Origin of the sequence: Marinobacter sp. DY40_1A1 (genome assembly GCF_016597815.1) — a bacterium.
Taxonomy (GTDB): domain Bacteria; phylum Pseudomonadota; class Gammaproteobacteria; order Pseudomonadales; family Oleiphilaceae; genus Marinobacter; species Marinobacter xiaoshiensis.
In genome coordinates, this window is sequence record NZ_VCHA01000003.1 from 286,553 (window position 1) to 344,223 (window position 57,671).

Sequence of the window (57,671 nt, forward strand, 5' to 3'; positions counted from 1 at the left end):
GTATGCAAAACACCTTTGGGGGCGCCAGTAGACCCTGAGGTGTAGAGCATGAACAAAGGATCTTCCGCATTCATTGGCTCTGGCGGGCAGTCAGCGGATGCGGTTGCCATCAAATCTTCATAGCGCACATCCCGGCCATCACTCCAGGGCAGATCTTTGTTTCCTGTGCGGCTGACAACCACAACCTTCTCAACGGCCGCGCCTTCCCTGTCTTTCAGGGCAGCATCCACGTTCTTTTTCAGTGGCACCTTGCGACCACCGCGGAGCCCTTCATCGGCAGTAACAACAAAGCGCGACTTGCCGTTCACAATTCGGGCACCCAATGCTTCGGGCGAGAAGCCCCCAAAAACAACTGAATGGATAGCACCAATACGGGTACAGGCCAGCATGGCCACGGCGGTTTCAACAATCATTGGCATATAAATCGTGACAACATCACCTTTTTTTACGCCAAGGCTTTTAAGTACGTTAGCAAACTTGCTGGTTTCTTCGTGCAACTCGCGATAACTGACATGACGGGATTCGGCTGGGTCGTCGCCTTCAAAAATAATGGCCGTCTGATCGCCGCGGGTTTCAAGATGTCGATCCAGGCAGTTTGCAGAAGCATTCAACTCACCATCTTCAAACCACTTGATGGAAACGTTTTCAGGGTCGAATGTGGTGTTCTTGACTTTGGTGTAGGGCTTGATCCAGTCAATTCGCTTTCCATGCTCTCCCCAGAACGCATCCGGATCTGCGATGGACTGACGATACATTTCGTCATACTGCTCCCGGTTTACCAAGGCCCGTTTGGCCACTTCCGGGCTTACCGGATAAAGGTTTTTATCAGTCATAGTGCTCCCCTTTGATCAGAGTTTGTTGTCATTGTCGATTTTGTCAATCCAGAGCGGTAGGGCGTGCAGGCCCTGCGGACACATAGCCGTAGTTCAACATGTGAGCTACCACACAATGAATTAGACTAACGTCCTAACGTACTTGAACTTTTAGCTTAAAAAGTTCAGTAACCTGCAAGAATTCAAGGGTAATTTCCAAACAGTATGGGCTTCAAATTAAAGGCGGCCCTACTTCCCGGGGAGGTAAACCAGCCCCCGTTTAATAGGGCCAGATAAAATCACGCAGCTTTCTTTCGTCCCCGGGAACTCCGTGGACCACGGGCTTTTTTCGCACTAAGTGCGTACCGGTTCAGGCCAGCCAGGTGAATCTTGCGTAAATATACTGCCCAATCAATCTGGCGGGCATCCACAGGAAACAATGCCTTATCTACCTCCCCCATGCGCGTGGCCAAAGCCAGAAGCTCGTCATTGCGGAAGATATAATCCGGGGCAGTGTAAAAGCCGAAAATGGTTGCCAGTGAACGAGTGGTGTCAAGGTTTTGCAAGACCTTAAGCTCGCGCCCCTGCCCCAACAGCCCCTTCATGCGGCTTGCCATACTCAATGGAATACGGGCACCGCCCACCAAGGCATCGAACAAAGCGCGATTTACTGCAATGAAGGGTTTGACGGGCCGACGGTAAAACAGGTTTGGGTAGGCAGCGTAGTTGGTCTTGGCTTCCGCCAGCAGATGATCAATGAACGCACCCACAGACACCGGGTTGGAACTGCCACTGCAACACTGGTAGATCCTCGACTCCGGCGGCTCGCTCAGTGCTTCAGCCACCGCAAGAATGATGGAGTTTGCAACCAGATCAACGGGAATAACATCAACAATGCCAGAGCGCTTGCCGGGGAAGAGGGTTACTTTTTCCCGAGCGTAAGCAAGAATGATGGCATCCGCCACTTTTACACCTTCAATCCAGCCAGGCGCTGGCTCTTCCAGAGCGCTTTCAATTATGGACGGGCGTACAATGGTAAGGGAGCGACCCTTCAGTGCTTTCATTAGCAGCTGCTCGCCCAGCCATTTAGTAAAGGTATAGGTGTCACTCCAGCCGTATCGGTTTGCCTCACGGATCCCCAGGTCTACAAGCTTGCGCTCCAGCATTTTGCCGGTATAGCGCGAACGCACATCTACGATGCTGTCGTTAAGCACCCGGATCAGCTCTTCTATTTCATAGTAGCCTGAGGCGCTGCGGGGAATATCCTCACCCGCAGGCTTAATTACCGATTCGGTAACCTGGCCGGAGTTCATTCCGTTTACATAGCAGGTTGAAACCTGAACAACCGCAAGGTTGGGGTTCAGTTGCGCCAGCTCCGCAATGTTTTCCAGACACAAGGTATTGATCGTTAGTGCCTTGTCGAGCTCTTCGCGAAAGTTGACACTGGCAGCGGAATTAACGACCGCATCGATGCTGTCAGCCAGCTTTTGAAGGGCCTCGGGCTGCAGACCAAAACCGGGTTCAGTTACCTCTCCTGTGACACAGTGCAGGCGCTCTTCCAGAAACGACTCGAACGCTTCGTTGTCCTCCTGACGCAAACGATCAAACACAGACGAGGTGGCAATTTCCTGGAGGAATCGACTACGGGCATCAGGGTTCTGCTTATTGCCCCGTATCAGAAGATGTATACCACCAATATCAGGCACCGCCCGAATCAGTTTTTCCAGAACAACCTTGCCCAGGAACCCCGTGGTGCCGGTAATCAGAACATGCTTGCCTCGCAGTTGCTCAAGTACCTTGGACGAAGACATTCCAGCTTCCTTTGTTTGGTTTACGATAACGAAAATTCCTTTTTCATGATTTCCTGCAGCTCCCAATACTTGCACAAGAATCATGGCAGTGTGGTGACAAACCGCAAGGTTATCACCAAAACTCACGCAACAGCGCCAGCACAAAATGCTGCTCTACAAACGCCCCGGAAGAAATAGCGAATTAGCCGACATGTTCCCGTACTCGCACCCAAGCAACCTTGCTCAGGCGCCACTGCCTTCTTCATCAACCAAAGACCGTAGCAATTGGCTCAGTGAAATACCGGAAGGCTGTTCTTTCAAAACTCTAACCAGGTTTTCCTGATCACCAAAACTGATGCGATCATAAAATGGCTCGGGGAGTACCGGCTGAGGGAGACTCTGCGCAAGAGCACTGCTATCACCAGGGGTCATATCTGTGTCGGGTGGCGAAATTTCTTCCGCCAAATGCCTGAGGTGCGCTGCGAGATGTTCACGTTGCTCCCGATTCAGGCCTTCCCAGGCAATAGCACTCAGCCCGGTCTGGATAATCTCAATAGTGTCGTTGTCGGGCGTGCGCCCCAGCAAGGCAAACAGGCGCATAAAAACGTCATAGCGCAGCATGGCGTTATCACTTACCGGCCCAAGCACTGCTTCCAGCTCAGCAACAGCCTTCAGGCAGCGATCCCGGGGGCTGACCGATGGCTTTGTTACTTCCGGCTTCTGCTCACGGGTCTGCTGACGCTTCGAAACGGAATGCCAATAGGCAGCTATACCCGCTTTGCGCACAGGGAGTTGCGTGAGTCGCACCTCAAGCATGTCCGCCAATGTACCGAACTGTCGGCACGACGGGTCAGACTGTGGCAAGAGTGCAACCGGCTTCTGATTCAATACTGATTGGCGCAGTGTCTCATCGCGCCATATTCCGCCCATGTAATGCAGGGAGCACTCAAGGTGACGACGCGCGGCGGCATCGAGGCGTTGAAACACCGAGCGCGCCTGACTGGCACCCTGCGCCATATTGATCAACACACTGGGCGTTCGTTTATAGCCACGGCGCCTCAATACCTTGATCAGGGAAAAGGCGTCTGTCAGAGAGGCTGGGTCTGGCGTTACCACCACACAGGCCAGTTCCGCAGCTGCAATCATGTGCAAACCAGTCGGCTGAAGACCAGCTGCGGTATCCGTTATCACGTAGTCATAGCGTCGTTCCAGCATTGAAAGCGCACGCAGAATGCGGAAGCTGTCCTCGGGTGCCATATCCATGCATTCCTGGACACCGGACGCCCCGGGCAGGATATGCAAGCCGTAACTCACCTCCAGAAGTGTGTCTTCCAGACGGCATTCACCGGCAACCACATGCGCCAGTGTGCGCTCGGGGTACAGCCCCAGCATAATGCTTACATTGGCAAGATCTGTATCACCGTCCAAAAGCAGTACACGTTTATCTTGGCGCGCCAACGTGAGCGCCAAATTCAGCGCAACAGATGTCTTCCCCACTCCACCCTTGCCGCCAGTTATGGCGATGGTTCTGGGCGGGTTAGCTTTGCGTATTGGTGATTGCTGAGCACTCATGGCGGACGACCTTACATCCTTGCAGGAACAACAAACGGCACATTAACCTGTAAAAATTGTACACACATCACGTTCCAATGAATATGCCGATCAAAAAAAGTACAGTTGATGTTTAAACTTCCCGACTTTTTGACTAAGCTCGACTACTAATAAAAATGAACACAGTTTCATAATGTGATTTCAGCGCGCTCTACAGGCAAGCCTATGAATACAGTTCCCGACCTCCAGCTCCCGAGCCTTCCGGAAGTCACCCTGCGCGCGCTTGAAGCCTGCCACCGGGATGACAACTATCGTGCTATCAGCGAAATCGTCGCATCGGATACCGCCCTGGTGGTTCGAATTCTTGCCTTGGCCAATTCCGCTCTCTATGGCCCCACCCCCGGAATACGATCCATTGATCAGGCATTAATGCGCCTTGGAACACGACGTTTCAAAACACTGATACTGACCGTCGCCCTCCGCCAGGTACTTTTTGACTTGGGCGGTGGCGCCTGGCAACAGTTGCGGGATTTCTGGCGACATGCGCTGACTACAGCACTTACGGCTCGTGCTCTGGCAACCCTGACCCGCTATCCGGAAGCCGATGAAGCCTTCATGCTCGGTATGCTTCACAACATCGGCGAACTTATCGCAATAAAGACGCCTGATATGGAGGCGCGGCAAGAATTCATGAATCGTCAGTCCGAGATCGCAGCAGAGCTGGTTACCTCCTGGGGCTTGGGGTCAATGGCAGCAGATGCCATGCGCTATCAACAGGCGTTACCCTCAGAGTTACGGGACGCAGGGCATCTGGTAAAAGTTATCAGTCTCTCCACCCGCCTCGCCTTGTCCGATTCTGCCGGCATTGCAGCCGCGGGCACCATGTTCGGACTCAGCGAAGACTTGGTCCGTGAAGTCAACCGGCGCATCAACCTGGACGTTTCCCAAATGGCAGAGTCTATGGGAATTCCGCTAATCAACAGCTACAGCGCCGAGCCCGCATCAAAAAAACTCCGTCAGACCGTATTGCGACAGGCCATTGCGCAGCAAGCTCTTGGCTTTGCAGATTTGGCCGGCACCAGTGGCGCTATTCTTGCGGAAACTGTCAGTAGCCTTACGCTGATTACCGGGCTGCCTGCACTGTGCTTTGGGCTCGACGATGACAGCCTTGTACTTCTGTCAGGCACCGCAGGGGACAACCCGCGCCTGGTTATAAACGCACAAGCCGGTGGCAGTGCCTTGAGTGAGGCTTTTGCATCGAGAACGCAGGTCAGCCTGAGTGGGCGCACGCCAAACGTGCTCGACAACCAGCTTTTATCTCTGCTCAGAACCCCATCACTAACCGCTGTTCCCGTGATTACAGGTAATCGTTGCCCCGGCGTATTTGTGCTGGGCACCGATGGCAAGACACCCGATACATCTGCAGAGCTGGTAAATCTTTTTGTCCAAAAACTTTCCGCGACACTTCAGGACAAAAGCGCTTCCCTGGAGATCAGCACAGAGGAAGCAGACCTGAATCGCCAGATCGCGCTGGAAAAACTGCACAGGCAAGTGCATGAAATCAGCAATCCTCTGACCATCATTCGCCAGTACATCCACCAACTCAAAAGCCGGCTTAGCGATCAGGAAATGCAGGGAGAACTGGATGTCGTGCGGGATGAAATAGATCGGGCAGGCAATTTGCTGCTGCAACTCACCCACACCACAACCCGTGATATTGGCGACGGAACAGCCGATCTGAACGCAGAGATATCAAGCCTCGCCCGCGTACTGGAAGACAGCCTTTTCAGCGACGGCAACCTGCATTTGAACGTGCTACTGTGTAACACTCAAACGTTAGTTAACGCTGGCCCGCCTGCCATCCGCCAGATCCTTATCAATCTGGTCAGGAATGCTGCTGAAAGCATGTGTGAGACCGGCGGAACCGTTACAATCAAGACTTCGGCCCCGGTTTGGCAAGGGCATAGCAACTGGGTTGAGATGGTAGTGACCGACACGGGTGCCGGCATTCCCGAGAGTTTACGAAAAGCCCTGTTTACACCGGGAAAGACCACAAAAGGAGAAGGCCACAGCGGTTTGGGCCTTAGCATTGTGAAACAACTTGTTGATGACATGGAGGGCATCATTGCTTGTCATACGGGGCAGGAAGGAACCACCTTCCGACTGCTGCTGCCTGCGACTAGCCACGAAGACACCAAGACCGACTGACGAACGATAGCGGATCCAGAGCAATGGCACCTGATCAGCCCAACAAGCATACCTTGCATGGCGCAGCGCGCATTCTGGTGGTTGATGACGAGCCACGCCTGGCAAGCGCTTTGTCTACCCTGCTGCGCAGCTGCGGCTACGATGTAACCGAGGCCCATGGCGGAAAACAGGCCTGCGAACTGGCAGACACCCTTCGCTTTGACCTGGCCCTGCTCGATTTGCGCATGCCAGAAGTAGATGGTTTTGCAGTCATGAGCCACCTGAACAGCCGGCAGCCAGAATGCGCGATTATCGTTATCAGCGGAGAAAGCTCATTCACAGCCGTCAGCCGCGCACTCAGGCGCGGTGCTCTGGACTACGTTCGTAAGCCATTTGATCCTGAAGAACTCATCGCCACAGTAAAAGGCGTTGTTGGCAAGCAGTCGCTTCTTAAAGCCCATGAAGACATACAGGTGCGCCTTGAGAAATCTGAAGCACTGCACCGTTACATCGTAAACAGTTCGCCCGATATCGTATTCATGCTGGATGCAAAGGGGCACTTCTGTTTTATTAACAGCAAGGTCGAAAGCCTGCTGGGCTATAAGCCGGCTGAGCTCTGTGGCAAGCACTTCCGGAACATTCTTGATGAGCGCGATCTCGCCAGAGGTGTTTACGCACTCAACGCGCCGGACATCAGCGCAGACAACCCCCGTACTCTTGAGATACGTCTCAAAACACGAGGTAGCCGCCGAGCTACCCGGCATTTCGAGATAACAGCCTTTCCCATTTCACCCCAGGCTTGGACACACAACGGCAGTACCAACGGCGGCGGTAATGGCCAAAACGCCAGTTACTACGGCACTGCACGCGATGTCACTGAACGCAAAGAAGCTGAAGCCTTTATAAATTTCCAGGCCTATCACGACCTGCTCACGCGCTTGCCTAACCGCGCGTTGTTTAAAGATCGTCTGGAGTTAGCCATCACCCATGCACGTCGCGGCCACCAAAAGCTCGCAGTGATGTTTCTTGACCTGGACCGCTTCAAAATCATTAATGATACCCTTGGCCACGCTATGGGGGACCGGCTGCTACAAGCTGTCACCCAACGCCTGGAAGGCTGCCTGCGCAAGGGCGACACCTTGTCTCGCTTTGGCGGCGACGAATTCACCCTGCTTCTTCCATCGGTTCACGGTCACGAAGATGCAAGCCAGATCGCCAGAAAACTCATCAAGACACTCAAAGCGCCTTTCCTGCTGGGTGAGCATGAAGTGTATGTGGGGGTCAGCATTGGCATCGCTATCTATCCGGAAGCAGGCTGCAGCATGGATCAGCTGATCCAGAATGCTGATATCGCCATGTATCACGTCAAGGCCCGGGGCAAAGACAGCTATCGCTTTTACTCCGAGAGCATGAGCATCGACAGTACCCACCGCTTGCTGCTGGAACGGGATCTGCGCATGGCTCTTGAGAAAAAAGAGCTGCGGGTGTTTTACCAGCCCCAGGTTTGTGCCCGCACTGATCAGATCGTTGGGCTCGAGGCTTTGGTACGTTGGCAGCACCCTGAACGTGGCCTGCTCTACCCCCGGGATTTTCTCAGTCTGGCCGAGGAAACCAAGCTCATTGGCCTGCTCAGCGAGCAGGTTCTGGATCAGGCATGCCGGGATGTTGGCCAATGGATCCGCGCCGGGCATAAAGACTTGCGACTGGCCGTAAACCTTTCCCCTATTGAGGTGGAGCATCCCCGGTTTGTTGAAACCTTGATAGAGCGAGTAAACGCTAACCGGTTCCCTCCCGCAAATCTGGAAATCGAAATTACCGAAAACGTGATCATGAACGACCTGGAGCAGATCAGCCAGAAGCTCCGGGAGCTGGCAAATATCGGCGTACGTATCGCAATCGATGATTTTGGCACCGGGTATTCATCACTGAACTACCTGCACAGACTGCCTATCCACACCCTGAAAGTTGATCAATCCTTCGTTAAAGCCATCCGAAGTGGCGTGGACGATGCCTGTATTGTTAACGCTATTGTAGCTATGGCTCACGGGCTCAAGCTGGAAATTGTTGCCGAGGGCGTAGAGACTGAAAAGCAGCTCGATTACCTGCGCGCACTCGGCTGCCATCAGGTACAGGGATTTTTCTACGGCCCCGCACAACCCGCTGCAGAAATCAGCAAGTTGCTGACACACCCAAAAACCGAAATGGCTGCAACCGCCTCAAGCTGATCTGCCCCGAGAACACTGTCTTACAATCCTATACCGAACCTTGAATCTGTTATCAAAGTAGTGCCTCAGGTTAATTTTTGTATCTCGAAATGGGGATTACGGCACATATTTTTTCTACCCTGCTCAATAGACTTGAATCACAAAGACATTGGCTATCGAAACATTCTGACTAGTCAGAATGGCAAAAATTACAATAACGATGGCGGCATTCAAGCTAACAAGAACAGGCAGCAGTTATCATGCGTGACAAGTACCGCTACATAGGCCCCGTGTACGATTTCCTCAGCAATCTTTACAGCGGAAAAAACATTCACCGATGTAAAACCGCGATGCTGGATGTGGAAACAGTGAAGCAAGGCGACCGCATTCTGTTTGCCGGTGTTGGCCATGGCCGGGACGCCATACGTGCAGCAGAACTGGGTGCCGACGTTACGGTTGTTGACTTGTCAGAAACCATGCTGCGCAAGTTCGGAGAAGCACAGGAAAGCGAAGCACCCCACCTCAGCATTCGCCGCATTCACAGCGACATCATGAAAGTGGATGAAGTAGGTCAATACGACATGGTTGTCGCCAACTTTTTCCTCAACGTATTTGACGAAACCATGATGGTGAAGGTTCTGGAACACCTGATTCAACTGGGCAAGGAAGACGCTCACATTGTTGTAGGCGATTTCTGTTACCCAACCGGCAATGTGTTCTCGCGCACCTTCAAAAAGCTGTACTGGTACATGGCCGTGTTTACCTTCTGGCTGTTCGCCAACAATGCCTTCCACAAGATATACAACTACCCGGAGCACATGCGCAGCCTGGGCCTTGAGGTAACGGAGAAAAAGCACTTCAAACTGCTGAACATGGATTGTTACTGGTCAATTCTCGGCCGCAAGCAGGCATAACCGATCATCTGCCAAATAATAAAAACCGGGGAGATTCACATGTCAGATCAAATCCTTGCTCTCGACCAGGCCTCCGAGCTTGAAAGCACCGCTTTTACCTTCAGTGAGCGAGTAGGTTACCTGAAGAGGTTTGGCGGCCATTCCCAATCCTTCTCTACCCTGCAGCCAGGTATGCAATATTTTGATGTACCAGGGATGGGGTATGTGGCCTACATGCGGCAGTGGGGCACCACCATTGTTCTCTCAGACCCAGTCTGCGCCCCGGAAAACTTCGGTGCGGTTCTGGAGCTGTTTCAAAAGCGCTTCCCTAACGCCTCCTATGTACAGGTTTCCAAACCGGTTGTGGACTTCTTGCACCAGCGCTTTGGTCTGTACGGCACACAGTTTGGCAGCGAATCCCGAATCGACCTGGCAAAGTGGTCTCTTAGCGGCAAGAAAAAACAGATTCTGCGCACCGCATTGAACCAGGCTGAAAAAAGCGCCATCACGGTGCAGGAACGGTTCAGCGACGACCACACCCGGGAAATCTCGGAAGCCTGGATTCGTACCCGCAAATGTAAAAGTAACGAAATCCGCTTTCTGATTCGCCCCATGGACATGGAATACCGGGAAAACGAGCGTCGCTTCTATGCGTACCAGGATGGCAAAGCGGTTGGATTTATCTACTTTGATCCGATTTACCGCGACAACGAAATCATCAGTTACGTCCCTAATATTTCCCGCGCAAACGCAGATTTCAAACAGGGCATTTTCTATACTCTGATGGCACACGCCATGGAAGCATTCAAGGCCGAAGGCGTTCCCTATCTGGATTTGGGGCTTATCCCGCTGTCGCTTGACTCAACCACGGAACATCAGGAAGGACGGCTTCTAAAACGCATTTTGCACGGCATCTACAACCGGGGTAATTTCATCTATAACTTCAAGGGACTGGAGTTCACTAAATCACGGTTCCGCGGCGACAACTTCAAGACATACTGCTGCCACAAGCGGAGCATACCAGCACTTGAGTTTCTTGCCATGTTCAAGCTGACCCAAGTGCTATGACTCTGAAGGCCAATTCCCGACAACCCTGGCAGGCTGCAGGCCCATGATTGCCATATAATTGGCAACACCTTCCGGAGCCCTAGCGGTGAACAGGGCTGCAGCCACAGGTTCGCCTTTAACGTCACTGGGCGCCGTCGCGGTTAAAGGCTTTTCGGCTTGCGCCAGAAGCCAGGCAACACGGCGCGCAATAGCCTCCCCGGAATCCACCCAGAACTTCACCTCCGGCAGACTTAACCGAAGATTATCCAGCAACAGTGGATAGTGAGTACACCCGAGGACAACGGTATCCACTCCAGCATTTCGCAGGCTCGCAACTGCGCTATCGAGTTCAGCCTGAGGCACAGCTACACCTCTGGCCAAATCCTCCGCCCACTGAACCAACGCCGGGTGCCCAACACGCTCAACCACGCAGTGAGAGGCAAATTCCCGCACCAACTCGTCGAGGTAAGGCCGGCGTACCGTTGCAGGGGTGGCCAGAAGCCCAATCCGGTGATTGAGGGTTTGCGCCGCAGCAGGTTTCACCGCTGGCACAACACCCACCACCGGCACAGCTGTTATAGCACGCAGGTGCGGCAGGGCAACCGTGCTGGCCGTGTTGCAAGCCACCACAATTGCATCACATGGGTATTGTTCCAGTGCTTTTGCAATAAGCGAGCAACAACGCTCAATAACGACAGATTCTGGCTGACCACCGTAGGGAAAGGCGGCGTTATCTGCCAAATATACAATAGATGTCTGCGGCAGCTTTTCATGGACACAGGCTGCAACGCTTAACCCGCCAACGCCTGAATCAAAAACCAGAACCCGCGGTAAGCCACGCTCACTCAAGGCCGGACACTCCACCAGTAATCATTCTTTCCATATCCCGTATCAGTCGCCCGGAAATTGTCGTTTCTGGTGGCACTGGCGGCCTGCTACCAGGTAAAAACCAACCTGCATCAGCAAGCTCATCCTCCTGGAGAACCAGCTCGCCACCAGCATAGTCAGCAAAAAAACCGGCCATCAACTGGTGTGGAAAGGGCCAGGGCTCAGACGCCCGATATTGAATATTAGTCACATCCAACCCGGTTTCTTCTTTTACCTCACGCACAACGGCAGCTTCCAGGCTTTCTCCTGGCTCCACAAAACCTGCTATCAGGCTATAGAAATGGCGCTTCACACGAGAGGACTTGGCCAAAAGGTAGTGGTCCTCTTTGCGAATCACCACAATCACACAGGGCGCAAGCCGCGGATACCAAGGAATGCTGCAGCTATCGCACCACTTTGCCCGTTCCCGGCGATGAAACCCCATGCAGCCACCACAGCGCCCACAATACTGGTGATCCTGAAACCACTGCCAAACCTGAAAGCCGGTGCTGAGCATGGCCGCGGGCACATCGCTGATCATCATCAAGGCATCACGCAACGAAACAATATCACCGTCAGCACTAACGGATTCCGGCACTTCGGTCACGAAAACTGCACGGCCATCTGCGCTTCCCAAAGATACAAAGCCCGCATTTCCTGCCTGCACAGGCATACTTTCCAACGGCTGCAACCATCCATCGCCCGGCTTGAACACACCGGATCCAGACAGTACCAGTACAAGGTCTCCCCGCTCGGGCTGCCTGGTAGTCCATCCGGGGTTCCACTGAATAGTTGATGTCGCCATCTGCCATCGCACCTTATAGTGTTAAACGGGCCAAACAGGAATGTATCACACGTAAGAGAGCTTCAAGAATGAAGCATTGGCTTTCCGGCTCTCACTCAACCAAGTAAACTTGGCGGCTGTTTTTCATCGGAGCGACATTTTATGCGTCTTTACCAGGGTATTCGAAGCCTGATCCTGACACTTTTCCGGAAAATCCTGTTTTTATGGGTTCGGACAGACGTCAGCGGGAACAGCATTGAAGCACTGGGGCTGTCGCCTGAAAAGCCCGTCTGTTATGTACTGCAATACAGCTCGCTATCGAGTCGACTGGTTCTTGAGCAGGAGGTGATACGGGCAAATCTGCCCGGTGCCACTACTTCACTTCCGGTAAAAAATGGCCCTTCGCACTCCTTCTTTTTTCTGTACCGTCGAGTTGGCAGATCCTTCCGCAAACGCCAGGCGCCTGTTCCAACCCCTGAATTCCAGGCGCTGGTGCGCTACGGTCTGGAAAACCCGGAGAAGGATGTACAGATTGTTCCTGTATCCCTGTTCTGGGGACGTTCTCCGGACAAAGAAAAGTCCCTGGTGAAACTGCTTTTATCAGACACCTGGTCTGTTGCTGGCCGACTGCAAAAATTCCTGATTATTCTGGTGCATGGTCGTAACACCTATGTTCAGTTCAATAAGCCCTTCCCGCTGAAGCAGATTATTGAAGAGTATCGCCACAGCGAAGAGCGCGCCAACCGCAAGCTTGCCCGTATTTTGCGAACCCACTTCCGCAAGGTTCGACAAGCGGTGTTAGGCCCGGATTTGTCGCACCGGAGAACGCTCGTAGAGGGCTTGGTAAGAACCCAGGCCGTTAAAGAGGCTATCCGGGAGACCGCAGTCAAAGAAGACATAGCGCCAGAAAAAGTACGTGCCCGGGCCTACAAATACGCTGATGAAATTGCCGCCAGCATGTCCATCGTCACCATCCGTATTTTTGAGGTACTACTTGCCTGGCTCTGGAACCGTATTTACAAAGGCATTGCCGTTAACAACATTCGCGTGGCCAAGGAAACTGCTCAGAACAACACGGTCATATACGTGCCCTGCCACCGCTCCCATATCGACTACCTGTTGCTGTCTTACGTGCTCTACAAAAACGGCCTGATGCCCCCGCACATCGCAGCAGGCATCAACCTGAACATGCCGATATTGGGGCCAATCCTGCGCCGGGGCGGGGCCTTCTTCATGCGCAGAAGCTTCCGGGACAACCCGCTTTACAGCACCGTTTTCAACGAATACATGCACGTAATGTTTACCCGTGGCTACTCGGTTGAATATTTTGTAGAAGGCGGCCGCAGCCGCACCGGCCGTATGCTGCAACCCCGCCCAGGCATGCTCGCCATGACAGTGCGCAGCTTCCTGCGCGACCACCGCAAGCCGATTGTTTTCGTTCCTGTGTACATCGGGTATGAAAAGGTCATGGAAGGGCGATCTTACCTGGGCGAACTCCGGGGTAAGAAAAAGCAGAAAGAAAGCGTGTTCGGGCTGGCCAAATCCGCCCGCAACCTTGGTAGCTCCTTCGGCAAAGTTGCACTCAACTTTGGCGAGGCCATACATCTGTCTGAGGTATTGGACGATGTCCGCGACAGCTGGCGCGATGAGGCTTACAGCTCAGAGTATCGTCCTGCCTGGCTCAATGAAGCGGTTGGCGAACTATCACAGCGCGTTGCCTCAAACATCAACGCATCGGTAGCAGTAAACCCCATTGGCATGATAGCAACCGTATTGCTTGGCGCTGAAAGGCTGGCCATGGATGAAGGCCAGCTTGTTCGCCTGGCGGATCAGTACGGAGACCTTCTCAAGGCTTTCCCCTACGCAGACACTGTAACCTTGCCTGAAGGCTCAGGAAAAGACTGGGTTACCTACTGCGAATCCATGGGGCTGGTCTCACGCCAACCCCAGAAGCTGGGTGACATCATTGGGCTGGAAGGCAGCAATGCCATCCTGATGACCTACTATCGCAACAACATCCAGCACCTTTTTGCCTTGCCTGCACTGGTGGCTAGCCTGTTCGAGAACAAAAGCTCACTTGCACGTGAACGAATCGTCCATCTTGCTGGCGTCGCCTACCCTTATATCCAGTCTGAACTGTTCCTGAAGTACCAACCTGAAGAAGCGGAAGCGGTTATTAACCAGTGGATTGACGTTCTGGTAGAACAGGGCCTGCTGGTTGCCCAGGAGAACGACAGAATCGCGCGCCCCGAAGAAGGCACTGAAGCCATGCTGCGCCTCAGAATACTGTCCAGATTCATCATTCAGACGGTAGAGCGGTACCACATCGCGCTGGGTATATTGCGCAAAAATGGTTCAGGGACGATTACCGCAGCAGAACTGGAAGAGCAGTGCACCTTGCTGGCAGAACGTATGTCTATCTTGTTCGGGCTGAATGCGCCTGAATTTTTTGACAAGAGCCTGTTCCGGAACTTTATTGCCAACATGCAAAAAAACGGTGTTATCACCACCGATGACAACGAATTGCTATGCTATGGCGAAGGCCTGGATGAAGTGGCGGATGATGCCCGACTGGTACTGAGCGTGGAGAAACGACAGGCCATTCAGCAAGTCACTATGCTAGGCGTGTAACGCCGCCCGGCAACGGCCTCTGGTTAACGGCACTTGCATGCGCACAACCCATTACTAAGCATGTTGCTGCAACTGGAGGCTACAACGGCCGATCTATGCAACATTGCCGCTCCCAAAAAGGCCGCTAATTTGTCGGTTAACAGCGACTTGCTGAATAAAGCTCGTGCTCTGAACATTAACCTACCAGCGCCCCTTCCTGAAGGCGCCATTCAAGCCTCTCATACAGTGCGATATCGTAGCCTTTGGGAAAGAGGAAAAGGACTTCCGCATCTTTTGTCTCGCCTGGATTAATCCATTCCACCGCTTTGACTTTCAACTCGACGCTATAGCGTTGGGTCTTCTTCCCCGTGATCATTTTCGGCATCGTACTTCTCCTGTGGCGGAGTTATCGATGCGTGTCCACTGAAGTGGGGGAAGTCCACGTCGGCCTGCCTTGCCTTGTTATGGGTGTCTTGGCACAATGTACCAATATTTGGTACAGGAGGCTTCTCATGGCTAGAAATACCAGCATTACACTTGGCCCTCACTTTGATGAGTTTATTGCGGCCCAAGTGGAGAATGGCCGTTATGGCTCGGCGAGCGAAGTGGTCCGCGCCGGACTGCGCCTGCTTGAAGAAACAGAGAGCAAGCTTGATCGCCTCCGACGCCTCTTGGATGAAGGTGAGCAAAGCGGGATAGCGGATTATTCCCTTGAAAGCATTATTGCAGAACTGGATAACGAAGCTCACTAATGCGTCCTTACCTACTTACCGCTTCTGCCCGTAAAGATCTTATTAATATTGGCCGCTTTACCACCGAAAAATGGGGAAAGCGGCAACGCGATAAATACCTCAAGCAGTTTGATGATGCATTCAAACTGCTTTCTCGCCAGCCTGAAATAGGCCGCGATGCGGACGATATCAAGCCAGGGTACAAAAAATTCAGCCAGGGTAGCCATGTCATCTTTTACCGGGCTGGCACGGAATCCCATATCGTTGTAATACGGATTCTTCACAACAGCATGGATGTGGAACAGCACCTGTAACCCCATAACGCTGAAGCACAGCGGCGCCACGTCAGCGGCGTCCGGCGGCCATCGGCCGCAAACTGCTGCGACTTGTTAATTTGTGGGTGTAGCACTGCGCCCGATCCAGTATTCAAACGGCCGAACCAGGCCTGGAATTTTTAAATTTCTCCCACGAAACCCTGCAACTGAAAGGAACACGGTTGCAACGATGCTCAAGCCCATACCAACCAGCATGAGTATATTTTTGAGACCATCGCCTGAAAGGTAAGGGATGCTCGTGCCTGCGTCACGAACCGCAATACGAACCCCAACAGCTAGTGCCGCCAGAAGCATGAGGTAAATAAATGTTGATAGCCAAAGATCCATGAACTTCAGCAGAGTCATCTTGCTATGCGTAAATTCGAAACGACGAGCCAATAGCAGGAAAAGAATAACCAATGGTACATACAGCCAGGAATAGGTATAGAAAATGATCAAGCTGACCAATGGCACCGTGCCAGCGATGATACGTTCTTGAGTGCTTACTTCCATATACCGACAATCTCCTTGAAATTAACGAGGCTGTAGAAAAACCCAAAAATGAGCGAGTATTCCACCGCCTGCGATCTCGTTTTTTTTAGCCGGTCAGTTCGCCCAGCAACTTCCTGTTTTCGGATTGATTGCCCTTTATAGCCCTCAATCCCGGTATTTCAGTGTTCAGGCGCCCGTAACCTTGTGCCTAAGGGGTATTTCGGGAGGGCTTGCTCCCCCGGTCATGCCGCCATCCGCCCATAATTAGCCAGCTTCTCAATATTGTGTACCAAGCAGTACAACTGCCACTGGCCCTGCACCTTCTTCTTTCCCCTGAGACTGAACCGGTTCAGCCGTTTGTTGGTGCCAATGTTGCCGAACACGGGTTCCACCACCGACATGCGATGACTGTAAATCTCTTTACCTTTAGAGCTATCCACCCGATGCTTCATCCAGTCGGTATAGCTCGGCGTACGATTGCGTTCTAATGCAAACGTCACTTGCCTGCCACTGCCTTTGCGGTGGTCAGCCGACGCCGGGTTTTGCATGCACTGGTGCTTTTTGGGGCAATGACGACACTGCAGCAGGCGGCCTTTGAAGTGGGCACGGGAGACACCATTCCCATCCGTGCGAGTCGCCTCATAATGAAGCTCTTGCCCTGCCGGGCAGATACAGGTGAGCGTGACCGGATCGAACTGGAATTCACGGGCCGGGATGATCTCTTTCCAGCCTGTGTCTGGCTGGTTCTGGTGACGCCTGCCGTATTTGTCTTTCTGATGCGCGAACTTGGGATCCCGGCTGCGGAACCGGTTGTCCGGAATGTAGCCATTGATATTCCGTTCATGCAGGTACTTCATATTGGCTTCGTTGGCGAAGCCGGTGTCGGCGGTTACCACAGTGCCTTGCTGGTAGATGTTGTCCGCGATGCCCAGTTTCCTGAATCGGGCTTCGACACTTTCCAGAACCGGTTGCAGAGTGTGGTGTTCCTGGCCTTCGCCGAAGGCTTGAGCATCGATGATGATCTGGTGTTTCTTGTCCACCGTGGCCACGCCGTTATAGCCCTGGATCGTGCCCTTGCTGGTGGTCATCTTGCCGCTTTCGTTATCGGTGATGTTGCTCTTCACTTCCTTGCGTCGTTTCCCCTGGCCCATCCTTGGGCTGTTGGTCTTTAGGAAGCGATCCACTTTCTGCAAGGACTCGTCCAGAGAGAGAACCGTCTTCGCCCGGCGGATATCCCGGTCCAGCTCGGCCTCGGTTTCCGCCTCGTCCCGTTCGTGGTGTTCTTTCAGATGGTGGCGGATGAGTCGTTTGAGTTTCTGGCGTTTCTCCTCCAGCTCTTTAAAGGTGCCAGACCATTCCTTGGCGGCATTGGAGGACATCTTGCAACCGTCGATGGCAAATAGTTCGTGGCCCAGCAAGCCCTGTTCGTCACAGACCAGCAGCACCTGCTCGAACAACTCCTCAATCTCATCAGCATGGCTGCTGACGAACTTGGCTAAGGTCGTGAAATGGGGCACCGTGTCGCAGGACAGGGCTTTGAAAATAACGTTGGTCTCGCAGCACCACTGGATCTCCCGGCTAGAGGTGATACCGCGGGAATAGGCAAACAGAATAACGGGCAACAGGATAGCCGGATCGTAGGCCCGACGGCCTGTGTCCTTATTGCGGTACCTCGGATAAAAAACCGACAGATCGAGCTTGTGTTGAATCAGGTAGTGCACGGCATGTTCGAAGGTGCCGGGCTGAAGCTGCTCTTTATAATTCACCACGAGAATAGTGTCCTGATCGTGGTTATAGGGCCTGAAGCGGGGCTTGGCTTTGGGCATCTGACGGCTCCTTGTCTGTTTGCTTGATCCTATCAAACCGAGGCGCGATTTCGGGGTTTTTCTACAGCCTCAACGCCTGCATAAACGGCGGCTTTTACGCAGCGAAGCGGAGAAAAAGCCGTCCGGTGGAGGCCCCTCGGGCCGGAACGAATTTAATGCACTGGTTATGACTGAAGCCCGAACACCAGTAAAAATTTGATACCGACGCTCGCAGCTATGCCCAAAATGATGATTGTATAAAATGCGAGCGGGTTGCCATAGTAGCGATCGATAAGCCAGAAAAAGACAAAACCCGTCACGAGGTCATACACAAATGTTAGTGCCAAGATTATCCCAACAAAGGGGGTGAACTGCTGGAAAAAAGCCAGTAGCAGACCGATCACTAGGAACGTGCCAGCATAAATTGCAGTTGTCTGCCCCGGCCGTCCATTGTTCATGACATGCCGAATGCAGAAAATCAGTATTGCTAACTTTAAGACTACTCCCATCTTTCCCTTCCTTGGTCATAACGATGGATGTTAAGCGGCACTGGCGCCAGCCAGGGTCCGACTTAACGTGTGGTTATACGGACCGTCCTGAAAGACTCTCATATTCCACCTCACTCACAGGCCACTCCAAACCCGGCAGACATCCCTGGGAAGTTATCAGGCCAGTGGTCAGCGGGGGCACCGAAGATGCGAAGGCACGGAACAAAGGCGACCACGATTGCCGATTGATCCACCTTCCCTCAAGAGCCAAGCCAGACGGATCAAGCCGCGACTTATCCGTCTGGCTTGGCTCTTGAGGGTAGCAGGGAGAGCGTTCAACGGCGATCCGCTCTATTTGTTTTCTTGCACCGGTTTTCAAAACCAGAAAAATACTGTTTATACATACAGTAAATTCAGGTAACCTTCCGAGATAAGGCAAGAAAACCTATGCAATCAACCCACCGCTATAACAGCTAATTATACGAACGAGTTCGTATATCACTTATTCGTAAAACTCCATTCAAGCACACTCAAGAAAACACGATTTTCCAAATAAAAACAAAATCTTGAGCACCAATTACCACGGCCACCGCCGGAGTTATACGCCCTCTTCAGAACCACTCCCGCTCCCACCATGGGCGTATAACTCCACCCTTCATACTCCAACTTTCGAACCCTATCAGATAGTTATCCTCTTTTCTCGGAAGAGTTCTGGAGTTTTGCGAACGCGTTCGTATAACTCCTGCAGCATGCGCGCCCGTGCTGGTTGGATTCGGATCTTCGAATATCACAGGAACTACAACACCAGCTTCAAACCTGGAGGCCAGGTTAGGCCAAAATGTATCTGAGGAGGTCAGTCACGGCTTGTAGTGGCATCGTAACGCGGAGCGTCGGTGGGCAAAGGATCGGCTAGAGGGCTAGCGCGAGGGTAATGCGCGGACAGGGTAGATATCGTAACGGCTACTCTTGCCCTCTACCCGGGTGCTCGGCTCAGGCCCGGGGATCGCCGGTGCCTTCCGTGGGCGTTTAACCACCACGCGATAGGTTGCGGTGGCCAGTGCAGCGTTCAACAAAGCTTCTGAGTCGTCGTCATCCCCTACTACCGTTCGGAACACCTGCATTTCTTTCTTCACCAGCGCAGATTTGTCCCTGTGGGGAAACATGGGGTCGAGATAGATAACATCGGCCACTTCTGAGGCCTCTTCAACGCTAGTCAACCAGTCAATGCTACTCCCGGCCCTCAGTGTCATTCGGGCGATGATGGGTGCGCAATCCATATTCAGGGCTGCCCGGGCCAAACCATCCGCCAGCAACGCATGAATCACGGGGTTACGTTCAAACAGGCTGACATGACAACCAAGGCTAGCGAGCACGAACGCGTCCTGACCCAAGCCAGCAGTGGCATCCAGAACATGCAAGCCTGCTTTGGCTTTCTGTAAGCCAACAGCGCGCGCAACAAGCTGGCCGGAGCCTCCACCATGCTCACGACGGTATCCCATCTTGCCGGTCACAAACTCTGCTCTCACAGGGCCTGGTGCGCCTTTTCCGGCTACTTGCAGACACAATCCGTTCTCGTCCAGAAACAGTAAGGCATCAGCCTGCTGCACATCTTTCGGGCGGACAACACCAAGGTACGGCAAGGATAAATCAGAGCCAAGCAGTTTGGCCTTGTGATCATCGCCAAGCGGACTTCGGGCGACAGCCAACGGAATACGTGTGTGGTCAAAGGGGACTTTCGAAGCGTTAGGGCGTGACATCAGATAAAAACCTTATTCACGGCCCGGCAATTTCTTCCAGGTAACTTCATCGCGGATGTAAACCGGTTGCGCCTGCTCTGCCGGCACAGCCAATCCCTGACTGAACTTCAACGCGGCCAGACGTGCAACCCAGGCAGCCCGGGGAATGAGAGATTCATCCACCGCAGTGATCAGGCTTGAAGCCTCCGGGGGCATCTTTTCACGAAATGCCCAACCCTGGCCCGCACCAGCCCACTCTTCAATTCCGGGCTCCAGAACAACGCTGGACGGTGAACAGACGCGCTCCGCGCCAATCAGCTCTGGCAAGCCCGAGCGATTCAAAAAGCAGCCCCAGTAGACTTCGCTCATGCGGGCATCAAAGGCGACAGCTACGCCTTGGCCTTCACTTACCTGCAAGGCCTCAATAGCGCCAAGCGCAACCGTTTCAAGCGAAGAGACCGGAACAACCGGAAGGTTGAGCCCCCATGCCAGGCCCTGAACCACACCCGTGGCGATACGGACACCAGTAAAGGATCCCGGGCCACGGGCAAATGCCAGGGCATCGAGATCGGCTGGTTTAAGCCCTTGCTCCGCCAATAACTCTCGCAGCATGGGCATCAGAAGGCGTGTATGGCCTCTGGGCGCAATCTCAAACTTCTCGATAACCTCACCGTCAACAAAAAGGGCTGCAGAGCAGCCCTCTGAGGAGGTGTCCAGTGCCAAAAGTTTCACAGGCGTGAATGGCCTCGATAGAACATCAATGGATTACTTGAGGCGAGCACTAATCTGTTCGCGAATACTGTCCAGACTGCCTACACCGTCTACGCTCACATATTCTGGTGCCACTTCTGGCTGGGTCTTGGCCAGATCCTGATAGTAGCCGATCAACGGCGCGGTCTGATCGTGGTAGATCTTCAGGCGCTTGCGAACGGTTTCTTCCTTGTCGTCTGCACGCTGCATCAGCGGCTCACCCGTTTCATCGTCTTTACCTTCCACCTTGGGTGGATCGTATTTGACGTGATAAATCCGGCCACTACCCTCATGCACACGGCGACCAGACAAACGGCTAACAATCTCTTCGTCGTCCACAGCGATCTCGACAACATAGTCGATAACAATGCCCTGATCTTTCAAAGCTTCAGCCTGGGGAATTGTGCGCGGGAAGCCGTCCAGCAAATATCCATTTTTGCAGTCAGGGCTCTTAACCCGCTCTTCAATCAGCGCAATAATGATGTCATCAGAGACCAGGCCGCCGGTCGCCATCACTTCTTTAACCTGCAGTCCAAGCTCAGTTTCAGCTTTAACAGCGGCCCGCAGCATATCGCCAGTGGAAATCTGGGGAATACCAAAACGCTCAGTTATAAATTGGGCCTGAGTCCCCTTTCCCGCGCCTGGTGCGCCTAACATGATGATTCGCATACAGCTGTGCTCCCGTTTTCGTTATTAAAGTTTGAAAAACTGTGGCAAAAACCCGTGCCTTTGCGACAACCTCTCCCGTTGAAACAGATGTCGGTCGAATTCGACGATGGCGCATTATACGAAGTCAGGCACTTCAGAGAAAGTCGACCTCCGTATCATCTACATAAAACTGACGTATAACGGAGGCTAGCAAGACCAGCATCAGGTGTTCAGTGACGATGCCAGGGCATCCAGTTCCGGGGCCACCTGATCAATTTCGACATTCAACTCATCCACGAATCCTGGCTCCAACCCCAGGCCATCCAGCAAGGCAGGAATATCATCTGAATTGAACTCGTCGCCAATGCCTCGCTCCTTCAGCAATGCGTTAGCCAGCTGAACCATCATCACATAGTTTTGATGCTCACCTTGGTAGCCTGGCTGCTGGTGCACGCCTGCAGCTTTGACAACCGGGTCAGGCAACTCCCAGAGACGATGCAGAATTCCGCCAATGGCACCGTGACCTACAGAAATAATTTCCTGCTCACCGCCCTGCCCGAACACCTGCTGCTCCAGAGACTGCATGCTGGCTTCCGGGTTGGCTTCTCGCAGCTTATTGAGCTCTTTGAATTCTGCCGGAAACAAGTGCCCAACCAGCAACAAACCAAAGTTGTGCAACAAGCCGCACAAATACGCCAAGCCTTTGTCTGCACCGCAGCGAGGCGCCATGCGTTGACTCACAAAAGCACAGTAAAGTGAGTGACGCCAAAAACTATCCATACCCAGGATGCCCGCCTTGGGCACATCGAACGCACGAACTGAAGCAATGCCCAATGCTATGTGGGCAACCCGGTCGAAGCCCAGCACGCGGGTTACAGCATCCTGAACAGAGTTAATCTGGCCCGGGTAATTGAACAGCGCCGACCGGGCATAGCGCATTACCTGCGCCGTCAGGCTAGGGTCAAACTCAATAAGCTCCGCCAGCTCCCGGGCCGTGGCCTCGGTGTTGGACGTCAAGCGCAAAATACGCAATGCCAGTGCCGGCATAGGCGGCAATCGATACAGTTTTTTCAATTTGCTGGCGACTTCTGCCAGCGTCAGCGCATCCCGGCCACCGTTATTACCCGGCCCGCGAATAGCCAGATTCCCTTCCCGGCTACCGGCCATCGCCAGCCGCAACGAGCGCCCATCCAGCTCTACCATGGAGTGATCTGTGCCACTGGAAAACAACACCTGCTCAGCCTGTGAGATACCTTCATCCAGCAATACTGGCAACTCGTAAGCATTGCCAATTGGTGGCGTAAACCCGGGGTCACAATCACCGAACAACCGCATGGTCTGCTGCGCCGTCAGGGGTTGCAAATGGCGCCCTGTCAACTGGTGTAGAGCTTCTGTATCAAGCGCACTGTCGAATTTGTGCACAGCCATAACAATGCCACTGATATCAATCAGCAGTGTTGCTTTAATGACGTTTTTCCGGGATTCGCCCAAGGCCGATACGGCCTCATCCAGGCTGCTAGCCCGACCGATGGGCCGCTCCTGATAAGCAATGCCTTGCTGATTAAAAAATCGCTCCAGTCGCGCTGCGAGAGCCAAAAGAATACTCCTGTTATCCATGGCAGGGGCGCCTCTGCCCCTCTATCCATTCCCGGCCGATTTAGCCGGTGTTGCGCATTCCGGCGGAAATTCCCGCCATTGTAACCTTAAGTGCTCGTTCTACCAGCTCAGGAACCTCTCCTTTGCCTTCACTCTCCCGGTCACGCCTCAACAATTCTGCCTGAAGATAGTGCAAGGGATCTGTGTAGGGGTTGCGAACGCGCATGGAGTGAGCAAAAACCGGCTCGTCTTCCAGCAACTTGTCCTGTTCCTTGAGTTCCAGCAAGCGCTGAACGCAGCCCTCAAGACGAGCACCCAGGCTTACCCCGAGCGCTCTGAGCTTATCGTCGTCCAGCAGAGTTTTCTCATAGTAACTGGCAATGCGCAGATCCGCCTTGGCCAACACCATTTCAAGCATGTCTACATAGGTGCGGAAGAACGGCCAGCCATGCATCATCTCACGCAAGACAGGCAAGCGTCCCTCTTTAGCTGCATCTTCCAACGCCACGTCGCTGCCAAGCCAGCTGGGTAGCATTAGCCGCATTTGAGTCCAGGCAAAAATCCAGGGAATAGCCCGCAAGCTTTCCACTCCACCGCTGGCTTTACGCCTGGCTGGCCGGCTGCCCAACGCCAGCTTTCCCAAAGCCTGCTCGGGGGTTACCTGGCGGAAATAGGGTACAAAATCCGGGTTCTCCCGAACCACATCCCGATAAGCTTTGAGCGATCGCTCCGTCAACCAGTCCATGGTGTCTCGCCATGCATCTTCTGGCTCAGGTGGTGGTGCCAGAGTCGCCTCGATAACAGCTGTGGTGTATAGCGTCAGGCTTTGCACCGCAAGCTGGGGAAGGCCGAACTTGAACCGGATCATTTCGCCCTGTTCTGTAATGCGGAAACTGCCATTTACCGAACCGGGAGGCTGGGAAAGAATCGCACGATTGGCTGGTCCACCACCTCGGCCGACAGTTCCCCCCCGACCATGGAACAGAGTCAGGTGCACGCCGTAACGACCTGCCACCTGAGTAAGCTTTTCCTGGGCCTGGTATTGCGCCCAGGCAGCCATTAGCTGGCCGGCATCCTTGGACGAATCCGAGTAACCAATCATGACCTCCTGACGTCCCTGGCAGTAGTCCCGGTACCAGTCCACCTCGTACAAGGCGGCCATGCTTTCAGGCGCACCTTGCAGGTCGTCCAGGGTTTCAAACAAGGGCACAACACGCATGGGGAATTTCATGCCGGATTCACGAAGCAGCAAGATGACACTCAGAACATCAGACGGCTTGCTGGCCATCGAAATAACGTAGGAGCCCAGCGCTTCCGGCGTTTGCTGTGCAACCACCTCGCAGGTATCCAAAACCTCACGCACCAGCTCGGAAGGTTCCCAGTTCCGGGGGACCAGCGGGCGACGCCCCTGCAGCTCACGAACCAGAAAGGCCTGTCGGTCTTTTTCAGGCCATGAAAGGTAATCACCCAAGCCAAGATACTCCACCATTTCCGCAACCGCTTCCGCGTGTCGGGTGGCTTCCTGACGGATATCGAGACGAATCAATGGCAAGCCGAACGTATGGGCGCGGCGGATAGTGTCCAGCAAAGCACCTTTGGCTATGTGCTCAAGCCCGCACTCCACCATTGAGCGATAACAAAGTTCAAGCGGCGCAGTGAGATCTTCATTTTCGAACAATATGCCATTGCTATCGGCAGGCTCTCCGTTGATAGAGGCTTCTGCCCAATCGCGGGTTTTAATCAGCCGGTCACGAAGCTCCGCCAACACATGACGGTAAGGTTCGCGGGAATCGCCGGCAAGGCCACGCAGCTCATCGTTTGCTTGCCACATGGAAAGCTCAGCCCGCAGCGATTTGATGTCGCGGAGAAACAGATCGGCAGCCATCCAGCGCCCAAGCAGGAATACCTTTCGGGTTACCTCATGGGTGACGTTCGGATTGCCATCGCGGTCGCCACCCATCCAGGATGCAATGCGCACAGGCGTTGCCTGCAATGGCAGCCCTTGGCCCGTTGCGTCCTGAAGCGACGTATCAAGATCGGCAAGAAACCGGGGCAGAGCTTGCCAAAGGCTGTTTTCGATAACTGCAAACCCCCACTTGGCTTCATCAACTGCCGTAGGGCGCTCATGTCGAATTTCATCTGTGTGCCAGGCTTCTGCCACAAGCCGGGACAATCGCTCGGTGATGGCATCCTGTTCTGCCGGCAACAGGTCATCGTGATCCAGACGGGCCAAGCATTCCGACATCTCATCGTATTTCATGATCAGTGTGCGGCGTGCGACTTCTGTGGGATGCGCCGTTAGCACAAACTCCACACGCATATCGGCTACACATTTATGCAATGCTTCGGCCGTCACTCCGCTGGTTTTCAAGCGTTCGAACACGCCTGCCAAAGGCTCAACCATAAGGTCCGACTGGTGCCCGCGCTTGCGACGAATACCATGATACTGCTCAGCCAGGTTCGCAAGGTTAAGAAACTGGTTGAAGGCTCTGGTGACCGGTAACAGCTCATCATCGCTTAATTTGCCCAGAAGGCTGACCAGTCGCTGACCAGAGCCGCTTTCCTGCCGGCGGTCCGATTTGGCAGCAGCCCGGATTTCCTCAATAAGGTCATAACATTCACGGCCGGGGTGTCGCTGTATGCTCTGCCCCAGCAACTCGCCCAGCATACGGACATTTTCTCGGAGATCAGGGTGTAGCTCGGTCACATTGGCGTCCTTATGGATTGACGGAGACAAAGTAAACTAACGATACTAAGGAACGACTGGAAAAGTCTATTGGCGTTTAGATGCCTGAGGAGCGACCATGAAAGTCACAGATCTGCCCAAGCAATGGGAGCAAAAGAAAGAGCCTGCAGAGCGCACTCATGAATACAGCCTGAGGCTTCCCCTTGGAGACGCTGCAAGAGTTGCAGCTCTGGCCGAGCTTTACCCCGATCGCAACGAAAGCGACATTCTCAATGACATGGTGGCTGCCGCCTTGGACGAACTGACCAGCCGAAATCCGCTAAAAGAAAAGTTGGGCAAGCATAAGCTGTAGGTGTTTAACTCCAGTTTACCGATGGCGAGCGAGTAATCAGGCTACAGATTCGATCTGGCGAGCCTTCAGGCGCTTGATATGCTTTTGGCTAAGACGCACAAATTCCGGTGTAAGCCCTTTGTCTTCATACAGTTCAAAGCCATCCTCGTCAAAGGCAACTACCTGATCCCCCTGCACATAGGGGAACTCAGCTTCAATCTCATCAAGCGCCACCGTTATCAAGTCGCGCAACAAATCCTCAGGCGATTTCAGTGGGTAGAGGGTCGATAAGGCCTCAAGTTGCTGGTGATGATGATCAGACAAAGCCATAAGGTGGGTATCACGAGTAAGCTTTCGGCTTGCGTGCTTGTCCCAGTATCTGACCAGATCTTTTATTTTCATCAAACCTGACTCCTGCATCCTGTTGGTGACACTCAGAGCCCAAACAGCGCTCCTGCTTCAACCAGTGTAGACGAAGCCAAGGATCAGCTCTTCTTTTCCACACCTTTGACTGACTGCCAGATATCATCGAGTGCTTCGAGCGTTTCCCCATCAAAGTCGCGGCCTTCTTGAACCAGCGCCTGTTCAATGGCCCTGAACCGTGCCTCAAATTTGTGATTGGTGCGCCCAATTGCCTGTTCCGGGTTAACCTTCATAAAGCGGGCGAGGTTCACACACACAAACAGCACATCGCCCAGTTCGTCCTCAACGGCGTCGCGCTCACCCTTCCCGGATTCGGCGGCCTGCCAGGCCTCTTTCAGCTCATCAATCTCTTCATGGAGCTTGTCAAAAACAGGCTCGATATTTGGCCAGTCAAACCCGTGTCTTGCCGCCCGCTTCTGCAATTTCTCCGCACGCACCATCGCAGGCAGCGCCCGTGCAATGCCATCAAGCCGGCTTGGAGATGGCGCATCCGCTGCGTCTGCTTTTTGCGCCTGTGCCCGTTCTTCCGCCTTGATACGCTCCCAACTCTCTTTGATCCAGGCTTCGTCCGGCCGGTTATCCGGATCAATACGGCTTTCCAGCGTACCCTCGGGAAAAACATGAGGGTGTCGCCGAACAAGTTTGCGCACCAGGTTATCGACCACAGAATCAAAATTGAAGCGGCCTTCTTCATCCCCTATCTGCGAGTAGAAGATCACCTGAAACAGCAGATCACCCAGCTCATCCTTGAGGTTTCCGTAATCCTCCCGCTCAATGGCATCCGCCACTTCGTAGGCCTCTTCCAGCGTATGGGGCACGATGCTTTTGAACGTTTGTTTTGTATCCCAGGGGCAACCGGTTTCAGGGTCACGCAGCCGGGCCATCAATACTTTCAAATCGTCAATGGAGTAAGTCATGAGCGCTTACGCCTGACGTCAATAATATTGGGCAGGTTACGAATCTGGGCCAGCAACCGCGCCAACTGTTCCAGGCTGGAGATTTCTACTGTCACAATCATGGTTGCGGTGTTGTCATCCCGGTTCGTCATGGTATGAAGCGCCAGAACATCACTCTTTGACAAGGACAATACCTGGGTAATATCACGCAGCAGACCCGACCTGTCGTAGGCTTCGATTTCGATATCCACCGGGTAAACAGAGGCTTGCTGGCCACCCCAACTCACTTCAATAATCCGGTTCGGCTCGAATTCCTGCAAGTTCAGGAAGGTAAGGCAATCCTGCCGGTGAACCGTTACTCCCCGCCCGACGGTAATGTAGCCACCTATAGCGTCCCCCGGCAGAGGCTTGCAGCACTTCGCCACCTGGGTTTTCAGCTTGCCTACACCCAGTATGTGAATATCCGATTCGGTATCGTATGGCTTACGGCGCTGGGCAGTCAGCTTCAGATCAAGCTGTTCCGATTTCGGTTCCAGCATTTGCTGGGCAACATTGGCCACATGCGCCGGCCGCAGGTCGCCTGCACCCACTGCGGCAAACATATCTTCGGCGTTGTGATAGTTTACTTTTACCGCCACCTGGCCGAAATCCACGTCGTGCAACGACAAGCGCCTGAGCTCGTCTTCAATGATGGCGCGCCCATCGGTCACGTTACGTTCGCGATTCTGCTGCTTGAACCAGTGAGTAACCTTGGCTCTTGCACGGGACGTTTGGAGATACCCAAGGCTTGGGTTCAGCCAGTCCCGGCTTGGAGCGGGATTATTCTTGGAGGTGAGCACGAATACCTGCTCCCCGGTTTTCAGCGGGTAGGTCAGCGGCACTATCCGGCTATCTACCCGTGCACCGCGACAGGCATGGCCTATCTCGGTGTGCACCCGGTAGGCGAAATCCACAGGAGTAGCACCCTGAGGCAAATCAACCACATGCCCATCGGGCGTGAACACGTATATCCGGTCTGATACAACGTCCGTTTTAAGATGATCAGCCAGCCCGGAGAGATCGCCCAATTCCTCCTGCCACTCCAGCACCTGGCGAAGCCAGTTGATCTTGGCTTCATAGCCGGATGCTTTCTGATTTTTATCCGTACCCTTGTAAAGCCAGTGAGCACACACTCCCAACTCAGCATCTTCATGCATGCTGTGGGTGCGAATCTGAACCTCCATTACCTTGCCATCAGGCCCGATAACCGCCGTGTGCAGAGACTGGTAACCATTTTCCTTGGGGTTGGCCACGTAGTCATCAAATTCATTGGGTATGTGGCGCCAGAGTGCATGCACAATCCCAAGTGCCGCATAGCAGTCTTTGACTTCCGGCACCAGTATGCGCACAGCTCTGATGTCGTACACCTGAGAAAAGTCGATGCCCTTTATGCGCATTTTCCGCCAGATGCTGTAGATATGCTTGGCGCGACCGGAAAGTTCAGCGTTGATACCAGAAGCTTTCAGCTCAGCCTGAAGCGTGCTGATAACACGGCGAATATACTCCTCGCGATCAAGGCGTTTTTCATCCAGAAGCTTTGCGATTTTCTTGTACGCAGTCTCATGGAGATAGCGAAAGGACAGATCTTCCAGCTCCCACTTGATGTGCCCGATACCCAGGCGATGGGCCAGGGGCGCGTAGATATCAAATACTTCCCGAGCCACCCGCATGCGCTTTTCTTCCGGCGCATTCTTGACCCCGCGGATAGCACAGGTGCGTTCCGCAAGTTTGATTAACGCCACCCGGACATCATCAATCATGGTGACCAGCATTTTGCGGACATTGTCCAGCTGGCCCTCACTTTGCCCAAGCACATTGCCTTTAAGCGGATGATGAATCGAGGAGATGGCTGCCATTTGCTGAACACCGTTGATCAGCATGGCCACTTCGTCACCAAACTCCTTGCGGATAACCTCAAGAGCAACTCGCTCTTCCCGTACTGCCCGGTAGAGAATGGCGGCAACCAGGCTGGTTTGATCCAAGCGCAGCTCTGCAAGCACCTGAGCCATTTCTATGCCAATGCGAAAGCTGCTGGAACCAGCTGCCCACAGTCGGTCTTCACGGTAGGCCTGCAGATCTATTTCAGCAGCTTTTTCGCAAGCCCTGCGGAATTGCGCCACATCATCCAGGTGGGTCTGCGATGAAATCTGCTGAACCCAACCATCGATATCAATCTGGCCATCGCCATCCACTGCGTAGTCTTCGCGAACTTTTACCATATCTGTTTTGTTATTCCTGGTGGTTCACGCAGCAGTCCTTTGCTGCGCACAACAACATTCATTGTCAGTCGCGCTCAAACAGCGCAATCGACTCCACATGCGTGGTGTGAGGAAACATATCCATCACTCCAGCACGTACCAACCGGTACCCATTTCGGGCCATTACACCCGCATCCCTGGCCAGGGTGGCAGGGTTACAGGACACATACACAATGGTCTTGGCGCCGAATGCGGTCAGGTACTTGCAGATTTCTTCTGCCCCCGACCGGGGCGGATCGATCAGGATTTTATCAAACCCCTCCTGCGCCCAGCTCTGGCCGGTAAAATCTCCGTGCAGATCCGCGCCGTGGAACGCTACGTTCGTAAGCCCGTTCAGTTCCGCATTCTCCCGGCCCCGCACAACCATCGCATCGTCGCCTTCAACGCCAATCACCTGCCCGCCCTTGCGCGCAAGTGGCAGTGTAAAGTTGCCTAACCCGCAGAACAGATCCAGAACCCGCTCACCTGGCTGCACATCCAGCCACTCCACAGCCCTGTGTACCATGGCCTTGTTAATATCTGCATTGACTTGGGTAAAGTCCATGGGATGGAACTTCATGGTCAGGTCGAAGGCGTCAAGCCGGTAGCTGAGCCGCTCATCCTGCCGGCCGGCCGATTCCGGCCAGATGCGATGAACAGTATCCGGCCCTTTCGGCTGCAGATAAATATGCAGTTCGTGCGCCTGACCAAAGGCAATCAGTTTTTCCTGGTCGCCACTGCTCAGTTCATCCATATTGCGGAAAACCATAGCCGCTGTATCGTCGCCACAGGCAATCTCCACTTGGGGAATGCGGGCATAGGCATCCATGCTGTGCAGTAACTCGCGCAGCGGAACAATACGCTCCCCAATGCGCGGGTCCAAAACCACACACCGGTCAATATCCGTAAGGAAGCTGTTGCGCTTCTCCCGGAAACCAACCAATACCGACTCGCGAGCCTTCACATAACGCACACCCATACGCGCCTTGCGCCGATAAGCCAAAGTGCTGTCAGGGCGTAGCGGCTCAATCCACTCCTCAGGCTCTATACCGCCAAAGTGCGCGAACTGTTCACGCAGTGTGTCTTCCTTGAAGCGGATCTGAGCATCGCTACTCATGTGCTGCAGACTACAACCACCGCACAGATCTGCGAACTCGCATGGAGGTGTTTGGCGGTCCGGTGCAGACTCCAGCACCTCAAGGGTACGCAGCTCATCAAATTTGCTGCGGCTGGACACCACTTTGGCCATCACCGTTTCACCGGGCAAGGCACCATCGACAAACAGGATTTTTCCGTCCTGACGAGCTATGCCGCGGCCATCATGGCTTAGCTTGTCCACTTCACAGCGTACGGGTTCCGTAGGAAGTGCCTTCCTGCGTCGTCTGCTCATAATCTGTTCTCTTGGTGTCGTCAGTCAGGTTCAGGTGTTTGGAAACACACCCGTGGATAAATAGCGGTCGCCGCGGTCACAGATAATGGCTACGATAATGGCGTTTTCAACCTGGGCAGACAGTCGAAGTGCAGCGGCAACTGAGCCGCCGGATGATACGCCACAGAAAATCCCTTCTCGCTCAGCAAGCGCACGCATGGTGTCCTCGGCTTCTTGCTGGCCAATATCGAGTACCTGATCCACCCGGGCAGCATCGTATATGCTGGGCAGGTAAGCTTCAGGCCAGCGGCGGATTCCCGGTATGGAAGCACCCTCTTTTGGCTGCAGGCCAATGATGCTGATATCCGGGTTGCGCTCTTTCAGGTAACGGGACACGCCCATAATAGTACCGGTGGTACCCATGGAACTGACAAAGTGCGTTACCCGCCCCGCCGTCTGCTCCCAGATTTCAGGGCCTGTGGTGCGGTAATGCGACAGTGGGTTGTCCTGGTTACTGAACTGATCCAGCACCTTGCCTTTGCCTTCCGCCTGCATTTTCAAAGCCATGTCTCTGGCCACTTCCATACCTTCTTTCTGGCTCACGGTAATGATCCGGGCGCCGTAGGCTCTCATGGATGCACGGCGCTCTTCGCTCATGTTGGCCGGCATAATAAGTATCAGCCGGTAACCTTTGATGGCGGCTGCCATTGCCAGAGCAATACCGGTATTACCGCTGGTCGCCTCAATCAGCGTATCCCCGGGCTGAATCTCACCGCGACGCTCCGCTTCCTGAATCATTCCCAGAGCAGGTCGGTCTTTTACAGAGCCCGCCGGGTTATTGCCTTCCAGCTTTGCCAGAATTACATTGCTGGTCTCGCCAGGAAGACGCTGCAATCGAACCAGAGGCGTATGCCCGACATAATCTTCAACTGTTGGAAAATGCATATGAGAACCCTGTGGTACACTTTTGCGTGGCATGATACGCCTTATGGCCCCGGTCGCCCAATACAGCTTCTCGCTAAAACCATGACTGGAGGCTATATGAGCAACGTATTTTTCGGCTCCGCCGGCTTGGATACTCAGAACATCCGCGCCCGGATGACCTACTATTACAAGGACGTAACCCGCCCATAAAGGTGGCGTTAAGTTATTTTTCAGGAATTTCGTATGCGACGTTGGGGCATTCGCAAAAAGGTGCTGGTGGTTACTCTGGTTCCCACCCTTATCACCACCCTTATGCTAGGGATGTTTTTTACCTATAGCTGGGTTAACAATATTGAAAGCCTTCTGAAGGATCGAGGCGAGTCACTCTCTCGCCAACTCGCGGCTGGCTCAGAATATGGCCTGTTCACGGCAAACCGCAGTCTGTTGAGCAATCTTTCCAGCGCCCTGCTGGAAGAGCAGGATGTTCGCTCAATTACCTTCTTCGACAGCAACCGCCGTCGTTTACTGCACACCGGACCCGGCAGTTCAGACAACCTCGACAGCAAAGAGCTGATCAGCGAAGAGGCAAGCCGGATTACCCGCAAGACCAGTACACGTTTTGTGAACCCTGTTTTTCTCCAGGATCTGATCATTCAGTCCATCCACGACCAGGGCTCACAGCAGCCCTCCTCCGAGCAAAGGCAGCCGCTTGGCTGGGTGGCAGTGGAGATGTCTCATATCCGTACGGAAAAAGAGACCTACAAAGCCTTACTGATTTCCCTTCTGCTGGTTCTGGGTGGCGTTATTTTCAGTTTGCTGATCGCCCTGCGCTTGAGCCGTGCCTTCACCGGGCCAGTGTTCGAGCTCAACGAAGCTGTCGCAAAGCTTAAAGAAGGCAAGCTGGACACCCGCATTCATACCAAGGCTGGCCCGGAATTCGAGCAGCTTGAATCTGGCCTTAATGCCATGGCAGAGGAGCTGAGCAAAGCCCAGGCCGAAATGCAGCAAAACATTGATCAGGCCACGGAAGACCTGCGCGAGACTCTGGAAACCATTGAAATCCAGAACATAGAGCTGGATTTCGCGCGCAAGGAAGCCCTGGAAGCCAGCCGCATAAAATCTGAATTCCTGGCAAATATGTCCCATGAGATCCGGACACCACTGAACGGGATTATCGGCTTTACCGAACTACTGCTCAAAAGCCCCTTGCCCCGCCAACAAAGGGATCATTTGAGCACCATTCGCAAATCATCCGAAATTTTGCTCACCATCATTAACGACATTCTGGATTTCTCCAAGATTGAAGCCGGCAAGCTGATTCTCGACCGTGTTCCCTTCCAGCTCAGGGATATTGTGGAAGAGGTAATGGTGATGCTGGCCCCCGCTGCCCATAGCAAAAACCTCGATTTGGTACCGCTGGTCTACAACGATGTGCCCGATAACATAATGGGCGACCCTTTGCGGGTAAAACAGGTAATTACCAATCTCGTCAACAACGCCATCAAGTTTACCCAGACCGGTGAAGTCGTTCTGCGGGCGAGCCTGGAAGAGGAAGACAAAGAAGGTAACCGCGTTACCCTGCGCCTGAGCATTACCGATTCTGGCGTTGGCTTGTCACGGGCCCAGCAGCAATCGCTGTTCAACGCCTTCAGCCAGGCCGATGCATCTACCGCAAGGCAATATGGTGGCACAGGCCTTGGGCTGGCCATTTCCAAGCGTCTGGTGGAAGAAATGGGTGGCCAGATTGGCTTGCAAAGTGAACTGGGCAAAGGCTCTACCTTCTGGTTCACTCTAACTCCAGAACTGTCCTCAAGTGGCGAAGCCGTCGCCCCCCGGGACGCTTTGCGGGGCGAGCGGGCCATCTATCTGGAACACCAGAAAACCTGTGGCCTTGCCGTTGAACACCTGCTGCGGGACTGGGGAATGACGGTTGATCGCGTTACCTGCCCAAGCGCCATGCAGGAGAAGATTGAAGAGGCCCAGAAAAGCCAATCCGGGTACGCCGTCGCTATCATTGGTATTACACGGCATCTGCTCAATTCCAGCCAGTACTGCGGGCTGGTGCGAGCCGTGGAGATAGAGCGGGATTGCCGCACCCTGCTTCTTACACCGACCCTCGACGTCCATGACACCCCGCTGGCCGGGCTGGCCAGTGGCCACCTGACAAAGCCCGTTTGTCGAGATGCCTTGTACGATGAATTGCTGCTCCTGGTACACGGCATCAACACATCCGGACAAGGCATTTCACGCCAGGACTACAGCGCACGACTGCCCGCCCCGGTGAATGTGCCCCGCGTACTGGCAGTGGACGACAACGATGCCAACCTTAAGCTGGTCATGACCCTGTTGCAGGATTATCAAATAGACGCAGAAGGCGCTTCAAGCGGCTTCGAGGCCCTGAGCAAAGCCAGGCAGAAGTCCTTTGATCTGGTGTTCATGGATCTTCAGATGCCTGGCATGGACGGAGTAGAAACAACGGCCCGAATCCGTGACATGGACAACAGCAACCACAGAACAGCCATTATTGCCCTCACGGCACACGCCCTGGCGGATGAGCAGGAGCGTTTGACCCGGCAGGGTTTTGACGGCTATATGCCCAAGCCTATCAGTAGCGGGCAGCTTGCAGATACCATCTTCGAATGCACCGGATACCGTTGCCAAAGCGCCGGTGAAGCAGGCCGAATTCCTGTGCCGGAGGTGCGCGACACCAGGCGCGCCCTCAGACCTTCCACCCGGAAGATGCAGCGAGAGTGCGTAAGTGTGGATGAGGGTATTCAACTGGCGGCAGGGAAAACAGATTTGGCGGAAGAGTTGTTCAGCATGCTGCTGGAACAGTTGCCGGCAGATTTCAACAGTATTAACCAGCTCTGGAATACTGGTGATCTGGCCGGCCTGCTGGAGTGCGTGCATAAGCTGCACGGTGCCACGCGCTACTGCGGCGTTCCGGAACTGCGAACTGCCGCAAACCAGCTGGAAACCGCCCTCAAATGCTCAGCGCCTGACATGGAACTGCAGAAAGACCAGCTAATGTCAGCTATTGAGCGTTTGCAAATCTGGAGCGAACAAACAGACTGGCAGCAAATGTTCCGGGCTCATCATCAGCGGGCCGAAACCAGCTGATGATGGATGGGTGCACCTGCAAGACCTTATCCGGCTTGCCTGCCCGCCCGGTCAAGAATGGCCTTCATATCCTTAACTGCCTCTTTGAGGCCGGTGAATAAGGCTCTGGCAATAATCGCGTGGCCAATGTTCAGTTCATTGATACCGGGAATAGCGGCGATCCGCTCGGTGTTGTGATAATGCAAGCCATGCCCCGCATTCACAATTAGCCCTTTCTTGCGGGCGTAACTGACGGCGTCTGATAGCGCTTTGAACGTCGCGTCCTGGGCTTCAGCACCAACCGCCTCAGCGTACTCGCCAGTATGAAGCTCGATAACCGGAGCACCACAACGCACTGCTGCATCAATCTGTGCAGGGTCCGGATCAATAAAGAGCGAGACTTCGGCGCCAAGCTTGGCAAGGCGCTCACACGCATTTGCCACGCGCTTCTCCTGACCTACCACATCAAGACCACCCTCGGTTGTTAACTCTTCCCGCTTTTCCGGAACCAGGCACACACACTCAGGGCGGACTTTCTCGGCGAATTCCAGCATGGCATCAGTTACCGCCATCTCGAGATTCATTTTGGTTTGAAGCACTTCTTTTAGCAGCAATACATCGCGGTCCTGAATGTGACGACGATCTTCTCTGGGATGGATGGTAATACCATCGGCCCCGGCTTCTTCTGCCATCAAAGCGGCCTGGACCGGATCGGGATAACGCGTTCCCCGGGCCTCACGTAAGGTAGCAATATGATCGATATTGACACCAAGCAATACTCTAGGATTCATGTCGTTCTCCCTCATGATGAGCGAATAGAAAGATGACTAAAAAGACTGCGACTGTTCAACGGGCGCCCCTGAAGCAGATAATCTGTCAGTACGCGCATGACCCGCTTTGACACCCGTCGGCTCGCGGCAGATTCATAATCCCCACCAGCAAGTGCCAGCAGCGTCTCCCCAGGCAGATTTTGCAAACGCACACCGGCGGACGCTGCAGCAACAATACCCTGTTCCGGGTCGTAGCAATAAACCTGTGCGGCATGGACTGCCTTGCCCGTGTCCATCACCTCATCCCAGCGAAAATCGTACCCCAGGGCAGCCGCAAACGCCTGCTCAAACTTTCGCAATACCGGCTCTACATCCGACGTTTGTGCAAGCTGGCCCAGCGCTTCAATATAAGCAGCAAAGAGTGTGGGGTGAGGATCGGCCTGGGGCAATACCCGTTGTATCAACTCATTCAGATACAGACCACTATAAAGGGAAACCGTGCGGTGCAGGGCCTGGCCATCACGCACATCCACATCGGTCAGAGTTTTCAGATCGCCGCGCCCCACCCAACTCAGCATCAGTGGCTGGAAAGGCTGAAGCTGAGCTTTCAGTGGGCTTTTATTACCGCTGGCACCCCGGGCTACCACGCTAAGACGGCCGTGATTCAGAGTAAAAAGGTCAACCATGAGGCTGGTTTCCCGCCAGGGCCGCCGATGGATCACATAAGCGGGCTCCTGTTGTTGCGCGTCTCTTCTCATAGTGCCTCAGGGGGGCGTGGTAGCCTCAGAGGTCGTTCATGCCCAGGCTTTTAAGTGCACGGTCACTGTCGGCCCAACCGCGTTTTACCTTAACCCACAACTTGAGCATGACCTTACAGTCGAACATGCGTTCCATATCGGCCCGGGCCTCCTGGCCAATACTTCGCAGCCGATCGCCTTTATCACCAATCATGATTTTTTTCTGGCCTTCGCGCTCCACAAGAATCAACGCCGATATATGGAGTGTCTTGCCATCATGCTTGAACTCTTCAATTTCCACAGCAACGGAGTAAGGCAGTTCAGCGCCCAGTTGGCGGGTGATTTTCTCACGCACCATCTCCGAAGCCATAAAACGCTCGCTCCGATCGGTAATCTGATCGTCCGGATAAAAGTGGACGCTTTCTGGCAGGAAACGTGTCACCGCTTTTTCCAGAGGTCCCAGATTGGTTTCCTTTAGCGCAGACATGGGAATAATTTCCGCAAAATTGCGCTTTCTGGATAGCATATCGAGGTGCGGCAACAGGCTTTCCCGCTTCTCAATCCGATCAACTTTATTCACAGCCAGAATAACCGGGCAATCGAGCTTGCTCAGCTTTTCGAGCACCATTTCATCTGCCGTGGTCCACGCAAGTTGATCCACCACAAACACCACAACATCCACGCCAGAAAGCGCAGAAGTTGCTGCTTTGTTCATATAGCGGTTAAGAGCACGAGGCTCTTCCACATGCATCCCTGGCGTATCCACATAAATCGCCTGCACTGGTCCCTCGGTTTTAATACCCAGCACCTTGTGGCGAGTGGTTTGGGGTTTACGGGAAGTAATGCTCAGCTTCTGCCCCAGAATATGGTTTAGCAGCGTCGATTTGCCCACATTGGGACGGCCGACAATAGCGACAAAACCACAACGACTGTCGGGGTTTTCGGGACGAGTAATATCATTCATCAGGGTGTCTCCACGCCAAGTTGCTTCAGCGCGCTACGGGCCGCTTCCTGCTCCGCCACACGGCGACTGTTGCCCACTCCACTGGTTTTCCGATCCAGCGATGGCAACACACAGGACACATGAAATGTCTGTTTATGAGCTTCCCCATCTACCGAAATAACATCGTATCTGGGCAAGGGGAACTGTCGGGACTGCAAATATTCCTGCAAACGGGTTTTCGGGTCTTTCTGGGTATCCTGAAGATCCAGCTTTTGCAGACGCGCCTCAAACCAGCGCAGCACCTGCTCGCGACAGGTGTAAAAATCGCTATCGAGGTAAATGGCACCGATTACCGATTCCACTGCATCTGCAAGAATGGATTCTCGACGAAAGCCCCCGCTTTTCAGCTCACCGGAACCTAGCCGCATATAGCTTCCAAGATCAAACTCTCGCCCAATCTCCGCCAGGGTTACGCCTTTAACCATGCGAGCCCGAAGCCGGCTCAAGTGGCCTTCCCGGGCTTTATCAAAACTCTGAAACAGGTACTCGGCAATCACCATGTTAACAATGGAGTCGCCAAGAAACTCAAGCCGTTCATTGTTCTGGTTTCCGTAACTCCGGTGTGTAAGCGCCAGCATAAGACGCTCTGGCGACTTGAATTGATAACCAATCCGTCGCTGTAGTTGATCGAGGTCTGGTTGCGAACTCACTTACCCCTCATCTCGTAACTGTGCTGAAAGTGAACAACCGTATCAATGTTGCGGAAGATGTTATTGCGGACTTCGTAGTCCACAGCAATCACAACAATCTCACCGTCCTTCTCAACAGAAATGTTTTTGGTATCAAAACCCCGGATGCTGTTCACGCTCAGTCGCTTGTTGATCAGGGTAAGAATTTGAGCCGGCCCCATCTGTGACAGACCTTCCGTGCCATCCAGACTTTGAAGCGCTTCCTGAATGGTGTAGTCATCCATATACGCTGGCCCAACCTTGATCAGCAAGGTAAGCAAACTGCCAAAAAACAGGACCATAATGAGAATGACAAGCGCTGAGGCGCCGCCTTGGCGGCCCATGGCGGACAGATTAATGTGTTTCATTACAACTGGACTCCAGAATAGTCAAAATTACTCAATTCCACCCACACGCTTGAAGGATGGCAGACTGGTGAGGGATTTCCAGTGCATCCAGATCGCGAAAGCTTTGCCCACAATCAACTCGTCGGGAACCGTGCCCCAATAACGGCTATCGTTACTGTTATCGCGATTGTCACCCATCATGAAGTACTCACCTTCGGGGATTTGCCATTCTCCCTCTCCGGCTGCACCCGGGCGCCCCATGGTCAGGAAAATATCATGCTCTACCTTGCCCAGATCTTCGCGGCGCACTTCCACCGGCGGCAAGCGCACAACAAACTCGCTTTCCACCTTTTGGTCGTTGATAAACAACTGCTTGTCGCGATAGCGCACCGTATCCCCGGGCAGGCCAATCACCCGCTTGATGTAGTTGGTTTTGCCGTCTTCGGGATAGCGGAATACCATCACGTCACCCCTTTCTGGCTCCCCTATACTCAATATTTTGGTTCCCGCAACAGGCAAGCGCAGGCCATAGGCGTACTTGTTAACCAGAATAAAATCGCCAACCTCCAGGGTTGGCAACATGGAACCCGAAGGAATCTGAAAGGGCTCCACCAAAAACGACCTGAGGATAAGCACAACCGCCAGTACCGGGAAAAACGAGCGGCTGAGGTCTACCAGGTACGGTTCTTTAGGTAGTTCCTCGCCATCCACGGAGGCAGCCGGGGACGCTGCAAGGCGACGCTTACGCAAAAACAGAATGTCTGCCAGCCAGATCAACCCTGACACCAGAGTCAGAACAACCAGAACCAGAGGAAAATCAATATCCATCAAGATGCCTTCTAATTATCGACTTTCAATACGGCAAGGAACGCTTCCTGAGGTACTTCAACATTACCTACCTGCTTCATGCGTTTTTTACCTTCCTTCTGCTTCTGCAGCAGCTTTTTCTTTCGGCTGACATCGCCGCCGTAACATTTTGCAGTTACGTTTTTCCGTAGCGCCTTAACGCTGACTCTGGATACCACCTGATTACCGATAGCTGCCTGAATGGCTATATCGAACATCTGACGGGGAATCAGTTCTTTCATCTTCTCAATGAGCTGACGCCCCTTATAGTGGGACTGATCTTTGTGAACAATCAGCGCCAGAGCATCTACCCGATCACCATTTATGAGAACATCCAGACGCACCAGATTCGCCGGCTGAAAGCGCACAAAGTGGTAGTCCAGAGAAGCAAAACCACGGCTGGCAGATTTGATGCGATCAAAGAAATCGAGCACTACTTCAGCCATGGGCAGCTCGTATGTCAGCTGCACCTGATTGGTCGTAAAGTGCATATTTTTCTGAACACCACGCTTCTCTTCACAGAGCGCTATAACGTTGCCCAGATGCTCCTGGGGCACCAGAATATTCGCTTCGACGATAGGCTCGCGCATTTCCTCAATCGAGCCGGTATCCGGCAACTTTGAGGGGCTATCCACGGTCAGGGTCTCGCCCTGCTTGGTCAGCACTTCGTATATAACCGTAGGCGCGGTTGTGATCAGGTTAATATCGTATTCACGTTCTAGCCGTTCCTGAATGATCTCCATGTGCAGCATGCCAAGGAAACCACAGCGGAAGCCAAAGCCGAGAGCGTCAGAGCTTTCTGGCTCGTAGAATAGTGAAGCGTCATTCAGGGTGAGCTTCTCCAGTGCATCACGGAAGTCGTTGTAATCATCCGCACTCACCGGGAACAGGCCAGCGTATACTTGAGGCTGAACCTTCTTGAACCCCGGCAGCATTGGAGTTTCTTCAGCAAATTTGTGGTGCACGATGGTGTCGCCAACCGGCGCCCCGTGAATATCCTTGATACCGGCAACCACAAAGCCAACTTCGCCAGCTTCCAGTATGTTGGTGTCGTGGGGTTTGGGTTTGAAAATCCCTACCTTATCGGCATTCCAGGCTTTGCCCGTCGACTTGAGGACAATCTTGTCACCTTTTCTCAAAACGCCCTGAGTTACCCGGACAAGAGAAACAACACCCAGATAGTTGTCGAACCAGGAATCGATAATCAGCGCTTGCAGGGGCGCGGAACGGTCACCCTGCGGTGGCGGAATTTTCTTGATCAGGTCTTCAAGAACATCTTCAACGCCCATCCCACTCTTGGCAGAGCAGCGCACCGCGTCGGTTGCATCGATACCGATAATGTCTTCTATTTCTGCCGCAACCCGCTCCGGCTCCGCCTGAGGCAGGTCCATCTTGTTCAGAACCGGAACGACTTCCAGGCCCTGCTCAATGGCTGTATAGCAGTTAGCGACCGACTGGGCTTCAACGCCCTGCCCCGCATCCACAACCAGCAACGCGCCTTCACAGGCATACAGTGAGCGCGACACTTCGTAGGAAAAATCCACGTGCCCCGGTGTGTCGATAAGGTTCAGTTTATAAATTTCGCCATCCCGGGCGGTATAGTGCAGCGTAACGCTCTGGGCCTTGATGGTGATGCCCCGCTCCCGCTCCAGATCCATGGAGTCCAATACTTGTTCGGCCATTTCCCTTTGGGTCAAACCACCGCATATCTGGATAAAACGGTCAGCAAGGGTAGATTTGCCATGGTCAATGTGGGCAATAATGGAGAAGTTACGGATTCGGCTCAGTTCAGTCACAGACAATGAATACTCATAAAAAGACGAAGGATTGAGCCCGGAGAGGCCATTATCAGGATCCGGGACCGGCGTGATTTTACCGGTAACCGGCCGCTATTGCCATGATCAGGAAATAACCGGCCGTTCATACTGCCGCACAAGGAAACCAATCAAAGCATCCTCATCCAGCGGGTAACTGAACAGATTGCCCTGGCACTGGGTACACCCGGCAGATTTCAGGAAACTCAGCTGCTGCGGTGTTTCCACACCTTCAGCAACCACAGTAAGATGAAGCTTGTGTGCAAGCGCAATAACCGCAGAGGCCACGTCGGTTGCGCTTACATTGTACGGAATATCGCGAATAAAACGGTGATCAATTTTGATAACATCAAGGGGTAACTGCTGCAAGGCAACCAGGGAGCAGGAACCTGCCCCAAAATCATCCAGAATCAGGCACACACCAAGATCATTGAGTGACACCAGCAGCTCACGCACCGCCCGCGAGTCCTCATTCAACAGTTCAACAGGCATTTCGAGCTCAAGCTTCTCAGGGGATACGCCCGTCTCTGTAATCACCTGCCGAACCATATCAAGGAAGCGCGAATCCGTTACCTGCCTCACGGAAAGATTAACCGCCATTTTCAGGTCCTCGAAACCCGCACGCTCCAACGCCTGAACCTGAATACAGGCCTGACGCAAGGCCATCTCACCCAACCTCACAATCAGGCCGGTTTCCTCTGCCAGCCCGATAAACTGCTGCGCAGATACCAAGCCTTTTTCCGGATGATGCCAGCGCAGGAAGGCCTCAACACCAATTACCCGCTCCGTGGACAGGTCTATCTTCGGTTGGTAGTGCAGAACAAATCGTTCTTCTTCAAGTGCACTGGCCAACTCTTCCTGCTGCAACAAGCGGCGGGCGGCCTTTATATTCATAGCGGGGGTGAAGAACTGGTAGGTGTTACGGCCCATTTCTTTGGCGCGGTACATGGCCAAATCCGCAAACTTCATCAGGGTTCCCGGGTCTTCACTGTCATGGGGGATCATAGTCACGCCAATACTGACAGTAATTCCCACCTCATGGTCGTTCAGGCGAATCCGTTGGCACAGCCTGCGCAGAATGGTTTCAGCAACCTTGCCGGCCGCCTCGGCGCCACTGATCTGCGACAACAACACCACAAATTCATCACCACCAAGCCTTGCGACAGAATCCTCTTCTCGCACACAGCCCTCAAGCCAGGTTGCCACCTGACTCAAGAGTTCGTCACCCGCATCATGGCCGAGCGTATCATTGATGCGCTTGAAGCCATCAAGGTCCAGGAACATAAGGGCGGCGGGCTCGCCACTGCGACGGCTTCGTTGCACTACACTATTCAAACGGTCACGAAATAACTGGCGGTTGGCCAGCCCGGTGAGCGGGTCGTAAAATGCCAACCGGTGCAGCTCAGACTGTGCAGCTTTCAGCTGGGTAAGATCACGCAAGCTAAGAACCACACCATCCACGCCCGGCACCGTCAACATTGCAGTGTAAGTGCCTTCCATGTCGCGCCAGTTGTGTTCTGCATCGTAGATACGCGCACGGATAACCGGCATCTGCTTGCCCGGCGCCTTAACTGCGTCTTCAAACCCCTGTTTCAGTTGAGCCCAGTCGTCTTCATGAACAAGGTTTTCCAGTGCAAGCGCCTGTATTTCGCCGGGATTAAACCCGAGAATATCAAAGCTGGAGGGGCTGGCATAAAGCGGCTTGCCTGCTTCGTCCATAACCAGAGTTACGTTGGCGGCGCCCTCTGTAATTGCCCGGTAACGCCCTTCACTGATCTGCGCCATAAGACGGGAACGGATCAACACCAAAGCGACGATGAACAGCAGCAGGCTTATTGCAATGCCGCTGCCCAGCACTATGGACGGGCGCGGATCAGAGGCCAGATAATCGAATGCAGGAGTAGACCGGGTTTGCAGCAGCCACTCGCGCCCACCGTGGCTTACGGTCTGGCTCATGTCGAAACTGAACTGGTCGTCCAGAGAGCCAAGGTTTGAGCCGTACATGAGGTTTTCACGGGCAGCGATGGCATTGTCGTAGATACGAACATCAAGAAACGGCGAGATAAGGCCAACGATGCCATCAAGAAGGTTATTCATACGGAAGGCACTGAACACAAAGCCCGCCAGCATCATGCGTCGCTCAGCGCGTATTTCAGGCACCTCCCCGCCTTGATAAACCGGGTAATACATGAGGAAACTGGCCTGCCCTTCTTCCATTTCCTCCTGAATCAGAACCACCTTGCCCGTTACCGTTGGAATGGCATTGTCGCGGGACTGCTCCATGGCTTTGCGGTGAACCGGGTCACTGAAGGCGTCGTAGCCTAGCGCCCTGCGATTACTGACGGTTCCCGGCTCGAGGTACACCATAGGGTAGTAAAAAGGCCCGACCCCCAAAGGCTTCACCAAATAATTATGAACACCCTCTGCGCGCACCGAAGCAATGTGATCTGCCATATCCCGCACTTCAATGCGTTCAACAAACCCTATGCCCTGAATACCCGGGTAGTAGCGATTTATATCGACATTGTGAACATATTCCTGCCACTGATCACGGGAGACATTGCCTGCAACAGCAAAGAGGCCTGCACTACCGGCCAGAACCTGCTCGTAGTTGATCAGGCGCTCTTCAATTGCAGTTTTCAATTGCAGTGACTGGGTTCGGAATCTGGCTTCTGTACGATCTTCAACCAAGCGGATCGAAAACTGCCAGGACGCAATAGTGACAGCGATCGCCACAAGCAGAAGCAACCAGGCAAGCCAGGCGTTACGGAGTTTCAGAAGTTGCAGGAGGGGGAGATCCTTTCTGTTCATCATAATCTGACCTGGTCCATTCCGTGGCCGTTCTTATTATTACCGCGAAGCAGTATAACAAAAGCCTCCTGACCTGTCGTTTATAACATCAGGCCAGGAGGCTTAACGCCATTATATGCGACCAGTCAGATCAGGGCTTCATTACCAGATAGATTGCTCGCCCCTGACGCACCACTCGAACTGAGACCGCCCGCCCTTCCGGCAAGGTTCTGACAACCTTACGGAAGTCATCAACCGATGACACAGCTTTTCTGTTGATTTCGGTAATCACATCCCGGGCGCGAATACCTGCATTGTAAGCCGGACCTCTGCCAACGCCTGTTACAATAACGCCGCCCGACACACCTATAGAGTCCGCCAGCTCTGATGGTAATGGTTCAACGGTGAGCCCCAGTGGCGCCGCAGATGAATTACTTCCCGAGGGGCTCGCTTGCTGAGCGCCACGCTCGTCCGGTAACTGGCCGATCTCCACATCCAGGGTGATTTCTTTCCCACCGCGAAGAACGGTCAGCCGCGCTGATTCTCCTACCGGGGTGCGCCCCACCCTTGGTGGCAAATCAGACGACAAATGAATATCTTCACCATCGTACTCAAGAACAATATCACCGGACTGCAAACCACCAGCTTCGGCCGGTGAACCTGACATCACCTCTGCAATCAAGGCACCCCTTGGGCGCTTGAGGCCAAACGACTCAGCCAGGTCACGATTAACTTCCTGAATCAACACGCCGAGCCAGCCACGGGATACCACACCGCTATCACGTATCTGACGAAATACACTCATGGCATCATCTATGGGGATGGCAAATGAAACCCCCATAAAGCCGCCCGAACGCGTGTAAATTTGTGAGTTGATACCAATAACCTCACCATCCATATTGAACAGCGGGCCGCCAGAGTTGCCTGGATTAATAGCAACATCTGTTTGAATAAAAGGCACATAGTTTTCTGACGGCAGTGAGCGCCCGAGCGCACTGACAATGCCAGCCGTGACCGTGTAGTCAAAGCCAAACGGTGAGCCTATTGCAAACACCCACTCCCCCACTCTGAGATCCTTGGACCGCCCTGTTTTTACAACGGGCAAGTCATCCCCATTCTCGATCTTTAAAACTGCCATATCCGAGCGGGGATCTGTGCCAACCAGTGTTGCTGGCAACTCACGACGGTCATTGAGCCGGACGATAATCTCATCAGCCCCTTCAACCACGTGATTATTGGTCAGCACGTACCCGTCAGCAGATACAATGAACCCGGACCCCATAGAGCGGCTTGGCTGTGAACCACCCGGCGCACCACCAAACGGCGATTGCGGGCCACGGAAGAACTCCTGAAAAAACTCGGGCAACTGATCGAACTGACGCTCATCAAAAGGCAACCCGTGAAAGCGTGTGCCGCCCGCTGCAGGAGTACTGGTGGTGCTTATATTGACGACTGCGTCTGCATTTTCTTCAACAAGCTCGGTAAAGTCTGGCAAGCTCCGCGCTGCCCCTGACTGACTCCAGACCACCAGCACAAAGGCCAGCAACATCATCAGCACAGAAGCCGGCACCCTCTGAGTGAGTGATGCCGGGGAAAGCCAGGTAACTGCTGGTGTAGTTCTCAGCATATCAGGGTCCCCTGTAAGTCATGTTAGCGAGTCTGTATGTGAAACCGCTCCGGCCGGGATACGGTTAACCCGAAGCAGCCTGGGTTCATAACCACCGGATTTCCGGTGTTGTAATTTCCGGCTTATAAAAAAGCCTGACGCAAGGCCGGCGGCCGCGCCGACCATAGAAACAAAATCATTGCCTCCGGACACCTGATGCCCAACCACACTGGCAACCACCATAAGCAGTAACGGTAGCGCATACACCAGCATCGAGGCTCCCAGGAGTGCACTTTCCTCAATACCGAGCGTCACGTCCTGGCCAACACAGGCATTCACAGAATTAACAACCCGAACCTTATTGGCACGCCCGCCAGTCGCTGAAGCCAGTAACTTCTGCCCACACCCGTTGCGTGCCGAACAGCTTTGGCAGGCACTGATGCGAATGGTCTGAACCCAGGCGTGTTCACCTGAAACAGCTACCACTTTGCCAGTCTCGGTAATCACGGCTTTGCTACACCCAGCACAAACGTCTCATCAATCCGCACTGACTCAGCAACCTGACGCGCAGAGGCGGGAGGCAACTCACCTACCACAGTCACTAAAAACATTTTGTTACCGCTTTCCAACTGACGCATATAAACGGTTGTTGCTCCGATACGCGAGGCCCCTGTAGGCATACTGATCCTGCCGGCAGGTTCAACAAAGACCGAGAATGCTGCCAATCCATCCGAAAATGCAACTGCCTGACCTTTGCCGGACCCTGGCGCAGCAGCCGGTTCAAACCCTTCTGGCCGCCAACCCAGGTGCCACCCATGCATACGCGGCACTTTAGAAACCTCTCCCTCCGAGCCTGAACCACTGAGGGTGCGGGAGATCTCTCGCCCTTTGGAGCGGATCTCAAATTCGCTGTCAGAAATATCTTCGGTGATCTCCAGGCTGGTGAACTGGAAGTGTTCCAGCACTTCACCTTTTGCCGTGCGTACGTGGCTTTTTACCAGAAGTCCTGTCGATTTTTCCAGCCAAAGGCTGTGACTGTATCTGTGTTTATCGTTAGCCGTTAACGCCACAGTTACCACCTCATAACCGGCAACTCGATCCTCACCTTTCAGCTCGGCAGTGTACCACCGGTTTACGGGAATCAGCTGGTTTGTAAAGGCCTCAGCAAAAGGGCCGGAAGGTATGATCTGATCCAGTTGCACCTTACCCTGTTCCGGGAGTACACAGACGACTTTCATATCCCGGCGCACGATTTCACCAGTGCCTCCATCCTGCAAAACCAGCCGTTCCTCCACAATGCCATTGTGATAACGGTGGGCAATCTGCATGGAATGGACGTTGGCACCCCGGGCATACACAAACACACCGCGGTAAGAAGTCATATTGAGGGCGGGCCCCAACTGTTCAAGCCAGTCAGCCGCCGTTTTATCCCCGGCAAATGAGTACGCCGGCATCATCACTGCCAAGACAAGGGCGAGGAGGCTCTGTGCTGTCAGATCAGTTAAACTCAGGCCAAAATAACGGGCTTTGCTCATGGACACCTTCATCACTTGCTATCAATAGCCGCCACTTGCGCTGACAAGGCGGGCATAGCCCACTGAGCCCTGCCCTGCACCTACACTATTGTGCTGGGCGTGCTCCAACAGATAGCGACTCATGTGCTCCCACTGTTTCTCATCAAGCCCCTGCAAGGCAACCTCCTGAACTGGCCCGGCATTGGCGGGCGATTCATTTGCAGATGCTTCCGTGGCAGGAGCAGGAGCAGATGCCAGCGTACCGGAAGAAACCGCATCGGAGTCCCAGCCTGTGCCCGCACCAAAACCAACCAGCAAAGCAGCGGCAACCATGGCCGCGGCTGCTGGCCACTGCCAGAATCGCTGCGGCTCTCGGTGCCGCGCTGCGGCAGGATTTTGCGGCCTGGCACGCCCATCGAGCGCTTCACGCACTGCAGCACTGACATCAACGCCCTCAGCCGGGGAGCGCCCCCGGTGCATCAGATCATGCACACCCTGCCACCGCTGCCACTGGGCGCGAACATCGGCCTGATTTTCATGGGACAACAGACGCCGAACCGACAGTTCATCGGCTTCATCGTCCATCATGGCCGACAGCGTTTCTCTGAGACGATCATCCATAGGATGCACCTTCAATTACGTCACCGAATGATTGAGCATAGGCCCCAAATGCTTGTCAACAGCATCCCTGGCCCGAAAAATACGCGAGCGCACAGTCCCGATAGGGCACTCCAGAATCCCCGCGATGTCTTCATAACTGAGACCGTCATACTCCCGCAACAGGAACGCTGATCGCAACTCCTCTGGCAGATTGGCTATGGCGTTACTCAGCTCTTTCTGCAACTGCTCTCGCTGAAGCAAGCGCTCGGGCGAAGCGATGTCACGCAACCGCCGTCCATCATCAAAGTTCTCGGCTTCCGCTGAGTCAGCGCTGCCCTGAGGCCTTCGATTACGAGATTCAAGATGGTTTTTCGCGGTGTTCACCGCAATACGATACAGCCAGGTATAAAAAGCACTGTCGCCACGGAAACGGTCAATGGCACGGTAGGCCTTGATGAACGCCTCTTGGGTAAGGTCCATGACCTCTTGGCTGTCGTATACATAACGGCTGATGATAGAAGCCACCCTCGACTGGTATTTAACTACCAACAAGTCAAAGGCTGCACGATCCCCGCCCCGAACTTTGCGAACAAGTTGCAAATCGGTCTGGCGATCTGACGGCTCAGCCTGTTTTTGATCATTTTGGGCCATGGTCGATGTGCCGGTACGCTCCGGTTTCATGGCCAGTATTTCGGCCGATACGAGTTTCTGGTGATTCATACGCTCTATCCGGCGCCCGTTTCAAGAAAAGGACAACCCTGCCTGCTAAGCCTGTTATCCGTTAGGCCAAATAGACAGCAAGCGTAAAGTTTAGTTCAATACACGTCTACATTATGGCCCGCGACAACGACCCGATGCCACAGTCCCACGAATACGATGTTCTTATTATTGGCAGCGGCGCTGCCGGCCTGACCGTTGCCTTAAATCTGCCGGAACACCTGAAGGTGTGTGTTGTGAGCAAGGCAGACATCAGCAGCGGCGCCACCCTCTGGGCCCAGGGCGGCATTGCCGCCGTTCTGGACGACCAGGACTGTACCGAAAACCATGTGCAGGACACACTCGTGGCCGGCGGGGGTCTTTGTAACGAAGATGCCGTGCGCTTTACGGTTGATAACAGCAAAGAAAGCATAGATTGGCTTATTGGCACCGGGGTTGATTTCACACGGGATACAGACGCCCAACTCCACCTCACCCGGGAAGGCGGGCATAGCCACAGGCGCATAATCCATGCTGCCGATGCCACTGGGTACGCGGTATCGACAACTTTGACCTCCCAGGCACAGGCCCGATCCAACATTGAGCTGAAGTCCGGACGTGTTGCGGTAGATCTGATTACCAATCGCAAGCTGGCCCTACCCGGTAACCGCTGTGTTGGCGTCTACATACTGAACCTTGAAGACAACCACGTGGAACTGTTCCGGGCGCGCTTCACGGTGATCGCAACCGGCGGCGCATCCAAGGCGTACCGATACACCACCAACCCTGACGGCGCCTCCGGGGATGGCATTGCCATGGCCTGGCGTGCAGGCTGTCGTGTCGCGAACATGGAGTTTAACCAGTTCCACCCGACCTGCCTGTACCATCCTCACGCCAAGTCATTCCTGATTACCGAAGCCGTGAGAGGCGAAGGTGGATTACTGAAACTGCCTGACGGCTCCCGCTTTATGGATCGCTTCGACAAGCGTGGAGAGCTGGCGCCCCGAGACATAGTGGCCCGCGCCATTGACCATGAAATGAAGCGACTGGGTGCCGACCACCTGTATCTCGACATAAGCCACAAGCCTGACGACTTCATCCGGCATCACTTCCCGACTATCTACGAGAAGTGCCTTGAATTTGGTATCGACATCACACGCGATCCAATCCCAGTGGTGCCAGCAGCACATTACACCTGTGGCGGTATTGTCAGTGATGTGCGGGCAAGAACCGATATCAACCAGCTTTATGTGGTGGGTGAAGCCGGGTTTACCGGACTTCATGGCGCCAACCGTATGGCCAGTAACTCGTTGCTGGAATGTCTGGTCTATGGGCGAGCTGCCGCAGCCGATATTGCGCGCAGGGAGGCAGATATTCCGCCCCCACCGGACGCCCCGGCATGGGACGAAAGCCAGGTACGCGATTCCGACGAAGACGTTGTTATCTCCCACAACTGGGACGAACTGCGGCACTTCATGTGGGACTACGTTGGCATTGTGCGCACCAGCAAACGCCTGCAGCGGGCAAAACACCGGGTTGATCTTCTTTCTGCAGAAATCAGCGAGTTCTACAGCAACTACCGGGTAACCAACGACCTTCTGGAATTGAGGAACCTGGTAACCGTGTCCGATCTGATTATCTGCTCAGCGTTGCAACGCAAAGAGAGCCGAGGCCTGCACTACACGCTGGATTACCCGGGACTACTACACGAAGCCCGTGATACCGTACTCGTACCAACCACTTACAGAACCCCTTCGCCGTAAGGGCAGCGACCAAGAGAGCAATTATGCAAGACACCCAAGCAGAAAACCCGGATTTCAAACGTCTCTGGTGGCATAGCCGCCGTGGCATGCTGGAACTGGATGTCCTGCTTATCCCGTTCCTGGAAGAAGCCTACCTTGGCCTGGACGCGGAAGACCAGGAGCGCTACAAAAAGCTCCTGAGCTGCGAAGACGCGGACATGTTTGAGTGGTTTATGCAACGCAGCCGCCCAGATGACGCAGATCTGCAGCGTATCGTTGACATCATTCTCGCCCGTGTCCAGCCGGATTGACCTGACGCTGTCACCCAGTGTGGCGGTTGGTTGCCTGGCCGCCACGCCATGGCTAACAGCCAGCGCTTTCGTACTCATTGCCGCTGCTGCCGGTAAAAGCTGGCTGTACGCGCTAGCGCCACTTACCCTTGCGGGTGCCCTCTTCCAATACCGACTCAACGGGCTGCTTATTGGTCCTTCTGCAGTTCTCGGGTTGTACCTGGAAAAAAACACGCTCTACGCACGACTCGGCAACGGGCAAACCGCAGCTGTTAGCGCCTGCCGTTCTAGCCGCCTGAACTCCCGGATGGCGCTCTTGAAACTGCACGCTGTCGCCTCCAGATCTACTTCATATCCGGTTGTGATACTCTCGGGCCAACGGGTTTCCGGTAATCTGCCCGAAGAACAATTTCGTCGCCTGAGACTGTGGCTCAGACTGGGCCGCACTCAACAATCCTTTGATTAGCATTCTGCCCGGAGTTTTTCCATGACTGGTACAGAAACACCTGTTTCAGCCACGCCTGTTTATGCTTCTGCCGAACGCCCACTTCCAACGTCGGGCCACATCCAGCTGACCAACCGAGTCCTGGTTCGCATCTCCGGTCCAGGCACTGACAAGTTCTTGCAGGGCCAGTTAAGCCAGAACCTTGATGACGTCAAAACCGGTACTTCACCCCGCGCTGCAGGCGCCACACCCAAGGGCCGGGCATACTGCCTGACCCGTCTGGTGCGCGATGGTGATGACGTGCTCATGGACCTGCCTTCCGAGCTGGCAGAAGCAATCATGACTCACCTGAAAAAATACATGATGCTGTTTCGTGGAACCACCATGACCGCGCTCACTGACGGAAGGATCATCGGGCTACTGGGCATTGAGGCAGCATCAGGCCTTGCAAGAGATGAGCTGAACAGCCTTGAGACTGCCGGGGATACCCTTATGCTGGATTGTGGGTTTCTGATTCGCACAGAAAACACAGCAGACGGCCTACCTCGTTTTGAACTGTGGCAAGCCAGTGCAAGTGATGTGCAACTGGGCGACATTCCTGAAAAAAACCTCTCTGACTGGCAAGCCTCGGAGATTGCAGCAGGCGTGCCCATGCTGAGCAAGGCCTCCAGCGACGCCTACGTGCCGCAGATGCTTAACTGGCAGCATCTGGGTGGCGTGCATTTCAAGAAAGGCTGTTATACCGGCCAGGAAATTATCGCCAGAATGCACTTTCTCGGACAACTTAAAAAAAGCCTGTTCCGCTTTCGTATTGCGGATGCCAACTCGCTACCTGTGCCGGGAGCCTCAATCATGGCGGGCGATCGGTCAGTAGGGGAAATCGTCAACGCAGTGGGCTTCACTGACGGCTCTTGCGAACTACTTGCCGTTATTCGGCATGACGCCGCTAACGCAGTCCTGTTAGCAGAAGGTTTGCCACAGGCAGTGCTGGAGCAGCAGCCACTGCCCTACTCGGTTACCGAGCGTGAGGGAAGTGAACCAAAGGATACATAAGTTGACAGGCAAGGCTGTCAGAATTTGCTATAAATAGGGACTATACTTCTGGCCTTCAGATTGCTCATCTCACAGGATAATGGGCGACCTGAACTGACAAGCGGATCCATACGAAATCATGTCGAACATTGCCGAAACCATCAAAGCGGATCTTATAACCGCGATCGAAGAAGACAAACTCCTACTCCCAACATTACCGGAAGCCGCACTTCAGGTAAGGGATATTGCCGAGTCTGAAGACTCCGCCATCGCAGATCTGGTAAAGGTCATCAGCAACGACACTGCTCTGTCTGCACGCATCATCCGTGTGTGTAACAGCCCTCTCTTCCGAGGCAATCGTGCTATAGAGAACCTGAACATGGCTGTTAGCCGTCTGGGCATGGCTTACACCAGCAGCCTGGCCATGGGCTTGGCGATGCAGCAAATGTTTCAGGCAACCTCAGAGATGATCGACAAGCGCTTGCGCGCAACCTGGCAAGCGAGTACCGAAGTAGCAGGCATTTGCCACGTACTGGCCCAGCACTACACCAAACTGAAACCGGATCAGGCAACGTTGGCAGGCCTGGTTCACCTGATTGGCGTGTTACCTATCTTGCGTTACGTGGAAGATGAAGACATACAAATCAGCGGCGCCATGCTCGACAGCGTTATTGAAGAACTGCACCCCAGAATCGGCACTGCCATCCTGAAAAAGTGGGACTTCCCCAAGGACCTGTTGAACGTTCCTCTGGAATTCGCCAAATTCAAGAGGGAGGTCCCCTCAGCCGACTACGCCGATCTGGTTATGATCGCTAACTTGCAGCTGATTTCAGGGACAGAGCACCCTTGGGCACAGATGGACTGGACTGCCATTTCAGCATTTGACCGCCTCGGCCTTGACCCGAACATTGATATGAACGAAGAAGAAGATCTTAACGCTCAGATGGAAGCCGCAATGGCGCTGCTTCAATAATCGGCATCCAGATCTGCTTTCGAAGGTAGCGCCCAACATACTGGCGCATGTCCTTGCTCCCGGAGCCATTCATTGGCCCGGGAGAAATGCTTGCAACCAAAAAATCCACGATACGAACTGAGTGGTGACGGGTGCGGCCCTTCAAGCACCAAATGCCGACTACGATCAATGTGCCGCCCTTTCTTTCTGGCATAGTTACCCCAGAGCAAAAACACGACCCCATCGCCCTTACGATTCACCGTTTCGATCACACGATCAGTAAACGTCTCCCAACCTTTGCCTTGATGGGCGCCTGCCTGGCCTTGCACGACTGTGAGCACGCTGTTCAGCAGCAATACGCCCTGTTCTGCCCATGGCTGCAGACAGCCGTGATCAGGCGGAGCAATGCCCAAATCACTCTCGATTTCCTTAAAAATGTTAACAAGTGAGGGCGGCGGCGGAACGTCTGGCCTTACAGAAAAGCACAGGCCGTGCGCCTGGCCGGGGCCGTGGTAGGGATCTTGCCCAAGAATCACAACACGCACATTACCCAGAGGCGTGCTGTTAAGGGCATTAAAACAGTGTTTGCTGTCCGGGAAGAGGACCTTTCCGGCACTTTCTTCTTCGGCGAGAAATTCTGCCAGCGCCTTCATGTAGGGCTGGCAGAATTCGCCTGAGAGATGTTCTTTCCAGCCCCGGTCGGGCCTGAGAGTGTTTGCCAGTGCCTCAACCGGGTGCATGATTACTCCTCGTCTTTCGAGTTCTCGGCCTTGTGCTCAGGGCGCATGGCCGGGAACAGGATTACGTCGCGAATGGACGGCGAGTTGGTCAGCAGCATGGCCAGGCGGTCAATGCCAATGCCCTCGCCCGCTGTTGGCGGCAGGCCGTACTCCAGTGCCATCACGTAATCTTCATCGTAGAACATGGCTTCGTCGTCGCCGGCATCTTTCTCGGCAACCTGCGCCCTGAAGCGCTCAGCCTGGTCTTCCGCATCGTTAAGCTCGGAGAAACCATTGGCAATTTCACGACCACCCACAAAGAACTCGAAGCGCTCGGTCACAAACGGATTACTATCCTTGCTGCGGGCCAGCGGCGACACTTCCTTCGGGTACTCGGTAATGAACGTTGGTTGCATCAGGCGGTGCTCTGCCGTTGCTTCAAAAATTTCGATTTGAATCCTGCCCAGGCCCCAGCCGGATTTCACATGGATGCCCAGATCTTTTGCCACCTGACGAGCAGACGTCTCATCCGCCAACTGCTCGGCAGTTACATCAGGCGCATAACGCAGGATTGCATCAACTACGGTCAGACGCTCAAAGGACTTACCAAAATCGTATTCGATACGCTCTTCGGTGCCGTCGGCCAACATGCGTGTATTCACGACGGTGGTGGTACCCAAAACATTCTGCGCGATTGTGCGCAGCATGTCCTCGGTAAGATCCATCAGATCGTTGTAATCCGCATACGCCTGATAGAACTCGACCATGGTAAATTCGGGGTTATGGCGGGTAGAAAGCCCTTCGTTCCGAAAGTTTCGGTTGATCTCGAACACCCGCTCAAATCCGCCTACAACCAGGCGTTTAAGGTACAGCTCCGGCGCAATGCGCAGATACATATCCATACCCAGTGCGTTGTGATGGGTAACGAACGGGCGCGCAGTTGCCCCACCGGGAATCACCTGCAGCATGGGCGTTTCAACTTCAATGAAATCCCGATCTGCGAAAAACTGGCGCATGGAAGTGATGATTTTCGAGCGCGCCAGGAACACCCGGCGACTGTCTTCGTTAACCATCAAATCCACATAACGGTGGCGGTAGCGTGATTCAGTATCGGTCAGCCCTTTATGTTTCTCGGGCAGCGGACGCAGAGACTTGGTGAGCAATACATACTCATCCATAGCCACATAGAGATCGCCTTTACCTGATTTACACAAGGTTCCCCGCACACCGACAATATCCCCCAGGTCCCAATGCTTGGTGTCTTTCTGCACATCCTTGGTGGCGTAGATCTGGATACGACCAGTCATGTCCTGAACCACCTTGAATGCCTTGCGGTCCAGCATCATGCGGCCTGCAATCGCAACCTTGATATCCAGTGACTCAAGCTCTTCCTTGCCATGATCACCGTATTTAGCCTGCAACTCAGCAGCGGTGGCATCACGACGGAAGTCGTTAGGGAACGGATTGCCACTTTCACGCAGTTCGGCCAACTTGGCGCGACGCTCAGCAATCAGCTTGTTGTCCTCTTGGGGTGCATTCTTGGCGTGTTCAGTCATGTTGGCTCACTAGAAAATCAGGGGTGTCCGGAGTTGGCTTGGCAATGGCGCTGATTACAGCGCCATCTTCAGGCTGGCTTCAATGAACTTATCAATATCACCATCCAACACCGACTGGGTGTTGCTGGTTTCAATTTTGGTACGCAAATCCTTGATGCGGCCGTCGTCCAGCACGTAGGAACGAATCTGGCTGCCCCATCCAATATCGGATTTGGCATCTTCAGCTTTCTGTTTCTCAGCGTTACGCGCCTGCATCTCATGCTCATACAGCTTGGCTTTGAGCTGTTTCATCGCCTGATCTTTGTTCTGATGCTGGCTTCGGCCGGCCTGACAGGCAACAACAATACCGGTCGGGTTGTGGGTCAAACGTACCGCAGATTCTGTGCGGTTAACGTGCTGACCACCTGCACCAGAGGCACGGTAAACATCTACCCGCAGATCTGCCGGGTTGATCTCAATCTCGAAACTGTCATCCACTTCGGGGGTAACAACCACCGATGAAAACGATGTATGGCGACGGTTACCAGAGTCAAAAGGCGACTTGCGAACCAGGCGGTGAACACCGGTTTCTGTTCGGGCCCAACCAAAGGCATACTCACCTTGAATATGAACCGTGGCACTCTTCACGCCCGCTACTTCACCTTCCTGAAGCTCCACAATTTCTGTCTTGAACCCCCGGCTCTCAGCCCAGCGCAGGTACATGCGCAGAAGCATATTAGCCCAGTCCTGAGCCTCAGTTCCGCCCGACCCTGCCTGAATTTCCAGATAGGCGTTGTTTGGGTCCATCTCACCGGAAAACATCCGGCGGAATTCAAGCTTCTCAAGCTCGGCTTCCAGAGCTTCAAGATCCGACACAATCTCATCGACCGTGTCGGCATCATCTTCCTCAACAGCCATTTCCAGCAGGCCTTCTGCATCAGAAAGGCCGGATGTGAGGTTATCGATGGTGCTAACAATCAAATCAAGATCAGAACGCTCCTTGCCCAACGCCTGGGCGCGCTCAGGATCATCCCACACCGTGGGCATTTCCAATTCACGTTCTACTTCGACCAGCCGCTCACTACGCTGATCGTAGTCAAAGATACCCCCTGAGCGTCTCAGTACGCTCACGAAGCTCTTTAATCTTCGTCACAATGGGATTAACTTCCATAAGACCAATACTCAATGTTGGAAAATGATGCGTAAAACAGACGCGGGATTCTACCGGAATTCCAGCGGTAAATCAGCCGTTGCCTATACTCTGGTGGCTGCGCTGATCAGGAACGGCTTGCCGGGAGGCGCTGTTAATACGTCCCTGTACGCTTGACGAAAACATCCATGTTTTCGACACTCCCGGCAAGCCGTTCCCGACCAGCGCCCGTTGTTTGGAGTAAGTCTGCTGCAAATACAGCCTCAACCCTACTAGTTAGTCGATTAAATTCGCCCAACCTGAGCAAGCAACCGAGATATCTTTAAAGTCTGATCGGTCAGGGGGCGGGTACGCTTTTCTGCCGGAAAAAGATGTCTGAGCGCAGCGAGTTGTTTTTCCAGAAGAAAAGCGTACCCGCCCCGTGACCAGCCACCAGAAGCCAGAAGCCAGGCAAAACTAAGAAAGCGGCTCCAGATAATCCACCAAAAGCTGCAAATTAGTCCGCCCACGAAACGTATTCGAATCCGGCTTATAAACCACCCGAGCCCCGGTGCGAGTGTAATCAGGCACCTCCGGCCCGGTATTGAACGCAATACCGTCAATAATCCCGCTGCCGTCCACCGGCTGCAAAACCAGCTTCAAATGATTTTCGCCAACAATACGCTGGCTAACCACACGGAATTCACCATCAAACAAAGGCTCCGGGAAATGCTGCCCCCAAGGGCCGGCGCGCTTCAGCAGGGCTGCGGTTTCAAGCGATAACTCATCAGCACTCAATGGCCCATCAGTAGTAATGGCCGCTTCAAGATCTGCTGCAGTCAAAGCGTCCCGCACAGCCCGGTCAAAGGCCTCAGAAAAGGCAGCCAGATTGCTTCGAGCCAGAGTCATGCCCGCTGCCATAGCGTGGCCGCCGTACTTGTGCATCACTCCGGGATGGCGGGCATCCACTACCGCCAGCACATCACGGATATGCAGCCCCGGGATTGAACGGGCAGAACCCTTTATATCCACGCCATTTTCGTCCGGAGCGAAGGCAATCGTCGGTCGGTGAGTCTGCTCCCGAATCCTTGCAGCAAGAATGCCTATCACACCCTGATGCCAGTCCT

General features: G+C 53.9%; 50 protein-coding genes (2 of these 50 running past the window's edge). 15 read left to right on the top strand and 35 right to left on the bottom strand.

The window, feature by feature from the left end:
• From acs to FFI61_RS09785, 3 genes are all read right to left on the bottom strand, one after another.
• Positions 1–833: the 5' portion of an acetate--CoA ligase gene (gene acs / locus FFI61_RS09775; protein WP_200201870.1), read on the bottom strand. Its footprint begins 1,117 nt before the window's first position; only the first 833 of its 1,950 coding nucleotides appear in the window; the start codon lies at positions 831–833; its stop codon lies off the left edge, out of view.
• 278 nt (positions 834–1,111) lie between these two features.
• Complete coding sequence (locus tag FFI61_RS09780) at positions 1,112–2,623, bottom strand: fatty acyl-CoA reductase (protein WP_200370120.1); 1,512 nt, start codon at positions 2,621–2,623, stop codon at positions 1,112–1,114.
• A gap of 222 nt (positions 2,624–2,845) precedes the next feature.
• On the bottom strand, positions 2,846–4,174 hold the full coding sequence (locus tag FFI61_RS09785) for an AAA family ATPase (RefSeq protein ID WP_200370121.1): 1,329 nt from the start codon (positions 4,172–4,174) through the stop codon (positions 2,846–2,848).
• Positions 4,175–4,378: 204 nt separating this feature from the next.
• Between FFI61_RS09785 and FFI61_RS09790 the strand changes: the two genes are divergently transcribed.
• The 4 genes from FFI61_RS09790 (at position 4,379) to FFI61_RS09805 (ending at position 10,505) form a co-directional block, all read left to right on the top strand.
• A complete protein-coding gene (locus FFI61_RS09790; protein WP_200370122.1) occupies positions 4,379–6,361 on the top strand; it encodes an HDOD domain-containing protein in 1,983 nt (660 codons plus the stop codon).
• 23 nt (positions 6,362–6,384) lie between these two features.
• Positions 6,385–8,565: an EAL domain-containing protein gene (locus FFI61_RS09795; RefSeq protein WP_200370123.1), complete on the top strand. Its 2,181-nt coding sequence runs from the start codon at positions 6,385–6,387 to the stop codon at positions 8,563–8,565.
• Positions 8,566–8,804: 239 nt separating this feature from the next.
• Complete coding sequence (locus tag FFI61_RS09800; protein WP_200201875.1) at positions 8,805–9,458, top strand: class I SAM-dependent methyltransferase; 654 nt, start codon at positions 8,805–8,807, stop codon at positions 9,456–9,458.
• Positions 9,459–9,497: 39 nt separating this feature from the next.
• Entirely contained in the window at positions 9,498–10,505 is a 1,008-nt protein-coding gene (locus FFI61_RS09805; RefSeq protein WP_200370124.1) for a DUF2156 domain-containing protein, read from the top strand.
• On the opposite strand, the gene murI is transcribed toward FFI61_RS09805, so the two are convergent.
• Positions 10,500–11,333, bottom strand: coding sequence for a glutamate racemase (murI, locus tag FFI61_RS09810; RefSeq protein ID WP_200370125.1), 834 nt, complete (start codon positions 11,331–11,333; stop codon positions 10,500–10,502). The two genes, FFI61_RS09805 and murI, sit on opposite strands and share 6 nt — an antisense overlap.
• Positions 11,326–12,156 carry an NAD(+) diphosphatase gene (gene nudC / locus FFI61_RS09815; protein ID WP_200370126.1) on the bottom strand — a complete coding sequence of 277 codons (831 nt, stop codon included), beginning with the start codon at positions 12,154–12,156 and terminating at the stop codon, positions 11,326–11,328. The genes murI and nudC overlap by 8 nt, the downstream gene beginning before the upstream one ends.
• Before the next feature lie 141 nt (positions 12,157–12,297).
• On the opposite strand from nudC, the gene plsB reads away from it, so the two are divergent.
• The 4 genes from plsB to FFI61_RS09835 all read left to right on the top strand — a co-directional run bounded on the left by plsB (position 12,298) and on the right by FFI61_RS09835 (position 15,790).
• A complete protein-coding gene (gene plsB, locus FFI61_RS09820; RefSeq protein ID WP_200370127.1) occupies positions 12,298–14,766 on the top strand; it encodes a glycerol-3-phosphate 1-O-acyltransferase PlsB in 2,469 nt (822 codons plus the stop codon).
• A gap of 60 nt (positions 14,767–14,826) precedes the next feature.
• Positions 14,827–15,057, top strand: a complete 231-nt coding sequence (locus FFI61_RS18045; protein ID WP_200370348.1) for a type II toxin-antitoxin system CcdA family antitoxin — start codon at positions 14,827–14,829, stop codon at positions 15,055–15,057.
• Positions 15,058–15,257: 200 nt separating this feature from the next.
• Entirely contained in the window at positions 15,258–15,497 is a 240-nt protein-coding gene (locus tag FFI61_RS09830) for a type II toxin-antitoxin system ParD family antitoxin (protein ID WP_200201881.1), read from the top strand.
• Positions 15,497–15,790, top strand: coding sequence for a type II toxin-antitoxin system RelE/ParE family toxin (locus FFI61_RS09835; RefSeq protein WP_200201882.1), 294 nt, complete (start codon positions 15,497–15,499; stop codon positions 15,788–15,790). Before FFI61_RS09830 ends, FFI61_RS09835 begins: the two co-directional genes overlap by 1 nt.
• Before the next feature lie 75 nt (positions 15,791–15,865).
• Here the strand turns inward: FFI61_RS09835 and FFI61_RS09840 are convergent, their stop codons facing one another.
• The 8 genes from FFI61_RS09840 to ppc all read right to left on the bottom strand — a co-directional run bounded on the left by FFI61_RS09840 (position 15,866) and on the right by ppc (position 26,012).
• Positions 15,866–16,303, bottom strand: coding sequence for a hypothetical protein (locus FFI61_RS09840; RefSeq protein WP_200370128.1), 438 nt, complete (start codon positions 16,301–16,303; stop codon positions 15,866–15,868).
• A 221-nt stretch (positions 16,304–16,524) separates the two neighbouring features.
• A complete protein-coding gene (locus FFI61_RS09845; protein WP_200370129.1) occupies positions 16,525–18,108 on the bottom strand; it encodes an IS1182 family transposase in 1,584 nt (527 codons plus the stop codon).
• 164 nt (positions 18,109–18,272) lie between these two features.
• Positions 18,273–18,596, bottom strand: a complete 324-nt coding sequence (locus FFI61_RS09850) for a hypothetical protein (RefSeq protein ID WP_200370130.1) — start codon at positions 18,594–18,596, stop codon at positions 18,273–18,275.
• Positions 18,597–19,492: 896 nt separating this feature from the next.
• Positions 19,493–20,332: a class I SAM-dependent methyltransferase gene (locus FFI61_RS09855; protein ID WP_200201884.1), complete on the bottom strand. Its 840-nt coding sequence runs from the start codon at positions 20,330–20,332 to the stop codon at positions 19,493–19,495.
• 12 nt (positions 20,333–20,344) lie between these two features.
• A complete protein-coding gene (gene tsaB, locus FFI61_RS09860) occupies positions 20,345–21,043 on the bottom strand; it encodes a tRNA (adenosine(37)-N6)-threonylcarbamoyltransferase complex dimerization subunit type 1 TsaB (protein ID WP_200370131.1) in 699 nt (232 codons plus the stop codon).
• A 33-nt stretch (positions 21,044–21,076) separates the two neighbouring features.
• Positions 21,077–21,730 (bottom strand): adenylate kinase, encoded by a 654-nt coding sequence (gene adk / locus FFI61_RS09865; protein WP_200201886.1) that lies wholly within the window; start codon positions 21,728–21,730, stop codon positions 21,077–21,079.
• Between the two features lie 201 nt (positions 21,731–21,931).
• A complete protein-coding gene (locus tag FFI61_RS09870; protein ID WP_200202112.1) occupies positions 21,932–23,305 on the bottom strand; it encodes an HDOD domain-containing protein in 1,374 nt (457 codons plus the stop codon).
• A gap of 61 nt (positions 23,306–23,366) precedes the next feature.
• Entirely contained in the window at positions 23,367–26,012 is a 2,646-nt protein-coding gene (ppc, locus tag FFI61_RS09875; RefSeq protein WP_200370132.1) for a phosphoenolpyruvate carboxylase, read from the bottom strand.
• Between the two features lie 97 nt (positions 26,013–26,109).
• Between ppc and FFI61_RS09880 the strand changes: the two genes are divergently transcribed.
• Positions 26,110–26,343 carry a hypothetical protein gene (locus FFI61_RS09880; RefSeq protein WP_200201888.1) on the top strand — a complete coding sequence of 78 codons (234 nt, stop codon included), beginning with the start codon at positions 26,110–26,112 and terminating at the stop codon, positions 26,341–26,343.
• Positions 26,344–26,379: 36 nt separating this feature from the next.
• On the opposite strand, the gene FFI61_RS09885 is transcribed toward FFI61_RS09880, so the two are convergent.
• The 5 genes from FFI61_RS09885 to cysM all read right to left on the bottom strand — a co-directional run bounded on the left by FFI61_RS09885 (position 26,380) and on the right by cysM (position 32,231).
• Entirely contained in the window at positions 26,380–26,724 is a 345-nt protein-coding gene (locus tag FFI61_RS09885) for a pilin assembly protein (protein ID WP_200201889.1), read from the bottom strand.
• A gap of 83 nt (positions 26,725–26,807) precedes the next feature.
• A complete protein-coding gene (gene mazG, locus FFI61_RS09890; protein WP_200370133.1) occupies positions 26,808–27,662 on the bottom strand; it encodes a nucleoside triphosphate pyrophosphohydrolase in 855 nt (284 codons plus the stop codon).
• Positions 27,659–29,899: a GTP diphosphokinase gene (relA, locus tag FFI61_RS09895; protein ID WP_200201891.1), complete on the bottom strand. Its 2,241-nt coding sequence runs from the start codon at positions 29,897–29,899 to the stop codon at positions 27,659–27,661. The genes mazG and relA overlap by 4 nt, the downstream gene beginning before the upstream one ends.
• 64 nt (positions 29,900–29,963) lie before the next feature.
• Entirely contained in the window at positions 29,964–31,307 is a 1,344-nt protein-coding gene (rlmD, locus tag FFI61_RS09900; protein ID WP_200201892.1) for a 23S rRNA (uracil(1939)-C(5))-methyltransferase RlmD, read from the bottom strand.
• Between the two features lie 30 nt (positions 31,308–31,337).
• Complete coding sequence (cysM, locus tag FFI61_RS09905) at positions 31,338–32,231, bottom strand: cysteine synthase CysM (RefSeq protein ID WP_200370134.1); 894 nt, start codon at positions 32,229–32,231, stop codon at positions 31,338–31,340.
• Positions 32,232–32,453: 222 nt separating this feature from the next.
• Here cysM and FFI61_RS09910 point away from each other — a divergent pair, with 222 nt between their 5' ends.
• Positions 32,454–35,330 (top strand): ATP-binding protein, encoded by a 2,877-nt coding sequence (locus tag FFI61_RS09910; protein ID WP_200370135.1) that lies wholly within the window; start codon positions 32,454–32,456, stop codon positions 35,328–35,330.
• A 26-nt stretch (positions 35,331–35,356) separates the two neighbouring features.
• Here the strand turns inward: FFI61_RS09910 and pdxJ are convergent, their stop codons facing one another.
• The 13 genes from pdxJ to rpoE all read right to left on the bottom strand — a co-directional run bounded on the left by pdxJ (position 35,357) and on the right by rpoE (position 48,655).
• Entirely contained in the window at positions 35,357–36,100 is a 744-nt protein-coding gene (gene pdxJ, locus FFI61_RS09915; RefSeq protein WP_200201895.1) for a pyridoxine 5'-phosphate synthase, read from the bottom strand.
• An 11-nt stretch (positions 36,101–36,111) separates the two neighbouring features.
• The gene (gene recO / locus FFI61_RS09920) at positions 36,112–36,837 is read right to left on the bottom strand and encodes a DNA repair protein RecO (protein ID WP_200201896.1); all 726 of its coding nucleotides are present in this window, start codon (positions 36,835–36,837) and stop codon (positions 36,112–36,114) included.
• Between the two features lie 25 nt (positions 36,838–36,862).
• Positions 36,863–37,780 (bottom strand): GTPase Era, encoded by a 918-nt coding sequence (gene era, locus FFI61_RS09925; RefSeq protein WP_200370136.1) that lies wholly within the window; start codon positions 37,778–37,780, stop codon positions 36,863–36,865.
• Positions 37,780–38,469: a ribonuclease III gene (gene rnc, locus FFI61_RS09930; RefSeq protein WP_200201898.1), complete on the bottom strand. Its 690-nt coding sequence runs from the start codon at positions 38,467–38,469 to the stop codon at positions 37,780–37,782. Before rnc ends, era begins: the two co-directional genes overlap by 1 nt.
• Positions 38,466–38,855: a DUF4845 domain-containing protein gene (locus FFI61_RS09935; protein WP_200201899.1), complete on the bottom strand. Its 390-nt coding sequence runs from the start codon at positions 38,853–38,855 to the stop codon at positions 38,466–38,468. Before FFI61_RS09935 ends, rnc begins: the two co-directional genes overlap by 4 nt.
• 27 nt (positions 38,856–38,882) lie before the next feature.
• Complete coding sequence (gene lepB / locus FFI61_RS09940) at positions 38,883–39,662, bottom strand: signal peptidase I (protein WP_200370137.1); 780 nt, start codon at positions 39,660–39,662, stop codon at positions 38,883–38,885.
• An 11-nt stretch (positions 39,663–39,673) separates the two neighbouring features.
• Positions 39,674–41,476 (bottom strand): translation elongation factor 4, encoded by a 1,803-nt coding sequence (gene lepA, locus FFI61_RS09945; RefSeq protein ID WP_200201901.1) that lies wholly within the window; start codon positions 41,474–41,476, stop codon positions 39,674–39,676.
• Between the two features lie 105 nt (positions 41,477–41,581).
• Entirely contained in the window at positions 41,582–44,308 is a 2,727-nt protein-coding gene (locus FFI61_RS09950) for an EAL domain-containing protein (RefSeq protein WP_200370138.1), read from the bottom strand.
• Positions 44,309–44,435: 127 nt separating this feature from the next.
• Positions 44,436–45,836 carry a DegQ family serine endoprotease gene (locus FFI61_RS09955; protein WP_265092124.1) on the bottom strand — a complete coding sequence of 467 codons (1,401 nt, stop codon included), beginning with the start codon at positions 45,834–45,836 and terminating at the stop codon, positions 44,436–44,438.
• A 93-nt stretch (positions 45,837–45,929) separates the two neighbouring features.
• A complete protein-coding gene (locus tag FFI61_RS09960; RefSeq protein ID WP_200370140.1) occupies positions 45,930–46,397 on the bottom strand; it encodes a SoxR reducing system RseC family protein in 468 nt (155 codons plus the stop codon).
• Positions 46,394–47,425 carry a MucB/RseB C-terminal domain-containing protein gene (locus FFI61_RS09965; protein ID WP_200201905.1) on the bottom strand — a complete coding sequence of 344 codons (1,032 nt, stop codon included), beginning with the start codon at positions 47,423–47,425 and terminating at the stop codon, positions 46,394–46,396. Before FFI61_RS09965 ends, FFI61_RS09960 begins: the two co-directional genes overlap by 4 nt.
• A gap of 21 nt (positions 47,426–47,446) precedes the next feature.
• Complete coding sequence (locus FFI61_RS09970) at positions 47,447–48,025, bottom strand: sigma-E factor negative regulatory protein (protein ID WP_200370141.1); 579 nt, start codon at positions 48,023–48,025, stop codon at positions 47,447–47,449.
• Positions 48,026–48,040: 15 nt separating this feature from the next.
• The gene (rpoE, locus tag FFI61_RS09975) at positions 48,041–48,655 is read right to left on the bottom strand and encodes an RNA polymerase sigma factor RpoE (RefSeq protein ID WP_227714839.1); all 615 of its coding nucleotides are present in this window, start codon (positions 48,653–48,655) and stop codon (positions 48,041–48,043) included.
• A gap of 203 nt (positions 48,656–48,858) precedes the next feature.
• Here rpoE and nadB point away from each other — a divergent pair, with 203 nt between their 5' ends.
• The 5 genes from nadB (at position 48,859) to FFI61_RS10000 (ending at position 53,182) form a co-directional block, all read left to right on the top strand.
• Positions 48,859–50,463: an L-aspartate oxidase gene (nadB, locus tag FFI61_RS09980; protein WP_200370350.1), complete on the top strand. Its 1,605-nt coding sequence runs from the start codon at positions 48,859–48,861 to the stop codon at positions 50,461–50,463.
• A 23-nt stretch (positions 50,464–50,486) separates the two neighbouring features.
• Complete coding sequence (locus FFI61_RS09985) at positions 50,487–50,753, top strand: succinate dehydrogenase assembly factor 2 (protein ID WP_200201908.1); 267 nt, start codon at positions 50,487–50,489, stop codon at positions 50,751–50,753.
• Complete coding sequence (locus tag FFI61_RS09990; protein WP_227714808.1) at positions 50,719–51,198, top strand: hypothetical protein; 480 nt, start codon at positions 50,719–50,721, stop codon at positions 51,196–51,198. Before FFI61_RS09985 ends, FFI61_RS09990 begins: the two co-directional genes overlap by 35 nt.
• Before the next feature lie 21 nt (positions 51,199–51,219).
• Positions 51,220–52,230: a YgfZ/GcvT domain-containing protein gene (locus FFI61_RS09995; RefSeq protein WP_200370142.1), complete on the top strand. Its 1,011-nt coding sequence runs from the start codon at positions 51,220–51,222 to the stop codon at positions 52,228–52,230.
• A gap of 118 nt (positions 52,231–52,348) precedes the next feature.
• Positions 52,349–53,182 carry an HDOD domain-containing protein gene (locus FFI61_RS10000; protein WP_200201910.1) on the top strand — a complete coding sequence of 278 codons (834 nt, stop codon included), beginning with the start codon at positions 52,349–52,351 and terminating at the stop codon, positions 53,180–53,182.
• On the opposite strand, the gene ung is transcribed toward FFI61_RS10000, so the two are convergent.
• The 4 genes from ung to recJ form a co-directional block, all read right to left on the bottom strand.
• The gene (gene ung, locus FFI61_RS10005) at positions 53,176–53,901 is read right to left on the bottom strand and encodes a uracil-DNA glycosylase (RefSeq protein ID WP_200201911.1); all 726 of its coding nucleotides are present in this window, start codon (positions 53,899–53,901) and stop codon (positions 53,176–53,178) included. The two genes, FFI61_RS10000 and ung, sit on opposite strands and share 7 nt — an antisense overlap.
• 2 nt (positions 53,902–53,903) lie before the next feature.
• On the bottom strand, positions 53,904–55,436 hold the full coding sequence (gene lysS / locus FFI61_RS10010) for a lysine--tRNA ligase (RefSeq protein ID WP_200201912.1): 1,533 nt from the start codon (positions 55,434–55,436) through the stop codon (positions 53,904–53,906).
• Between the two features lie 54 nt (positions 55,437–55,490).
• Positions 55,491–56,586 (bottom strand): peptide chain release factor 2 gene (gene prfB / locus FFI61_RS10015; protein ID WP_200201913.1). Its coding sequence is split into 2 segments (ribosomal slippage): positions 55,491–56,513 and positions 56,515–56,586, totalling 1,095 coding nucleotides; the frame shifts between segments, so codons are not numbered across the junction.
• Positions 56,587–57,021: 435 nt separating this feature from the next.
• Positions 57,022–57,671, bottom strand: the end of a protein-coding gene (recJ, locus tag FFI61_RS10020) for a single-stranded-DNA-specific exonuclease RecJ (protein WP_200370143.1). Its footprint extends 1,084 nt past the window's final position; 650 of the gene's 1,734 nt are visible here — the last part of the coding sequence; the start codon falls outside the window, past its right edge; it ends in the stop codon at positions 57,022–57,024.

What these genes read in the sequence shown, in the direction of transcription:
- FFI61_RS09985 (WP_200201908.1), top strand. Translation starts at nt 50,487, where the DNA reads ATGCAAGACACCCAAGCAGAAAACCCGGATTTCAAACGTCTCTGGTGG.
- FFI61_RS18045 (WP_200370348.1), top strand. Translation starts at nt 14,827, where the DNA reads ATGTTGCTGCAACTGGAGGCTACAACGGCCGATCTATGCAACATTGCC.
- FFI61_RS09840 (WP_200370128.1), bottom strand. Translation starts at nt 16,303, where the DNA reads ATGGAAGTAAGCACTCAAGAACGTATCATCGCTGGCACGGTGCCATTG.
- FFI61_RS09885 (WP_200201889.1), bottom strand. Translation starts at nt 26,724, where the DNA reads ATGAAAATAAAAGATCTGGTCAGATACTGGGACAAGCACGCAAGCCGA.
- FFI61_RS09795 (WP_200370123.1), top strand. Translation starts at nt 6,385, where the DNA reads ATGGCACCTGATCAGCCCAACAAGCATACCTTGCATGGCGCAGCGCGC.
- FFI61_RS09785 (WP_200370121.1), bottom strand. Translation starts at nt 4,174, where the DNA reads ATGAGTGCTCAGCAATCACCAATACGCAAAGCTAACCCGCCCAGAACC.
- FFI61_RS09830 (WP_200201881.1), top strand. Translation starts at nt 15,258, where the DNA reads ATGGCTAGAAATACCAGCATTACACTTGGCCCTCACTTTGATGAGTTT.
- FFI61_RS09855 (WP_200201884.1), bottom strand. Translation starts at nt 20,332, where the DNA reads ATGTCACGCCCTAACGCTTCGAAAGTCCCCTTTGACCACACACGTATT.
- FFI61_RS09790 (WP_200370122.1), top strand. Translation starts at nt 4,379, where the DNA reads ATGAATACAGTTCCCGACCTCCAGCTCCCGAGCCTTCCGGAAGTCACC.
- FFI61_RS10000 (WP_200201910.1), top strand. Translation starts at nt 52,349, where the DNA reads ATGTCGAACATTGCCGAAACCATCAAAGCGGATCTTATAACCGCGATC.
- recO (WP_200201896.1), bottom strand. Translation starts at nt 36,837, where the DNA reads ATGAGAAGAGACGCGCAACAACAGGAGCCCGCTTATGTGATCCATCGG.
- FFI61_RS09935 (WP_200201899.1), bottom strand. Translation starts at nt 38,855, where the DNA reads ATGAAACACATTAATCTGTCCGCCATGGGCCGCCAAGGCGGCGCCTCA.
- adk (WP_200201886.1), bottom strand. Translation starts at nt 21,730, where the DNA reads ATGCGAATCATCATGTTAGGCGCACCAGGCGCGGGAAAGGGGACTCAG.
- FFI61_RS09850 (WP_200370130.1), bottom strand. Translation starts at nt 18,596, where the DNA reads ATGGGAGTAGTCTTAAAGTTAGCAATACTGATTTTCTGCATTCGGCAT.
- FFI61_RS09780 (WP_200370120.1), bottom strand. Translation starts at nt 2,623, where the DNA reads ATGTCTTCGTCCAAGGTACTTGAGCAACTGCGAGGCAAGCATGTTCTG.
- plsB (WP_200370127.1), top strand. Translation starts at nt 12,298, where the DNA reads ATGCGTCTTTACCAGGGTATTCGAAGCCTGATCCTGACACTTTTCCGG.
- FFI61_RS09800 (WP_200201875.1), top strand. Translation starts at nt 8,805, where the DNA reads ATGCGTGACAAGTACCGCTACATAGGCCCCGTGTACGATTTCCTCAGC.
- FFI61_RS09835 (WP_200201882.1), top strand. Translation starts at nt 15,497, where the DNA reads ATGCGTCCTTACCTACTTACCGCTTCTGCCCGTAAAGATCTTATTAAT.
- FFI61_RS09970 (WP_200370141.1), bottom strand. Translation starts at nt 48,025, where the DNA reads ATGGATGATCGTCTCAGAGAAACGCTGTCGGCCATGATGGACGATGAA.
- FFI61_RS09805 (WP_200370124.1), top strand. Translation starts at nt 9,498, where the DNA reads ATGTCAGATCAAATCCTTGCTCTCGACCAGGCCTCCGAGCTTGAAAGC.
- lepB (WP_200370137.1), bottom strand. Translation starts at nt 39,662, where the DNA reads ATGGATATTGATTTTCCTCTGGTTCTGGTTGTTCTGACTCTGGTGTCA.
- FFI61_RS09995 (WP_200370142.1), top strand. Translation starts at nt 51,220, where the DNA reads ATGACTGGTACAGAAACACCTGTTTCAGCCACGCCTGTTTATGCTTCT.
- nadB (WP_200370350.1), top strand. Translation starts at nt 48,859, where the DNA reads ATGCCACAGTCCCACGAATACGATGTTCTTATTATTGGCAGCGGCGCT.
- FFI61_RS09880 (WP_200201888.1), top strand. Translation starts at nt 26,110, where the DNA reads ATGAAAGTCACAGATCTGCCCAAGCAATGGGAGCAAAAGAAAGAGCCT.
- rpoE (WP_227714839.1), bottom strand. Translation starts at nt 48,655, where the DNA reads ATGGCCCAAAATGATCAAAAACAGGCTGAGCCGTCAGATCGCCAGACC.
- lysS (WP_200201912.1), bottom strand. Translation starts at nt 55,436, where the DNA reads ATGACTGAACACGCCAAGAATGCACCCCAAGAGGACAACAAGCTGATT.
- cysM (WP_200370134.1), bottom strand. Translation starts at nt 32,231, where the DNA reads ATGCATTTTCCAACAGTTGAAGATTATGTCGGGCATACGCCTCTGGTT.
- FFI61_RS09965 (WP_200201905.1), bottom strand. Translation starts at nt 47,425, where the DNA reads ATGAGCAAAGCCCGTTATTTTGGCCTGAGTTTAACTGATCTGACAGCA.
- pdxJ (WP_200201895.1), bottom strand. Translation starts at nt 36,100, where the DNA reads ATGAATCCTAGAGTATTGCTTGGTGTCAATATCGATCATATTGCTACC.
- FFI61_RS09950 (WP_200370138.1), bottom strand. Translation starts at nt 44,308, where the DNA reads ATGATGAACAGAAAGGATCTCCCCCTCCTGCAACTTCTGAAACTCCGT.
- nudC (WP_200370126.1), bottom strand. Translation starts at nt 12,156, where the DNA reads ATGGCGACATCAACTATTCAGTGGAACCCCGGATGGACTACCAGGCAG.
- era (WP_200370136.1), bottom strand. Translation starts at nt 37,780, where the DNA reads ATGAATGATATTACTCGTCCCGAAAACCCCGACAGTCGTTGTGGTTTT.
- mazG (WP_200370133.1), bottom strand. Translation starts at nt 27,662, where the DNA reads ATGACTTACTCCATTGACGATTTGAAAGTATTGATGGCCCGGCTGCGT.
- FFI61_RS09955 (WP_265092124.1), bottom strand. Translation starts at nt 45,836, where the DNA reads ATGATGTTGCTGGCCTTTGTGCTGGTGGTCTGGAGTCAGTCAGGGGCA.
- rlmD (WP_200201892.1), bottom strand. Translation starts at nt 31,307, where the DNA reads ATGAGCAGACGACGCAGGAAGGCACTTCCTACGGAACCCGTACGCTGT.
- relA (WP_200201891.1), bottom strand. Translation starts at nt 29,899, where the DNA reads ATGGTAAAAGTTCGCGAAGACTACGCAGTGGATGGCGATGGCCAGATT.
- ung (WP_200201911.1), bottom strand. Translation starts at nt 53,901, where the DNA reads ATGCACCCGGTTGAGGCACTGGCAAACACTCTCAGGCCCGACCGGGGC.
- FFI61_RS09910 (WP_200370135.1), top strand. Translation starts at nt 32,454, where the DNA reads ATGCGACGTTGGGGCATTCGCAAAAAGGTGCTGGTGGTTACTCTGGTT.
- FFI61_RS09845 (WP_200370129.1), bottom strand. Translation starts at nt 18,108, where the DNA reads ATGCCCAAAGCCAAGCCCCGCTTCAGGCCCTATAACCACGATCAGGAC.